Source organism: Sulfitobacter brevis, assembly GCF_900112755.1.
Classification (GTDB): Bacteria; Pseudomonadota; Alphaproteobacteria; order Rhodobacterales; family Rhodobacteraceae; genus Sulfitobacter; species Sulfitobacter brevis.
On record NZ_FOMW01000018.1, the window covers coordinates 1 to 54172 of the forward strand.

A 54172-nucleotide genomic window follows, 5' to 3' on the forward strand; every position below is an offset into this window, starting at 1 on the left:
CGCTGCATCGTTCTTCTGACGCTTGACGAAGGGTTTGACGTAAGCTGGCGGGATCAGACGCACTTCGTGGCCCAACTTGCCAATCTCACGGCCCCAGAAATGCGCGCCGCCGCACGCTTCCATAGCAACCAAGCATCGCGGAAGTTGGCTGAAAAACGCCAGAACCTGCGTCCGCCGTAACTTCTTGCGCAAAACCGCGTGGCCTGCGCCGTCAGCTCCATGCACTTGGAATACATTCTTCGCCAAATCGAGTCCGACCGTGATAATATCCGACATGACCGCTCTCCTTTTTGTGGATCATTGCAGACCCACCTTGGCACATCGATGCCGCCGGAGGGCGGTTACATCATCAAAGCCGGAACACGACCTACTTTGCCCAATTGTCCGGCAATCGTATCATCGATAGAAAGTTGTCTAAGTTTTTGCGATGTAAAGCTGTAGACACGACTATCTCCAGCGCTGGCCCACACTGGTCTTGATTGTTCTCTTACTACGAGAGCAACAACTGTTGTTCCACCCTTACCTTGATAGCCTTCGAACACCGCGTCGTTCGCATTGTTTAACGCCGAAGTGACCCAGTTTATCGTATTAGAAAATCTGTCAGCGGTAGAGATTAGTGATGAAACGAATGCTCCAATTGCTGTGGACGCACACTTCTCTCCTTCTCGCATTCCACCCATACCGTCAGCGACGACTACCGCAGTAAATTGCCTGCCATTGCTATCGCTAGCACGCACCCATACCGCTTTGTCCTGGTTATCTTGCCTTACGTTCCCAATCTCGCTGGCAAGCGCACCACCAAATAGCGCAACTCGTCTGAGACCATGATCTGATGTCTGCCTCAGAAGCCATTGTGATAGCGCATTTTCGACGAATGTTCCGTGCATTTTTTTCCTTGTAGATAGTGTTCTCATCTGAGTTGCGGGGCAACAAAAAGAAGGTCATTCGGCAGGTAGTTCTGGGATCAATCCCACAATATGTTGAGGCTGCCGATACTTACAACCATTCTTTCGATTTCGCTGATGCATAGGTCGGAACGATGGCAATCCGGCGAGATTAAAGCGTGCTTGGCTATCAAGGCATCTTTAAACTGAGATTGCATCCAGCGGCAACGCGACAGAGTACCAGAAGATACCAGTCGAAATGTGCCCTAAGTGCGTCCTATAAAAAGCAAAGGCTTAGCAATCGCTTGCTAAGCCTTTGAATTTATTGGCTCCGGCGGTAGGGATCGAACCTACGACCAATTGATTAACAGTCAACTGCTCTACCGCTGAGCTACGCCGGAACGGTCTGGGCGATATAGCAGCGGTATTTTGGGGCGTCCAGTGCGATTTGGACCTTAACCGGAATTTTTTTGTACGAGCTCGAAATCCGCTGTCGCATGCAAACTCCCTAACGGGGCAATAACGCCTTTACCGGTTAAATCTACCAAATGCGCCAATACGTTGCGGGTGGCGGCGCCAAGCAGGGAGGCGGGGGTGTCGGCGTAGATATGTGCGGCGAGGCTCGCAGCGGTGGCGGGCTGTTCCAACAACCGCTCAAGGATCGCAGCCTCACGCGTTCGACGGTGAGCGACAAGCCAGTCGAGGCGGGCGTTGGGCGCGTCAACAGGTGCCCCATGGCCAGGGTGGAAAATCCGCCATTGGCGCGATTGCAGCAACGCGCAGGAGGCCATGAAATCGGTCAGGTCGCCATCGGGCGGGGACACCAGCGAGGATGCCCAATCCATCACGTGATCGGCTGTAAAACAGGCATCCTCCCATGCGAGACAGAGGTGGTTGCCGATATGGCCAGGCGTATGTAGCGCCTCCAACGTCCACCCGTCGCCTTCGATCAGATCGCCGTGCGCCAGCGTAAAGTCGGGGGCAAACGCCGCATCTATCCCTTCGCCGCCGCCAATCAAGCCGCCCGCCGCCAGCGCGGCCATCACCTCCGACCGCCCAGCCGTCGCAGTGCCGAAGGCCAGAACCGGCGCGCCACTGGCCAGTGCCAGCGGACGGGCAAGCGGCGAATGATCAAGATGGGCGTGAGTGACTATGATATGGCTGATCCGTTGACCGGGTTGTACAGCAGCGAGAATCGCCGCCAAATGGGTCTGATCTTCTGGCCCTGGGTCGATCACGGCCAGATCAGTCTTGCCGAGTAGATAGGTATTGGTGCCGCGATAAGTCATTGGCGACGGGTTTGGGGCCACGATCCGGCGCAGCCCGGCCTCCAGAGTTTCGGCGATACCGACAGGGGGGTTAAAGTCGTCTGGTGGCAGCATGGTTTGACCTTTCCTAGCCTCGGTGGCGTGGCTAAGGTCTAGCCTATGTTGTTCACTTGGCTCAAACGCTATCTGCCGCGCGGAATTTATGGCCGTGCGGCGCTGATTCTGATGCTTCCGGTCGTGTTTCTGCAACTGGTTGTCGTCGTGATTTTCGCGCAACGCCATTTTGAAGGCGTGACGATCCAGATGACCAACACGGTACTGCGCGAACTGGCGGTGGTCATGCGCGCGGTCGATCGGGCACCAACCCGTGCTGCGATTGTGGCGCGGGTCAGGGCAGAGGCGGGGCCGCTTGATATTACTGTGACGCCGGTGGCGCGCACTTCAATTCCATCGGGCAACCGCATGGTATGGTACGATTACTCCGGCCGCGTCTTGGCCAAACGGCTCGCGGAAGAGCTCGAGAGGCTGCGGGCTGTCGATCTGCGGGACAGCAGCTCGGTCGTGCTGACTTTTGACACTGATAAAGGGCCGCTTGAAATCAAGTTTGACCGGCGCAGGATCTCTGCCTCCAATCCGCACCAGCTCTTTGTATATACCTTGTTTTTCGGGGTGGTGATGACGGTGATCGCCTCGATCTACCTGCGCAACCAGCTGCGTCCGATCCGTCGCTTGGCGCGTGCAGCCGAAGCTTTCGGGCGCGGGCGGCATGATCCTTATACGCCTGCCGGCGCGACCGAGGTGCGGGCCGCCGGAAACGCGTTTATTGACATGCGTGCCCGCATCGAGCGCCAGATTGAGCAGCGTACCATGATGCTATCAGGCGTGAGCCATGATCTGCGCACACCTTTGACGCGGATGCGACTTGAGCTATCGATGATGGATGAGGCAGAGACCGGCCCCTTGCTGCGCGACGTCGATGACATGCAAGGTATGCTGGACGAGTTTCTCAACTTTGCCAAAGGTGCAGCCGAGGGCGAACCTGAGCCGGTTGATCCGCGGGCATTGATCGCGCAGGTCGTCGAAGAAGCGCGGCGGGCAGGGCGCGATGTCACACTGTTGCCGTTTGAGGGGGAGGGCACCGGCAAGGTTAAGCTGCGGGTGGTGGCGATCCGGCGGGCGGTGGACAACCTGATCTCCAACGCAGTGCGTTACGGCACGCGCGCCGAAGTGTCGGTGATGCTGAGCGAGAAATCCTTGCGGATACGGGTCGAGGACGATGGCCCGGGTATTCCGGAGGATCAACGCACCGAGGCGATGCGGCCATTTTCGCGGCTCGATCCCGCGCGCAATCAAAACAAAGGCGGCGGTGTTGGTCTCGGGCTGGCGATAGCAAACGACATCGCACGGGCGCACGGCGGGGTGCTGCGTTTGGGATCGTCCCCCCAGCTTGGTGGTCTTCAGGCCGATATTGTAATGGCCCGCTAGGCGGGATCGAACGCGAGCCGCATTTGGTACGAGACGACCCAACGGCATGATTGCGAGGGACGTGGCAATTTGTCAGGCTAAAGAAAAACCCAAGCCGGAGCCGCACTATGACCCCTTATGACATGATCAAGAACCATCTCGACAGCGCCGTGCCATTTGCCCGCTATGTAGGCGTTCGGCTGATCGAGATATCGGATGGCAGCGCCAGCGCCGAGTTAGAGCAGCGCAACGAGGTTTCCAACCATATTCAGTCAATGCACGCAGGCGCGATGTTTACCTTGGGCGAAGCTGCGTCGGGAGCGGCAATGGCGGGAGCCTTGGCACCAGTGATTTTGCAGATGCGACCGGTGGCCTCGACCGGACGCATCGATTTTAAGAAGGTGGCGATTGGCACGTTGACCGCCCATGCCAAAACCAGCCAATCGGGCGCCGCGCTGATGGAGGCAATACGCCGCGACGGCAAGGTCGCCTTTGACGTCGCCGTCGATATCCGTGATGCAGCGGGTGATAAGGTGGTTGAAATGGTGGTGAACTGGTACGTCAGCGCGGCGCGGTAGACCAGATCAAGGGTATGTCCTGTTATTTAGACAGATATCTGCTTTTTTGAACATGTTTCCGCCGATACATCTGTACTAATTGATAGTTCACGGCGCTATTGTGGACAGCAGGAAATAAAGCTGGCATGAGAATTTTTTGCCAGTGGCCGACGGTCAAGGACCCGAAATGGAATCGAATGATAAAAGCCTTGGTGAACGGGCAGTAACGGACTTGCTTTCCGAGCAGAACGGTATCCATTCGCTACATCACAGGCTGCTGGAATTAACCCTACAGCAAGCGCCGTTGGATAACGTTCTCACCGAACTTGTGGAGGCGCTTCATGCGTTTATCGGGGCTGATCTGGCCTGTTCGATCCTCATCGCAGACGATCAGCAGGCCCGTCTTTTTCACGGGGCAGCAGTAGGGCTTTCTGAGGCTTACACACAGGCAGTGGACGGGATCGAGGTTGGCCCCGTGGCAGGTTCCTGCGGCACCGCGGCATTCCGCAAAGAAGCGGTCTTGGTCGCAGATATTGCCAATGATCCGCTTTGGGTAGATTTCCGGCATTTGATCTTGCCAGAGGGCATGAAGGCCTGTTGGTCGAACCCGATCATCGGGGCAGAGGGCGCGGTTCTGGGGTCCTTTGCGATCTATAGTCCCAAGGTTGGCCTGCCAGATCCAAAACTGATGAATTTTCTTGAGCTCGTGTCGCGCACCACGGCGCTCATCCTAGAGCGCTACGCCGCACAGACCACACTAAGCGAGCAAAAACGCTTGCTGGAGACGCTCGACCGGATCGGTGCGGGCGTCGCCGCCGAGCTTGATCTCGATACTCTGGTGCAGATGGTCACTGACGCAGGGGTCGAGCTGACCGGTGCGCATTTTGGGGCCTTTTTCTATAATGTCCTAAACGAAAGCGATGAAAGCTATATGCTTTACTCGCTGTCGGGCGTGGAGCGTGCAGCCTTTGCAGATTTTCCGATGCCGCGAAATACCGCAATCTTTGCCCCCACATTTGATGCAAGGGCATCGTGCGGTCCGACGATATCACGCTGGATCCGCGCTATGGCAAAATGGGCCCAACAAGGGCATGCCCAAAGGGCATTTGCCAGTACGCAGCTATTTGTCGGTGCCGGTGGTCTCGCGGTCAGGCGAGGTGGTCGGGGGGCTGTTTTTTGGCCATCCAGAAACTGAACGGTTCACCGAACACCACGAATTTTTGATGGATGGCATTGCAAATCAAGCGGCGACAGCCATCGACAACGCGCGCCTGTACCAGACCGCCCAACGCGAAATCGAGGTCCGGCGCAACACCGAGCGTGAGTTGCTAAAGACCCAGAACGACCTTGAAGCGGCGCAGGAACGGATCAAGCTGGCGCTGGAGGCCGGTGCGATCATCGGCACATGGATCTGGTATGTGCCCGAAGATATTATCACCGCAGATGAGCGCTTCGCGCGGGCTTTCGGGTTGGACCCGGCGCGCTGCCACGACGGGCTGCCGCTAAAAGACGCGACCTTGTCGATACACGTCGACGATGTGGCGCGGGTTGAAGCCGCGATCAACACGTCGCTGATGCGGGGCGGGCGCTACAGCGAAGAATACCGCGTGCGGCACGCCGATGGAAATTATCGCTGGGTTGAGGCAAATGGCCGTTGCCAGCTTGACGCCGAGGGTCAGCCCTTGCGTTTCCCGGGCGTGTTGATTGACATCGAACAACGCAAGCAAGTCGAGATTAACCTGAAACGGCGCGAGGCAGATCTGGCGCTCCTGTTGGACGCGACAGCTGACGGCTTTTATGCGGTCGATACTGAAGGAAAAACCACCCGGTGCAACGCGACTTTCCTGCGTATGCTGGGGTTCACATCCGAGGCTGATGTCGTCGGCAAAGAGCTGCACGACATTATCCATCACTCGCATGTTGACGGATCACATTACCCACCTGAGCAATGCCCGATCTACCGCGTTGCCCAAAGCGGCGATCTGGCGCATGTGGATGACGAAGTATTCTTTCGCACCGATGGCACGTCATTCCACGTCGAATATTGGGTCCGTCCGGTTATTTGGGAAGGGGAGTTGCAGGGCGCAGTGTGCAACATTGTCGACATCAGCGAACGCAAACGCGCGGAAAATGCCCGTCAACTTTTGCTTCAAGAGCTCAACCACCGCATTAAAAACCTGTTCTCGATCACCAATGGCATGATCCAGATGACGGCGCGCAACAGCACCGATGTGAAGCAGATGGCCAACGCGTTGAGCGGGCGGTTGATGTCACTGGCACGGGCGCATGACCTGATTGCGACGTCTATAACTACGAAATCCAGCACAGCAGGGCCAAGCCGGTTGCGCACGCTGGTCGAGACGGTGATGGAGCCACATGTGGGGTCGCGGTCCGCGGCGCTGAAAATGTCAGGGCCTGAGGTAAGCATCGGCCCTTCAGCAATGACCAGCTTGGCGCTGATCTTACACGAGCTTGCTACGAATGCCGCCAAATACGGCGCGCTTTCGGACCCCAACGGGTCTGTTTCGGTAATGTGGGAAATGTCGGACGAAGCGCTGACTTTGAGCTGGAAAGAAGCGGGCGGGCCGAAAGTTGCCGGGGCACCCGACCGTGAGGGCTTTGGCAGCCAGTTGGCGAGATTGAGTGCGAAAGGCCAGTTGGGCGGTGCGATCGAGTATATTTGGGAGCCCGCAGGCGTTGAGATTTTGCTGACAGTCGCGGCAGACCGGGTTGGTCGCTGAACGGGCGTTTAGCCGAAGAAACAGACCTAATTGATGTGGGCGCTTGGGGTTGCTGCCACATTACGCGCGGTTTGATCCGTTAAACTTTTCCATCAATTCCGCTCTAGCGGCACGCGGTTTTTACTCAATTGACGTACATACCAACCGTATGGTATGTACGCATTATGCCGAGAGCAACCAAAATAGAACCCGAGAGGGGCGGCGCCCGCACCCGCCTGTTAGAGGCAGCGCGGGATATCATCCGCCAGAAGGGGTTTTCAGGCACGACTGTCGATGACCTGTGCAAAGCCGCCGGAGTAACAAAAGGCGCCTATTTCCACCACTTCAGCAGCAAAGAGGCCTTGGGCGTCGCTGCGGCGGAATTCTGGGCCGACACCACCTCGGCGCTGTTTGCCCAAGCACCCTATCACAAGCCCGAAGACCCTTTGGACCGTGTGCTTGCCTATATCGATTTTCGCAAAGCGATTATCGAAGGGGACCCGGCCGAGTTTACCTGCCTTGTTGGCACAATGACGCAAGAGACCTTTCAATCTTTTCCCGCCATCCGCGACGCCTGCGCCACCAGTATCCTCGACCATGCCGCCACGCTGGAACCTGACATTGCGGCTGCGATGAAATTGCATGGCACCACAGCCTCGGACTGGACTGCGCAAAGCCTCGCGCGCCATACTCAAGCCGTTCTGCAAGGTGCGTTTATCCTTGCAAAAGCGACGAACGATCCCGCGGTCGCCCGCGAGAGCGTTGATCATCTCAAACGTTATATCCAGCTTCTTTTGGCCTAACCTTACGCATGAGGTAGCATCCATAAATATCTGATGTAAAATACTAAATTATTCAATTTTCGCCCATATATTCTTCGGAAACTTTCAGCAAACCAAAGGAGAAAAGCCATGTCTACACGTGAAGGAAGTCCGGTCTGGTATGAGTTGATGACGCAAAACCCTGACGCCGCGCAGAAGTTCTACAAACGCGTCATGGGATGGAAATTCGAGGAGATGCCTAATGATACGGGCGTTGATTACCGTGTCGCCTTGGCCCGAAAGAACGCTGTCGCTGGCGTGATGCGCGCGCCGGATCACGCGCAAGCTATGGGGGATAGATGGTTCTTCTACATCGGTGTCGATGACGTGGATGCCTCGGCACGCCAGGTCATCGCGCTTGGCGGGCGTGTCGATGTGGCGCCCACTGATATTCCTGATGTCGGACGTTTTGCGTTTTGCACCGATCCGCAAGGCGCCCATTTTTACGTGATGCGCGGCAATAGCCCCGAGCCAAGCAAAGCCTTTGCCCCGAATAAGTCAGGTCATGCCTGCTGGAACGAGTTGGTGACCACCGATCAAGCCGCTGCACTGGATTTCTATGGTAATCTGCTGGGCTGGGAGCATGGCGGCGCGATGCCGATGGGACCGGCAGGGGATTATACCTTCATCAACCTTAACGGCGAAATGATTGGCGGTATGATGGACGCGCCGGAGCCAAATACCGCGCCGTACTGGAATTTCGCCCTTCAGGTTCCCGATATCGACAAGGCCAAGACTGCGGTCGAAAAGGCGGGCGGGACGGTGCGGGCAGGGCCGATGGAACTGCCCGATAACAGCGGCTGGCTTATCCAGACAGATGATCCGCAGGGTGCAAAAATAATGTTTGTTGGCAAAAGAAAGGGCTGACCGTCATGGCCGAGAGCAAAAATATACATGCCCTGGTGCTTGAGCTCACGCTTGATGCGCCACGCGACAAGGTGTGGCGCTGCTGGACCGAGGCCGCGCTACTGCCGGAATGGTTCGCGCCCAAGCCCTTCACCACCGAGGTGGAGCGTCTCGACCTGCGGGTCGGTGGGGCCAACGTATTTATCCTGCGCGGCCCGAATGGAGAGGAATACCGCAATCCGGGTGTATATCTTGAGGTTGTTCCGAACGAGCGGTTGGTATTCACCGATGCCTATACCGAAGCTTGGATTCCTTCGGCAAAACCCTTCATGACAGCCGAAATCGCGTTGCGGGATGCCGAGCGAGGCAAGACGCAATATACCGCCACAGCCCGTCACTGGAGCGCCGAAGACCGCGAAAGCCATGAAAAGATGGGCTTCCGTGAGGGGTGGACGCAAGCTGCCCGTCAACTCGAGGCGCTGGCCAGAACGCTTTAGCGGAGCTGGGCAAAATCGGTAAAACAGGTCATCGCGCGGGGCTGACGTAGGTCTCGCGCACCCTGATATGATATTGGCACAATGAAGGTGTGGTGATGGCGGTAAAAAAGATTGTAGCGAATATTGCCACTGGTTCGGTCGCCGAAGTGCGGACTTTTTACGCGGATCTTTTCGGGTTGGAGGTGGTGATGGACCTCGGCTGGATCGTAACTCTCGCGTCGGGCGAGACTGCACCGACCCAGATCAGCGTAGCTTCAGAAGGCGGATCGGGCACCGAAGTGCCGGACATCTCGATTGAGGTAGATAACCTTGATGAAGTTCACAAAAGCGCGCAGTCGCTCGGCTATCAAATCACCTATCCATTGACTGATGAGCCTTGGGGCGTGCGGCGATTTTATGTCAAGGACCCATCGGGAAAATGCGTTAACGTGTTGTCGCACACATCGTAATTTGTGAAATGCGTGACTCTGCGGGAAAAGCCGCCAGATGAGAATTGACGCGCAGAAGCCGCGGGACCATCGGCCCGTCTGTGAACGACTCTTCGGTCGCGAGGATGCTCACCAGGTCATCGGCAGCTGGAGCCACGCCAACGGGTGCTTCTAGATTTCGCAAGCTGCGGTCGTACATCCAAGTGCCGCGCACTGGCAGGGCTTTTACAAGCGGAACTTCCCAAGGGCTTCCGGCGTTTCGTTTGTAACAAGAGCAAACAAAAACGCAGGACAGTATTCATGACCATGACTTCCACACGCTTTGTAAAAGTGTCGCTATTGGGGCTGAGCCTCGTCGGATTGCAGGGGCTGAGTGCCACCGCCGAAGTGTTGAGCGAAACCGAGCTTGAAGAGCTGCTCGCAAAAACGCCCGAGACTGCTGTGCAGAACGTGGAAAACGGCACATCTGCGCGGTCTGATGATATGCAAGCTACGGCGGCGTCATCACCCAAAAATGCTGTTGTCACAGCGGAAGAGATTGAAGCCGCGACCTATGATGGCGCACCCCTGGCCGAAGGCAGGACCGCGTTGACGGCCAAAGTCCAAATCTTGCTCGACCGCGCAGGCATCTCCCCCGGCGTGATTGACGGGTATTCGGGTGACATGTCGCGCACAGCAATCATGGCCTTCGAAGGACGGGCCGGACTTTCTGTTGATGGCGTCATGGATCAAGACGTATGGAACGCGCTTGGCGGGAGCGAAGCGCGGGCCCTGACCACAGTGCATGTCATTTCGTCCGACGACATTGCATCGCTGTCGCAAGATCCATTGCCCAGTGACTACGCCGAACTCGCCGAACTTGCTCACCTAGGCTACACCACTCCGGCGGAGATGATCGCTGAAACCTACCACATGGACGAAGACTTTCTGCGCAGCTTGAACCCCAATGCAAGCTGGACGACCGACGAAACAATCACAGTGGTGGACCCCGCCGTTCCGGGGGCTTCGGCGTCCTTTGCGATATCGCGGATCATCGTTGATAAAGTCCGCAGCAGGTTGGTGGCGCTGGATAACGATGGCGTCGTGCTGGCAGATTATCCGGTGACAGTAGGTTCAGACGGGACCCCGTCGCCCACCGGCACGCACAAGGTACGCGCCATTGCGATGAACCCGACTTACAGCTACAATCCCGATCTCAACTTTCAGCAGGGTGACAACACTGAACCGCTGACCTTGCCGCCGGGGCCAAATGGGCCCGTGGGTTCGGTATGGATCGACCTCGACAAACCGACATATGGGCTGCACGGCACGCCCCATCCGGACAAGCTGTTTACTAATCAAAGTCACGGGTGCGTCCGTCTTACCAATTGGGACGCGGCCGATCTTGCCGCCATGGTCAGCGCCCGTATGAGCGAGGACAATGCCGAGATCGAGGTAGTGTTCTCCGAGTAGGCGAATAATTTAGCGCGTACCGTGTACGAAAAAAGCGCCCCAGTGGGGCGCTTGTTTTTCCAGATCTGGTCGTCTGTACTTAGCCGCCCCAGCTGCGCACTGCGCCGCAATCCATATGGACGAAGTTTGAACCTGAATACCGGCCTACGCCGCCACCACTACAGGCGATCGCTGCTTTGGCCATCTGGTTAACCGACCGTGAGGCGAGCCGTAGATCAGCAGCCTGACCGTTCAGGTGTAGGGAATTCTTTGCCACACCGCCGGAACGGGAGCGCAACATTGCGTTGGTTTTCGGGCTGCGATACCCGGAAAGCAACATATAGGGTTCGTTGACGTCCAGAAGGTTATGCGAGGCTGCCATGATATCGATAGTGCGCAGATCGATGTTTTTCACATCATCAGTCCGCCAGTCGCGCATGAAGTAATTAATCTCTTTCACCGCGTCTTTGATATACTGACCTTCGATCCAGTAGATCATATCGATCCGCTCACCAGTGCGACCAGAGTACATGCGAACGCGGCGGATATCGCCGGCACCTCGCAGAAAACCTGCTGCATTGGAAAGGGTGGGAGTTGCTGCGACCGTTGTTGCCGCGAATGCACCCAATAGGGCGCGCCGGGTCATACCCGAAGAGCTGATGCCTGTCATGTAACCGTCCCGTTTCTGCCTATGTGTCCGTGATGTTACACGGGCACTTCATCTCATCCCCAGATGCAACATCGTTATTGCATAGGCCCAAAAGTGAACCAAGTCCTGAATCAGAAAGGTTCCAAATGACGACAATTTTAGGCGATTTTTTGCGCATTTGAGGCCAATCCCACGCAAATTCCTATAAAAATAGGTGTTTTGCCGCACCACGCACAGGTTTCTTTTGTTTTGCGCAAAACGTGAATGGACTTAGGTAACTGCTTTATTGCAAAGCGTATATACAGGCAAAGCTAAGAGTTTCACGTGGGGTAAAACATGCGGGCACATCAAAATCGACGCGGGTTCATGGCGGTATGCGCCGCTGTTCTGGGCTATACTACCTTAGCAACGCCCGTGCTATTGGCCACTCCCGCATTATTCCTTGCCACGCCTGTTTTCGCTCAGGTCACCGCTTTTAAACAGGCCGTTGCCGAAGCGGCGTCTGATGACAAGGATATCGCGAGCTTTTACCAGTCCAACGGCTACACGCCAATCTGGACCGGTGCTTCGGACGAAGACCGCGCCCGTCGTGGCGAATTGCTCCGCGCCATCGAAGGGGCGGGTGCACATGGCTTGCCAGCTGCGCAATATGATGCGGACGGCTTGCTCGCCATGCTTGCCGCCGCCCGCACCCCGCGTGACCGGGGCTTGGCCGAGGTCGAAATGACCCGTGTCTTCCTGAACTATGCCCGTGATATCCAGACCGGCGTGCTGGTGCCCAGCCGCATCGACCGTTTGATCGTGCGCGATGTCGATTATCGCGATCGCAGCAGCTATCTGACCGGGCTATCTGGCGAAAAGCCCGCAAAATACTTCCGCTCGTTGCCACCGCGCAGCTTGGAATATAACGCGCTGCTAAAAGAGAAGATGCTCATGGAGGCGCTTCTGCAACGCGGCGGTTGGGGTCCGGTTGTGCCATCGGGCAAGCTGGAACCGGGCAATCAGGGCAACGCGGTGATTTTGCTGCGCAACCGGTTGATCGCGATGGAGTATATGGAGCGGTCCAGCACCGTTACCTATGACGCCGAAATTACTGAAGCGGTCCGTACCTTCCAGGAGGCACATGGCCTGAACCCTGACGGGGTCGTGGGTGCGGCCACATTGGACCAGATTAACATCAGCGTTGAAAAGCGCTTGCAGTCGGTGATGGTAGCACTGGAGCGGGAGCGGTGGTTCAACACCGACCGTGGCAAACGGCACATCCTTGTAAACATCCCCGATTTCACCGCTAAGGTGATTGACGATGGCAAGATCACCTTCCAGACCCGTTCAGTCGTGGGCGCTGCCAGCGACGACCGTCCGACGCCGGAATTCTCGGATGTGATGGAATTTATGGTGGTTAACCCGAGCTGGTATGTCCCGCGCTCCATCGTCACTAAAGAATATCTGCCCGCATTGCAGCGTAACCGGAATGCCGTCAGCCATATCCTCGTCACGGACCGGAATGGTCGCACCGTCAATCGTGGTGCGGTGAACTTTAATAGTTATAGCGCGCGGACCTTCCCGTTTTCGATGCGCCAGCCGCCCAGCAATACCAATGCGCTAGGGCTGGTGAAGTTCATGTTCCCGAACAAGTACAATATCTACCTGCACGATACCCCTTCCAAAAGCCTGTTTGCCAAGGATGTGCGCGCGTTCAGCCATGGTTGTGTGCGGCTCGCGGATCCGTTTGATTTTGCCTATGTGTTGTTGGCCAAACAGACCGACGACCCGGAGGGCACTTTCAAACGCGCCCTGAATAGCGGGCAGGAATCGCGGATCAATCTGGTTGATCCAGTGCCGGTTCACCTGATTTACCGCACTGCAGTGACCAATGCGCGCGGGCACACAGAATATCGTGCCGACGTTTATGGCCGCGATGCGCGGATCTGGGACGCGCTGGCAAAGGCAGGGGTGGTCTTGAACGGCGTTCAGGGGTAATCCATGACCCCATGAAACCGGGGATAGAGCATGGATTATAGTGTCAAAGAAATCGCGGCAGCCCTCGGGGCTGTTGCTGTCGGTGATACGACACGCAAGATCGCCCGTGCCGCCGAACCTGCCACCGCAGGACCTGCGGATCTGGCGCTTGCGATGAATCCCAAATATGCCGAAGGACTTGCCGCCAGTGCCGCCAAGGTGGCGCTGCTGTGGCCTGATGCCGATTGGCAGTCTTTTGGTTTGGAAGCGGCAATCTTGCCGGACCGCCCGCGTTTTGCAATGGCGGGGCTGACGCGGATGCTGGATGCGGGGCAGGGTTTTGCCAATGGTATCCACCCCTCGGCCGTGATCGACCCTTCCGCCGAGCTTGGCGAGGGCGTATCGGTCGGCCCGCTCGCCATTATCTCCGCAGGGGCCAAAATCGGTGCCCGTAGCGTGATCGGCCCGCACTGTTTTGTCGGCCAGGATGTCACGCTGGGCGCGGACGCCTATCTGCGCGAGCAGGTCAGCATCGGCGCGCGGGTGCAGATCGGCGCACGCTTCATTGCCCAACCGGGGGCGCGGATCGGCGGCGACGGTTTTTCCTTCGTCACCGCCGAACCCAGCACCGTCGAGGCGGCGCGCCATAGCCTCGGTGATCAGGGTGACGCAAAACTGCAACCTTGGGCGCGTATTCACAGCCTCGGCGCCGTGACCATCGGTGATGATGTGGAAATCGGTATGGGCGCGACCATCGACTGTGGCACGATCCGCAATACGGTGATCGGGGATGGCAGCAAGTTGGATAATCAAGTGCACCTTGGCCATAATGTTGTCGTCGGGAAACACTGTCTGCTCTGTGGTCAGGTCGGTGTGGCAGGATCGGTCACTATTGGCGATCATGTGGTGCTGGGCGGGCAAGTCGGTGTCAGTGACAATATATTCATCGGGGCCGGCGTGATTGCCGGTGGCGGCACCAAATTAATGACCAACGTGCCAGCGGGGCGTTCGATGTTGGGCTACCCCGGAACGCAAATGGACAAGCAGGTCGAGAGCTATAAGGCCATGCGCCGCTTGCCACGCTTGCTGCGCGATGTCGAGGCGCTGAAGAATGCCGTTTTCAAATCGGGCAAGGCTGACTAGACCAGCCACACGGAAACTCAAAGGAGAGTGTAGAGATGAGCGTTGAAAATCAGGTCATCGCGATCATCGCCGAACAGGCTGTGCTGGAACCGCAAGACGTAACGCTGGACAGCACCCTCGAAAGCCTCGGCATCGACAGCATGGGCGTGGTCGAGAGTATTTTCGCCATCGAGGAGGCGTTCAACATCTCGGTGCCCTTCAATGCCAACAACCCTGCGGACTCTGAGTTCGATATCTCCAGCGTCGCCAGCATTGTCGCCAGCATTAAACGCCTGCAAGCCGAACAGCAGGGCTAGGCGATGAAGCGCGTGGTGATCACCGGGGCAGGCACGATCAACGCGCTGGGGCATTCGGTGGCCAGCACGATGGCCGCGATGCGCGAAGGCGTCTGCGGCATCGGCGCGCTTGATTTTCGCGATGTCGCGCGTCTGTCTATCCAGATTGGCGGGCAGGTGCGCGGGTTTGAGACAGCAGGCCGTTATAACCGCCAGCAAATCTCGCTCTATGACCGGTTCACCCAATTCACACTGGCCGCCGCAAAGGAGGCGATCGAGCAATCCGGCCTGAGCTTTCACGGTGAGCTTTCGGCGCGCTCGGGCGTGGTGCTAGGCACAGCGGGGGGGGGCGTTTCGACATGGGACGACAACTACCGCGCCGTTTATGAAGAGGGCAAAAACCGCGTGCATCCATTCGTGGTGCCCAAATTAATGAACAACGCCGCCGCCAGCCATGTCAGCATGGAATATAACCTCAAAGGCCCGTCCTTCACCGTGTCGACCGCCTGCGCGTCCTCCAACCACGCAATGGCGCAAGCCTTTGCCCTTGTGCGCTCCGGCATGGCGCCTGCCATGGTCACCGGCGGATCGGAATCCATGCTGTGTTTTGGTGGCGTCAAAGCGTGGGAAGGCTTGCGCGTGATGAGCCGCGATGCCTGCCGTCCGTTCTCGGCCAATCGCAACGGCATGGTGCAGGGCGAAGGCGCGGGCGTTTTCGTCTTTGAAGAATACGAGCACGCCCGAAAGCGCGGGGCGGATATATTATGTGAGGTCGCAGGTTTTGCCATGACCTCGGACGCCAGCGACATTGTCATGCCCTCCAAAGCAGGCGCCGCGCGGGCAATGGCGGGTGCGTTACAGGATGCAGGCATCAACCCCGATGAGGTAGGCTATATCAACGCGCATGGCACTGGCACCGCGGCGAACGACAAAACCGAATGCGCCGCCGTCGCAGATGTTTTCGGCCCGCATGCCGACCGGCTGATGATCTCCTCGACCAAATCAATGCACGGCCATTTAATTGGTGGCACCGGGGCGGTCGAACTGCTGGCCTGTATCATGGCCCTGCGCGACGGGGTGATCGCACCCACCATAGGCTATGAAGAGCCCGATCCTGAATGTGCGCTGGATGTAGTGCCCAACGAGGCGCGCGACGCCAAGGTGAATGTGGTACTTTCAAACGCCTTCGCTTTTGGCGGGATGAATGCTGTCGTGGCTCTGCGTCGCCTGCAATAGAAGTTAAAGGACACGCTGCGTTATAAAAAAGGGCCACCCGACGGGCAGCCCTTTTTGGTTTAATAGCGAGGTCAGACCGTCGGCTTACTGCTCGATGACTGAAGCTTTGTCATAGCTGGCCGTGAAGCCTTCGAGCGAAAGGGTCAGCTCAACGGTCTGATCAGGCGCGAGCGCTGGAACGATCGTCACTACAGCCTGCTTGCCGCGCTTGAACGCCGCCACATCCGCCGCCGTCAAACCCAGACGGGCATAGCAGCCGACAGGGTTACAAAACGCGTAAGGATACCGGCGCGCCTTGCCACCATCCACGGCGATGTTCAACTGCTGTGGCAAAGCGGTTTCAAGGGGTACAACAATGGTCGCACCCGCTTCGGCCTTGCCGCCATTTGGCAGGCGGAACAGGGAGACTTCGGCAACAGGATTGCCTTCGCCATCATCCAGCAACTGGTACATCTGGCAGGGGTCTTTTTCCTCTTCCGTTTTGATGCAGCGCATATCCCACGCACCAATGGTCTCGGCGGTATAGGGCTGGCCCAAATCCGGGTCCTTGTCGGCATCCTCACCCATCGGCAATTCGTTGGCGAGCGTACCGGCTGGCGCCTGTTCGGCGGGGGCTGCAGGCTCGGTTGATGTGGCCGGCGCTGTCTCTTCGGTCGCGGGTGTTTCTGGTGTCGTGGTTTGTGCAAATGCGCCAACCGCACCGAAGTGCGCCAAAGCAACACAGACGGGCAGGGCGGAAAGAAACTTGTTCATATGAAATCCAGGCTTGTTACGTTACCGCCCCTTAACATGGCGCGTGCCGCTTGTCAGCGCCGGATAGTACGTCCGCACCCACGCCGCAGCAAAATCTCGCTGATCAAAAAATAATTTCGCCAAACGAAAAAGAGGGCAACCAACCGGTGCCCTCTCTCCCGTATTTCTTTCTCCCCGTCGGACTGGGCCGACTTATCGCTGAGACGTTACGAAAGGGCTTGCCGCAGGTCAACAGGAAATTTGCACTTCCTCGCGGCGACTTAATCCCTATGCGATCCAATAATTTACGGTACATTTACCATAAAAAAGGGCCGCACCCGAAGGCGCGGCCAGTCTAACAGGGAGGAAGTGCCCCAAGCCAAAAAGGACATGATGACCTGAGACAATTACACTATGGCGCCGAAAAGTTAAGTTTGTATGCTCTTTAGGAACGCAAAACCCCACGCGACAAAGGACCTGCATGTGACGGACGGAATATTTATCGGCGGCGGCGGCACGGATTACGCGACCAAACAGTTTCTCAGCCTCGGCTATGCTAACCGCCACGGGCTGATCGCGGGGGCCACCGGCACCGGTAAAACAGTGACGTTGCAGATCCTCGCTGAAGGCTTTTCTGCCGCTGGCGTGCCGGTATTTCTCTCGGATGTTAAAGGCGATCTCTCGGGTCTGGCCAAGGCTGGCAGCCCGCAGGCCAAGCTGCATGTGCCCTTCACCGAGCGCGCCGCGAAGATCGGCTTTGATGATTTCGATTACGCTGCCTTTCCGGTCACTTTTTGGGACATCTTCGGCAAACAGGGCCATCCGGTACGGGCCACAGTCTCCGAGATGGGGCCGCTGCTTTTGGCCCAGCTTTTGCAGCTGAGCGAAGCGCAGGAGGGCATTCTCAACATCGCCTTCCGTGTCGCCGATCAAGACGGCCTGCCGTTGCTGGACCTCAAAGACCTGCAAGCCTTGCTGGTCTGGGTCGGCGAAAACGCTAGCGAACTTGCCCTGCGCTACGGCAATGTCTCGGCCGCGTCGGTGGGCACGATCCAGCGCCGCTTGCTGGTGCTTGAAAATCAAGGTGCCGCCCAGCTTTTCGGTGAACCGGCGCTCGCGCTCGACGATCTGATGCGCACCGATGCGCAGGGCCGCGGCATGATCAACATTCTCGCCGCTGACCAGCTGATGGGCGCGCCAAAGCTCTATGCCACCTTCCTGCTGTGGCTGCTGTCCGAGCTTTTCGAAGAACTGCCCGAGGTTGGCGACCCGGACAAACCAAAACTGGTATTTTTCTTTGACGAGGCGCACCTGCTCTTTGACGATGCTCCCAAAGCACTGGTCAACAAGGTCGAACAGGTCGCGCGGTTGATCCGGTCCAAGGGGGTGGGGGTTTACTTCATCACCCAAAACCCCGCCGATGTGCCCGACGACATTCTGGGCCAGCTTGGCAACCGCGTCCAACACGCGCTGCGCGCCTTCACGGCCAAAGACCGCAAAGAGTTGCGACTGGCCGCGCAAACCTACCGCGAGAACCCGCGCTTTGACACCGAAGAGGCGATCCGCGAAGTTGGCGTCGGCGAGGCGGTGACCTCGTTCTTGCAGAAAAAGGGCATTCCCGGCGTGGTCGAGCGGACCCTGATCCGCCCGCCATCCTCGCACCTCGGACCGCTGGACGATGCCGAGCGTGCGGTGCTTATCGCCGCTTCTGAGATGGCGCAAAAATACGGCACTGTGCTGGATCGCGACTCCGCTTTTGAAATCCTGCAAGCCCGCACCGCACAGGCTGCGAAAGAAGCCGAGCAAGCCGAACTGGCCGAAGAGAAAGCCGAAGCCGCCGAGGCTGAAAAAGCCCGCGAATTCAACAGCGCCCGACGCTATGGCGGCGGCAGCACCACATCGCGCCGCAGCACTCGCAAATCCAGCGAGGGCTTCGGCGGCGCCATCGCCAGCGTTGTGATCAAGGAACTTAAAGGCACCACAGGCCGCCGCATCGTGCGCGGCATCCTCGGCGGGCTCTTCAAGGGCCGCTAATACCAGACGTAAAAAGGGCGCGGTCGGCCTCAGCCCCGCGCCCTGTTCTCTCTTTTTGACCTTAAATACCGCTGTGCGACCCTGCGTTAAAACACAGCGCCCGAGGGACTATTTCTCGGGTATCAACCCGCGCGGGCTGAACCGCAGCACCAAAAGCAGCACCAACCCCATCGTCATCAACCGCATATGCGCTGCACTCTCGATCAGGTGGTCTTTCAGCGCCGAGCCGTCCGCCATGCCGTAGGTGATTACATTCATCAGCCACAGGCCCATCGGCTCAACCTGAACCCACAAGAACCAGATCAAAAACCCGCCGAGCACCGCGCCAAAGTTGTTGCCCGATCCACCGACAATCACCATCACCCAGATCAAAAAGGTAAAGCGCAACGGCTGATAGGTGCCCGGCGTCAACTGGCCATCCATGGTGGTCATCATCGCACCTGCAATGCCGCAGATCGCGGACCCGAGGATAAACACCTGCAAATGCCGCGCAGTGACGTCTTTGCCCATCGCTTCCGCTGCGACTTCGTTATCGCGGATTGCGCGCAACATACGGCCCCAAGGCGAATGGAGCGCCCGTTGGCTTAGCCACAATAGGGTCAGCAAGACCGCCGCAAACAAAAGGATATACAGAAACTTCACCCAGAGTGTTGACCCTTCAACCGGATCAAACCCAAGGCTCGCCGCCCGTGCGACAAATTCGGGGCTGTTTTGCAGATCAATCTCGTAAGGCACCGGACGCGGCACGCCGATCACGTTTTTAACGCCGCGCGTCAGCCAATCTTCGTTTTTAAGCACGGCGATGATGATTTCGGCAATGCCCAGCGTCGCAATCGCCAGATAGTCCGACCGCAACCCCAGTGCCGCCTTGCCAATCAACCAAGCCGCCGCGCCGGCAAACAACCCGCCCACAGGCCAAGCCAGCAAAACCGGCAGGCCCAGCCCACCAAGATAACCGGTATTCGCAGGGTTAATGGCTTCAACCCGCTCCACCGCCGGATCTAGCAAGGCGCGGAACACAAAGAACCCGACGACCAGCACTGCTAGCACCGCCAGATTGCGCAGCCATCCGGCCTGCATCCGCTTCATCATCACCACGGCGATGATAATCGTGCCCGCGCCCATCAGCAGGGCCCCGACAACAGCGAAACCACCCGTCGTCCATGCGCCTTCGGTGCGCGGCATGCCGACCAGCACAGCGGCCAAGCCACCCAAAGCGACAAAGCCCATGATGCCAACGTTAAACAGCCCCGCAAACCCCCACTGCAGGTTCACACCCAAGGCCATAATCGATGAAATCAGCCCCATCGCGATAATCAGCAGCGCCGAGTTCCAGCTGTTAAATATGCCAACATAGACGATAAGCGCCGCCACCACGGCAAAGAGTACGGTGTTCTTGAGTGTCTGGCTCATGTCGATTGCCCCTTGAACAGGCCCGTAGGTTTGATCAGCAAAACGATCAGCAGGATCACAAAGCTGACCGCGAATTTATAGTCGGTGGACATCAACTGCACCAAACCGTCCGGCTCCATGCCATTTGGCATCACATAGCCAATCACCTTCTTCCATGCGTAGGTCACGGTGACCTCGCTGAAGGCGATAATAAAACCGCCCGCAATCGCGCCCAGCGGATTGCCTAGACCGCCTACAATCGCGCTGGCAAAGATCGGCAGCAAAAGCTGGAAGTAGGTGAACGGTTTGAAGGATTTATCCAGCCCGTAGAGCACACCCGCCGTGGTGGCGAGGCAGGCCACGATGATCCATGTGATCATCACCACCCGTTCCGGGTTGATCCCCGAAAGCAACGCCAGGTCTTCATTGTCGGAATAAGCCCGCATTGACTTGCCCGAGCGGGTTTTGTTGAGGAACCAGAACAGCAAAGCCACCACGATGATTGCCGTAACGATGGTGATTGCTTGGGTTGTTTTGAACGACAACCCTTCCTCAAGGCCGGTCATCGCTTTGAAATCGCGTGCCGAGATTATGAAACGTTCTCCGTCGAGAAAGTTCTTATCGTCAGCGCCGATGATAAAGCGGGTAATGCCGTTGTAGATAAAGGTCACACCCAGCGACACGATCACCAGAATGACCGGTTTGGCCTTCTTTTCGCGGTAAAACCGATAGACAACACGGTCGGTCCCCAGCAACAGCAAGATTGTAAAGACGATGCCAAAGGGCAGGGCCAGCAAGGCCGTGGGCAGAACCCCGAGGCTCAGCCCCCAAGACTGGAACAGCCAGGTGACCAGCAACGTGGCCATCGCCCCCAGCGCCATTGTGTCGCCGTGGGCAAAGTTCGAAAACCGCAGGATGCCATAAACCAAAGTCACCCCCAGTGCCCCGAGGGCAAGCTGTGAGCCATAGGCAATGCCCGGGATCAGGACATAGTTGGCAAGCGCGACGATTGCGTTGAGAAGATCCATCAGTAAAATTCCTCGCATGCGCCGGATGCGGCGGGCCGCGTGGCGAATGGACATAGCGTCCGGTCGGACCGGACAGGCTGGGGCAGGGTGGGCAGGGTCATCATCCTCATCCTCCCAAGAAGCTTTTGCGGACTTCCGGATCGGCCAGCAGTTCCTTGCCGGTGCCGGTAAAGGCATTGGCGCCTTGCACCAGCACAAACCCCTTATCTGCGATCTCCAACGCCTGACGGGCGTTCTGTTCGACCATCAGGATCGGAATGCCGGTACGCGCCACTTCGATAATCCGGTCGAACAGCTCGTCCATCACAATCGGGCTGACACCGGCCGTCGGCTCGTCAAGCATCAAGACCTTGGGTTGGGTCATCAGCGCGCGGCCCACGGCCACCTGCTGACGCTGTCCGCCTGAAAGCTCGCCGGCGGCCTGAAAGCGTTTGTCCTTAAGGATCGGAAACAGATCGTAAACCTGCGCCAGTGTATCCCTGAAATCATCGCGGCGGATAAAGGCCCCCATTTCAAGGTTTTCCTCCACCGTCATCGACGTGAAGATATTCGAGGTTTGCGGCACAAAGCCCATGCCCTTGGCCACACGGTCCTGCGGGCTGAGATTGGTGATGTCCTCGCCATCGAGCCGCACATGGCCTTTGCGCATGTCGAGCATGCCAAAAACCGCCTTCATCCCGGTTGACTTGCCCGCCCCGTTGGGGCCGACAATGACGGCGATCTCGCCCTTTTCAACAGAAATCGTGCAATCGTGCAGGATATCGGGGCCATTGCCGTAACCTGCGGTCATGCTGTCGCCTATCAGGAACGGGCCGCCGGGGGCGTCAAAGGATTTGCCGGTCGATTTCGGCATCACCGATCCCATGCCTTTAGGATTCCCAATGGAGACATCCTTGTTGCCCCGATCACCGTATGCATCACTCATAACTGCCTCTTTCCGGCGCAGTCACATGGCGCCCGTCTTCTTGTGTCTTGCGAAGGGTGCCAGCAGCGCCGACCCGAAAACCGGTCACGCCTGTCGCTGTCACGCTTTGCACATCTAAATCCTGAATTTCGACAAACCCGTGCGGGTGCTGCCGCATCACGCGCCGACCTTGTCTTTGTGTTTGAGACCTGTGCCGAGATAGGCTTCGATTACCTGCTCGTTGGCTTTGATCTCGGCCAAGGTGCCTTCGGCCAGCACGTGGCCTTCGGCCATACAGATCACCGGATCGCAAAGCTTGCCGATAAAATCCATGTCGTGTTCAATGACCACAAAGGTATAGCCGCGCTCTTTGTTGAGCCGCAGGATCGCGTCCGCGATGGTGTTGAGCAGAGTGCGGTTCACGCCCGCGCCGACTTCATCCAGAAACACAATCTTGGCGTCGACCATCATGGTGCGGCCAAGCTCCAACAGCTTTTTTTGACCGCCCGAAATTTGTCCGGCTTTCTGATCCGCCAAATGGGAGATGGTCAGGAATTCGAGAACCTCGTCGGCCTTGGCCCGCAAGGCGCGCTCTTCATCGGCGATGCGCCGTGTGCCGAACCAAGTGTTCCAAAGGGTTTCGCCCGACTGGTTGCCGGGCACCATCATCAGGTTCTCGCGGCAGGTCATCGAGTGGAATTCATGCGCGATCTGGAAGGTGCGCAGCAGACCCTTGTGGAAAAGCGTATGGGGCGGCAGACCGGTGATATCCTCGCCATCCATAAAAACCCGACCCGTGGTCGGTTTAAGAACACCTGCGATGACGTTGAAAAGCGTGGTTTTTCCTGCGCCGTTTGGGCCAATCAATCCGGTGATTGATCCGCGGTCGATGTTCAGGCTTGCGCCGTCCACCGCGTGGAATCCGCCAAAATGCTTATGCAGGTCTTCAACGACGATCATGTGTTCGTCACTGTGGCTCATGTTACTATCCCTGTCGTGCGCCAGCCTTGGGACTGGTCGTTATATAGGGGTACAGCCCGGATTTCTCCGGGCTGTACCACGTCTTCAGACATACATTACGGCTTACTTGAAACCAACAGTTTCAATCTTGCCGTCTTTGACTTCGATCATCCGGTAGGTGCCAGCGGCTTCACCGGCGCCGACAAGTTCGACCGCCGATGCGCCGACGTAGTCGATGTCGGTGCCCGCTTTGATCAGCTCAAGCGCTTTGCCCAGCTCGCCAGGATAGATCTTCTCGCCCGGAGCGTTAGCCACTTCGAGGATCTTTTCCTTATAGACGGCAGGATCGGTAGACCCTGATGCCTGCATTGCCAGCATAAACAGCGCCGCTGCGTCATAGGCTTCGGGTGTGTAAGGTGATGTCGCCTCAAACGCGCCGTCAACCATCTTGATCAGCGTTTCAATGCCCTGACCTTCGGAACCAGCGATCTGGCCGTAGGAGCCATCAAGGTCCGGACCGATGTTTTTGGGCAGGTTTTCACCAATCATACCGCCCGGCAGACCGAATGTCTCCCATGCGCCCGCGTCCAGCGCGGATTTGATGATACCGGCACCACCTTGGTCAAGATATCCTGCAACAACCAGCAGGTCACCACCGGCAGATGCCAGCGCGCCGATTTCGGCAGAGTAGTCTGCTTTACCGTCTTCGTGGGCTGCAACGATCGTGACTTCACCGCCCGCAGCTTTGAACGAGGATTCGATCGCGTCGGCCAGACCCTTGCCATAGTCGTTGTTGGTATAGGTCAGCGCGATGGATTTCACGCCACGCTCGTTCAGGATCTCGGCCATAACTTCGCCTTCGCGGGCGTCAGAGGGCGAGGTGCGGAAAAACAGACCGTTGTCTTCCATTGTGGACAAACCGGGTGAAGTGGCCGAGGGCGAGATCATTACCATGCCATTGGGGATTGCGACGTTCTGCAACACCGCACCGGTGACGCCGGAGCAATCCGCACCGATGATGCCGCTGACACCGTCCGCGATCATCCGCTCGGCAGAGGCCACAGCCAGACCGTTGTCGATACAGCCGGAATCACCGCGCACGGAGGTCACCTTGGTGCCGTCCATGAACATGCCACTGTCGGTGACTTCTTTCATCGCCATTTCGGCGCCGCCTGACATCGGGCCGGTCAGTGATTCAATGGGGCCAGTGAAACCGAACAGAACGCCCAGTTTGACTTCTTTTGCGTGTGCGTCGGCAAAGGCGTTTGTCGCCAGTAGCGCCGTGGCCGTTGAGGCCAGAAGCAGCTTTTTCATTTTTTTCTCCCTAGTTGGAACATAATGTTCGCAATCGAGGTTAGGGGGTGGTCTGATAAAAGAAAAGTGATTTTTCAGGCCTGTTTCGCCAAAAATGTGGGGGCCCGGCAGAGAGAAGTGGAGAATTCCGTCACTAAAGCTAACTGAAATGGAACATCTCTCCAGAATGAGGTTGATCTGATGCGGATTCCGAAAATTCTTACCGGTTTTCTGCCTGCGGTGGCGGTTGCGCTCTGTTGCACAGCACCCGCCTCGGGCCAGCAAAATATGATGATAGAACCAATGATTTCGGGGCTAGAAAGTCCATGGGCCGTAGCGCCCTTAACGGATCAATCTGCCTTGGTCACCCTGAAAGGCGGAGATCTGATGTTTGTCAAGGCCGGCGAGGTGACACGCGTCTCGGGCGTGCCGGAGGTCGTAGACGAGGGGCAGGGTGGCTTGCTCGACGTCACATTGGCGATTGACTTTGACACCACGCGGGAAGTGTTTCTCACCTACGTGAAAGACCAGGGCGGCGGTAGTATCGGCACAGCCCTGGCGCGGGCGCGGCTGTCGGCGGATGCCAGCGCGCTCGAGGACGTGGCCGAGCTTTTTGCCATGCAAACCGGCACCCGTGGCGGGCGGCATTTCGGGTCGCGGGTGGTGCAGGCAGCAGATGGCATGTTGTTTGTCACGATTGGTGAACGCGGTGACCAGCTTGCCGCGCAGGACCTCAGCCGTCACAATGGCAAGGTGATCCGGTTAAACCGCGATGGCTCGGTCCCGCAGGACAATCCCTTTGTCGGCCAGAGCGGTGCACGACCCGAAATCTGGTCGTATGGGCATCGCAATCCGCAAGGCGCGGGATTTGATCTTGAGGGAAATCTTTGGGTGTCGGAACATGGGGCCAAGGGCGGCGACGAGGTGAACAGAATCGAAAAGAGCCGCAACTACGGCTGGCCGGTAATCTCCTTTGGCGTGCATTATTCAGGCGCGCAGATCGGCGAAGGCAGCGCCAAGGAGGGGATGGAGCAGCCCGGATTCTATTGGGACCCATCCATCGCGCCCTCTGGCTTGATGGTTTACTCCGGCAAGATGTTCCCCACGTGGCAGGGGGATATCTTTGTCGGCTCGCTCAAGTTCGACTATATCGCCCAACTTCGGGGGGAGCCACTTGTCGAGGTGGCGCAGATCAAGACTGACGAGACCCTGCGCGTGCGCGATATTGTCGAAGCCCCCGACGGGGCGATCTGGTTCATTTCAGAGATTAACGGCGCGGTTTACCGGATTTTCCGGTAACTCCGCTTGGCCGGAAATACGATCAGATTGAAAGCCGCGCCGCGTGCGATCCACGCTCGCGGTAGGGCGTTGTGTCATAATGGGCGCGGTAACATTTGGAGAAATGCGACGGTGAGGCAAAACCGCAGGCCAGCGCCACGTTGATCACGCTCATATCGGTCTGCATCAACAGGTTACGCGCTTTTTGTAGCCGCAATTCCATATAATACCGCTTCGGGCTGCGGTTCAAATAGCGCCGGAACAGCCGCTCTAGCTGGCGGGTCGACATGCCGACATCGCGGGCCAGCACCGAAGGGCTGATCGGCTCTTCGATATGGCTTTCCATCATCTGGATCACTTGGCTAAGCTTGGGGTGGCGCACCCCGATACGGGTGGGTACCGACAGGCGCTGTGTATCCTGATCGGTGCGGATCGAGGAATAGATTAACTGATCCGCAACCGCATTCGCCATGTCCTCGCCCAGATCATCGGCAATAAGTTTAAGCATCAAATCAATTGACGAAGTGCCGCCCGCCGTGGTCAGCCGGTTGCCATCCACCACAAAGACCGATTTTGTCAGGTTAACTTCCTGAAATTCCTCGGCAAAACTGTCCTGATTTTCCCAGTGGATGGTGGCTTTCTTGCCATCCAGCAACCCCGCTTTGGCCAGAGTATAGGCGGCTGTGCACAGCCCCCCGACCATCAAACCCTTGCGGGCCTCACGGCGCAGCCAACCGAGCAACTTTTTGGTTGTTGCCGCCTGAACGTCGATCCCGCCGCAAACCACCAGCACATCATCGCGCAGCAGATCGCCCAGATCACCGTCCATGGCAAAGGCAGCACCTGAGGAGCTGGCAACGGTCGCGCCGCCTTCGCCGACAATCTGCCAGGAATAGGCCTGACGCTCGGCCATGCGGTTAGCGATACGCAAACATTCAACGGCCGAGGCAAAGCTCAGCAGCGTGAAATTTTCGAGCAGGACGAAAACGAAACGACGCGGTTTGTCTGGGTTCTGCGCAATGCGGGTGGCCGGGCGTTGTTCAGACATCGCGGCAACTTTCTGTTAGAGAATTTCGTGTCAAAAGTGCCTGCGGCGACAAGACTTGTCTTAAACCTTGCCCACGGCGGCTCCGCAACGTCAAGGGGGCGAATTTCGGTTCTGGTCACTCTGCCCGTGCTTTTGTATAGCAGGGGTTCACGATCGCGCCCCAATTCGGGTGCCGAAGACAGGAGAGATAATCATGACGCAATGGAGCAAATCAAGCTGGCGCAATAAACCGCGTGTGCAGATGCCCGATTATCCGGATGCGGCGGCCTTGCAAGAGGTCGAAGCCCAACTGTCACGATATCCACTTTTGGTTTTTGCAGGCGAAGCGCGCCGGTTGAAAAAGCATCTTGGTGCGGCCAGCCGTGGCGAGGCGTTCTTGCTGCAAGGTGGCGATTGCGCCGAAAGCTTCGAGCAGTTTTCCTCCGACCAGATCCGTGACACCTTTAAAGTGATGTTGCAAATGGCAATTGTGCTGACCCACGGTGCCAAAGTGCCGGTGATCAAGCTGGGTCGGATGGCAGGCCAGTTCGCCAAGCCGCGTTCCGCTCCGACTGAGGTTGTCGACGGGGTCGAATTGCCAAGTTACCGTGGTGACATCGTCAACGAGCTTGCCTTTACCTCGAAGGCCCGTATTCCCGATCCGGCCAAGATGCTGCGCGCCTATACGCAAGCCGCCGCGACGCTGAACCTGATCCGCGCCTTTTCCACTGGCGGCTATGCCGATGTGCATCAGGTGCACGGCTGGACGTTGGGCTTTACCGATGGCCAGAACGCCGAGAAGTACCGCGAGATTGCGAACCGGATTTCCGACACGCTGGATTTCATGGCCGCTGCCGGTGTCACTTCCGAAACCGCACATACGCTGCAATCGGTTGAATTCTACACCAGTCACGAGGCGCTGTTGCTGGAGTATGAAGAGGCGCTGTGCCGTCAGGACAGCACTTCGGGCAAATGGCTGGCGGGGTCGGGCCATATGGTCTGGATCGGCGACCGCACGCGGCAACCCGATGGCGCACATGTGGAATTTGCCAAAGGCGTGATGAATCCGATTGGTCTTAAGTGCGGCCCGACGATGACGACGGATGACCTCAAAAAGCTGATGGCGACCTTGAACCCTGAAAACGAGGCGGGCCGCTTAACCTTGATCGCCCGTTTTGGTGCGGGGGCGGTGGGGGAACACTTGCCGCGCCTCATTAAGGCCGTCGAAGAACAGGGCGCGAACGTGGTTTGGACCTGTGATGCGATGCACGGCAACACGATCAAGTCGTCTACCGGCTATAAAACGCGGCCCTTCGACTCTGTGCTGCGCGAGGTGCGTGAATTCTTTGGTGTCCATGCCGCCGAAGGCACTGTGCCGGGTGGCGTACACTTCGAAATGACAGGGCAGGATGTGACCGAATGTACCGGTGGCGTGCGCGCGGTCAGCGAAGAGGACCTTTCGGATCGCTATCACACTGCGTGCGATCCGCGCCTAAACGCCAGCCAGTCGCTGGAATTGGCGTTCTTGGTGGCCGAAGAACTGTCTGCACGCCGCAGCGAGAAAGCGGTTCAAGCGGCAGGCTGAATGGTTGAATAGAACTGTGCGGGGCGGGCGTCCCGCACAGTTACCAAATGCCCTCTGGGGCTGAGTTCGGGAGCGTTCTAGCGGCCTGAAGTTTTCGCAGCTAGAAATCAGCTGTTTAAATCCTGAACTGCTTAATCGTCGGATTTGACCAGACGCAAATAGGGTGAGCGCGATTTGGTCTCTTGCGCAGCAAAGTCAGCGCGCGGGGCTTCAAACCCTCGCGTCAGAACGGCATGGCTTGGTTCGCGCTGGAGCGCTTCTTTTTCTGGCGCCAGGTTCAGAACTTCGCGCGGATGCTTGACCGGGGTCAGCTGCATTTTTCGGATGTCGAAGCGGCGTGGCGCAATGCCGATATCGCCCTTGGTGACGAAACACCCCAAAGCCCGGCTTGCATCGCCAAGATCGCTTAACAGCGGCAGGATCAACATCCGGCCTTCAATCTCGGGCGTGCCGTCGCCGCCTTTCGAGACGAGATCGAGCATCATCGAGCAGGGGGTCTGGAAAATGTCTTCAAGGGCCTGCGCGACCTGCGTCCGCGCGTCATTTTCAAGAAACGCGGTGACCGACATGCCGCGCACTTCCATGTCCAAAAGTTCGCTCAGATGGCTGCCCGCGACCCGCAGACGCGCGTGGCCGGGCGCGACTCGCTCAAGGATGAAGGCGTTCGCAAGCGCCTGTTCGATCCCTCGAGGGTCGATATCTGACCTTTTGGGTAGGAGGCGATCACCGCGCAGCGCTTCCCAATAGGCCTCGACCTGAGCGATCGCGACATAGCCGTTATCTCTCTGTTTTTGTGCCATTGTCGTCGTACTTTGAACCTTTGTAACCAGCATGTTTGAAACCTCTATTACCGGGTTGCGAAGTCTTTCTGACCTGCGCGTCCGAGCAATAGCTGCTCCTGTTCACCTGTCAGAGATCTCCGCAGCGCCCTCACGCCACAATCTTTACAATGCAAACATATCTCATTCGTATAGGATTGCCTGAGCTTTTGATACCTTTGGTTAACCAACACACGTGTTGGTAGAGGTGCTATAGGCCGAGGGCTTGCCCCCCTGACCGGATTTGCCATAGTGCAGGGCAACAGCGGTTCCTAGAGGCAGTGCCATGATCAAATCGATGACCGGATTTTCCTCTGCCAGCGGTGCCGCGGCGCCCTTTAACTGGAGCTGGGAAATCCGCAGCGTTAATGGCAAGGGACTGGACCTACGCTTGCGGGTGCCCGACTGGATCGAGGGCTTGGAGGCCGCGTTACGCAAAAAGCTTTCGGCGGTGGCGGTTCGGGGCAATGTCACCTGCAATCTGCGACTGACCCGCGAGGAAGGCGGCGCCGCGCTGGAGGTGAATACCCGCCAGTTGGAAGTTGTTTTGGCTGCGTTGCACCAGATCGAAGAACGCGCGATGGAGGCGGGGATATCGCTCGCCCCGTCCAAGGCCACCGATATCGTGACCATGCGCGGCGTATTGGAACAGGTGCAGGTAACCGACGACACGGCAGATTTGCTCGCCAACCTTCTGGCCGATGTAGAGCCCGTGGTCGTGGCATTCGACCAGATGCGTGCTCAGGAAGGCGCGGCATTGGCAGAGGTTCTGGCCGCGCAAATTAACGAAGTCGAGCGCCTGACTGCCGAAGCCGCAGGCAGCCTCGAGAACCGCAAGGACGACATGGCAGCAGCCCTGCGCCGCAACCTCGCCAAAGTCATGGACAGCGCCAGCGGTGTCGAACCTGACCGCGTCGTACAGGAACTGGCGATGATCGCGGTGAAATCAGACATCACCGAGGAGTTGGACCGGCTGACCGCCCATATCGCTGCTGCGCGTTCCTTGCTGGACGCAGGCGGGGCCGTGGGCCGCAAGCTCGATTTTCTGATGCAGGAGTTCAATCGTGAGGCTAATACCATGTGTTCAAAAGCCCAAAACACCGACCTGACAAACATCGGACTAGCGCTGAAGGCAGTAATCGACCAAATGCGCGAACAGGTGCAGAATGTGGAGTAACTTATGAGCGACCGTCGCGGTCTTTTGATCATCCTCAGCTCGCCCTCGGGTGCGGGTAAATCAACTTTGGCCAAGCGGCTGCGCGACTGGGACCCGTCGTTGCAGTTTTCGGTCTCGTCCACGACGCGCAAGCCCCGCGCCGGCGAGGTTGACGCGCAGGATTATTACTTTGTCAGCGAAGACCGCTTCCGCACCATGGTGAACGAGGGCGGTATGTTAGAGCATGCTCGGGTTTTCGGCAATTACTATGGCTCGCCCCGCGCACCTGTGCAGGCAGCCATCGATGCAGGCCGCGACGTATTGTTCGATGTAGATTGGCAAGGTGCGCAGCAAATCAGCAACTCGGCCCTCAAACAGTATGTCCTGTCGATCTTTATCCTGCCACCTTCGATCAATGAATTGCGCCGCAGGTTGATATCGCGCGATCAGGATGATGCCGCGACCATCGCCAGCCGGATGGAAGCAAGCTGGGACGAGATCAGCCATTGGGACGGTTATGATTACGTGCTGGTGAACGACGACCTTGACCAGACAGAGGCGCGGCTCAAGGCGATCATCACCGCCGAGCGTTTGCGCCTGTCGCAGCAACCTAAACTTGTGGACCACGTCCGCGCCCTGCAAAGTGAATTCGAGGATGAGACATGACCCTTTATGCCCTTGGTAACGACCGCCCCGACGTAGATGCTGATGCCTGGGTGGCACCGGATGCGAATGTGATCGGCAACGTGGTGCTGGCGGCAGCATCCTCGGTCTGGTTTGGCGCCACGCTGCGCGGCGATAACGAGCGGATCACCGTGGGGCGCGGCAGCAACGTGCAGGAAAACTGTGTTTTCCATACCGATATGGGCTTTCCTCTGACCATCGGCGCGGGCTGCACCATCGGCCACAAGGTCATGCTGCACGGCTGCACCATTGGCGATAACAGCCTGATCGGCATGGGGGCGACCATTTTGAATGGTGCCAAGATTGGCAAGAATTGTTTGATCGGGGCAGGGGCGTTGATTACCGAAAACAAGGTAATCCCTGATGGATCGCTGGTCATGGGCGCACCGGGCAAGGTGGTGCGAGAGCTCGATGCGGATGCGATCCAGAAGCTGGCAGCAAGCGCAGAGCATTACAGTGAAAACGCCGCCCGTTTCCGCCGCGACCTGACGCCGCTTTAGCTCCATGCCCGATATGCCGCCGCTATTGGCCGAACTGGTCGCGACATTGCCGCTGCCGACGCTGGCGATTGACCATAGTGAACGGATCGTAGCGCTGAACCCGCTGGCCCAGGACCTGTTGGGTAAGGGCGTTGTCGGGCAGCATTTCATTACCGTGTTGCGCCAACCCACTTTGGTGGATGCGGTAGAGCAATGTTTGGCCGACCGGATGCCGCGTAAGGCGCCGTTTCTTTCCAGCACAGGCAGCGGCGACATTACCTATGAAGTGGCGCTGCAAAAGATTGCGGGCACGGGCACAGTCATCCTGAGCTTTCAGGATGTGACCCATCTGGCGCAGGCGGGTCAGATGCGGCGCGATTTCGTCGCCAACGTCAGCCATGAGTTACGCACGCCACTGACCTCTCTGATGGGATTTATTGAAACCCTGCGGGGCCCTGCGCGCGATGACGCCGCCGCGCGGGAAAGGTTCCTCGGGATCATGACCGGAGAGGCGGAGCGGATGAACCGTTTGGTCGGCGATCTGTTGTCTCTGAGCCGTGTGGAAGCACAAGAACGGGTACGCCCGACAGCGAAAGTGGACCTGCGCAACGTTTTGCATACCACGCTGCGCAATTTGACCCCATTGGCCGACGATAATGGCGTGGTACTGCATCATGACCGCGGCGACCTGCCCTTGATGATCCGTGGCGATAGCGACCAGTTGCTGCAAGTTTTCACTAACCTCATTGAAAACGCGATCAAATATGGCGGCAGCGGCCAAAGCGTTGAGGTCACCGCCACCACCAGCGACCGCGATCCAGCACTGCGGGCGCCAGCGGTGCGTATCGTGGTGCGTGATAATGGCGCGGGTATTGATCCGCTGCATCTGCCGCGCCTGACCGAGCGATTCTACCGTGCCGACAGCCACCGCAGCAGGGCTTTGGGTGGCACGGGGCTTGGGCTGGCGATCGTGAAGCACATCCTGAACCGCCATCGCGGCCGGATGAAAATTACCTCCGAACTGGGGAAAGGGGCGGAGTTTTGCGTGATTCTGCCACTGGATACGGACACAGCGTAAGATAGCGCAGGGGTCGGACCCCAGAAAACTGGAAAAATCGCGAAATTCTGCCAAACTCTGACTGCTGTCATGAAACTGTAACGTGTCTGTCACAAAACACCAACGTGGCCCCAGTAAACGGGCAGCAAGATCACCATGGGGGTGATTGTTAAGAAGCTGACAGGAGACACCATGTCTTTCACAAAACTCGCAACCTCCGCGCTGGCCATTGCCGCCGTATCCGCGACTGCCGCTGCCGCCCGTGACCAAGTGCAGGTTGCCGGATCTTCGACCGTGCTGCCCTATGCCTCCATCGTTGCCGAAGCCTTTGGCGAAAATTTCGATTTTCCAACACCGGTTGTTGAATCCGGTGGCTCATCGGCGGGGCTCAAGCGGTTCTGCGAAGGCGTGGGCGAAAACACCATCGACGTGGCCAACGCCAGCCGCAAAATCAAAGAGAAAGAGCTTGCCGCCTGCGCTGAAAATGGCGTGACGGACATCATCGAAGTGCAAATCGGCTATGACGGGATCGTCTTTGCCTCCGACATCAACGGCAATACATTCGAGTTCACCCCCGAAGACTGGTTCACCGCACTCAGCGATATGGTCGTTGTTGACGGCGAGTTGGTGAAGAACCCTTATACCGCGTGGAACGAGGTTAACGCCGACTTCCCCGCACAAGATATTCAGGCCTTCATTCCCGGCACCAAGCACGGCACCCGTGAAGTCTTTGAAGAAAAGGTGATTTTGGCCGGATGTGAAGCGACCGGTGCGATGGAAAAGCTGAAGGAAGCCAATGGCGGCGACGAGAAAGCCGCTGAAAAGGCCTGCATCACGCTGCGCGCAGATGGCAAATCCGTCGACATTGACGGCGACTATACCGAAACGCTGGCCCGTATCGAAAGCAACAAAGACGGCATCGGCGTCTTCGGCCTCGCGTTTTATGAAAACAACACCGACAAGCTGCAGGTTGCCACGATGAGCGGCGTCGTCCCCTCGACCGAGACGATCTCCAGCGGGGATTATCCTGTCTCACGTCCGCTGTTCTTTTACGTCAAGAAAGCCCACATCGGCGTAATCCCCGGCCTGAAAGAATATGCCGAGTTCTTTGTCGCGGACGAGATCGCAGGCCCCGATGGCCCGCTTGCCGAATACGGTCTGGTGTCTGATCCCGAACTGGCGGCAACGCAGGCGATTGTGGCCGACGAAAACGCCATGGGCGGCGGGTCCTGAACCGCGCCTGATACCTAAGACAGCGCGGGGGCACTCAACTGCCTCCGCGCTTATGCCTTTGAGGCACCACGACCAGCCGCGCCAAAAGCGGATAGATTTTCGGGGGATATGTGGGCGATCTTCTCAACAGCGGCTCAGCGACGGTGCTGGCCCTTATCATTTTAGGTCTCGCGGCGCTGGGGTTTGCCCTGACCCGCCGACGGACCGTGGTGTCGGTGCAGGGCGATACCCGCCGTTTGCACTCTCTGCCAGCCTATTACGGTTATAACGCAGCGATGCTGATCGCGGTGCCCTCCCTGATGGTCATCGCAGTGTGGTTGCTGGTGCAGCCGGTACTAGTGCAAAACGCGGTAATCGAATTAATCCCGGAAGAGGTTGTGGCCGAAGGCTCCTCCGTAGGGCTGGTGATGAGCGATGTGCGCCGTGTGGCCGAAGGGTTGGACAGCGCGGTGGCCCAAGGTGCGATGACCGTGCAGGAGGCCGCGTCGCTTGATGCTGGCGCGACCGATGTGCGCGCACAACTGGCCGAGATCGGCGTGGCGCTTGGCGCAGACGTACAGGGGCCGGTGCTGGCCGCTGCGCAACGCTACCGCACTATGACCGCGACCGGACGGCTGGCGATGATGGTGACGGCGCTGGCGCTGGCGCTCGCCGGATTTGCCTATGCCTTTAGCCGCACCAACGCCGATTTTCGCGCCCGCAACACTGTCGAAGCAGGCATCAAGGCGCTGCTGATCCTCGCAGCTTCGCTCGCGGTCCTCACGACCGTGGGGATTGTGCTGTCGATGCTGTTTGAATCGATCAACTTTTTTCGCCTGCACGATTGGAAAGATTTCTTTCTCGGCCGCAGTTGGGCCCCAAATTTCCGTGGCGATAGCGATCTGTCGATCCTGCCACTGCTCTGGGGCACGCTCTATATTTCGATCATCGCGCTGGCGGTGGCCGTGCCGATTGGTCTGTTCGCAGCGATCTACCTGAGTGAATATGCCAGCAGCACGGTGCGCAGCTTTGCCAAACCGCTGCTGGAAATCCTAGCAGGCATCCCGACCATTGTTTACGGTCTGTTTGCCTTGCTGACAGTGGGGCCGTTCCTCGTGAAGATTTTTGGTCGCGGCGAAGATGGCCTGCTCGGCGTTGACTGGATGAGCGGTGCGACCTCCGTGCTGACGGCGGGGCTGGTGATGGGAATTATGTTAATCCCGTTTGTGTCGTCGCTGTCAGATGACATCATCAACGCTGTGCCGCAATCGCTGCGTGACGGGTCATTCGGCTTGGGCGCGACCCATTCCGAGACGATCCGCCAAGTGGTGTTGCCAGCGGCCCTTCCAGGCATCGTCGGGGCGGTCTTGCTTGCGGCCTCGCGTGCCATTGGTGAGACAATGATCGTCGTGCTGGGGGCAGGGGCCATCGCCCGCATTTCGGGCAACCCGTTGGAGGCGATGACCACCATCACCACCCGCATCGTCAGCCAGCTGACCGGCGATACCGACTTTGCTTCGCCCGAAACGCTTGTGGCTTTTGCTCTGGGGCTGACGCTCTTTGTACTCACGCTGGGACTGAACGTGCTGGCGCTTTATATCGTGCGTAAATACCGGGAGCAGTACGAATGACCGAGATGCCCAAATCCAAAGGATCGCTGCTGGTTCAGGACGCGCGCACTAAACAGCGCAACAACAGCGAGAGCCGCTTCAAGCTTTACGGGATCGCCGCGATCAGCGTCGGTTTGTTGATGTTGATGATTTTGCTTTTCACCATCATCAGCCGTGGCGCGGGCGCGTTCCAGCAGACCTATCTGACACTACCCGTGCAATTGCTTGCGGATAAGCTGGATAAAAACGGCAATCGTAACCTCGACGAGATCAAAAAGGTCTCCACCTTTGGCTACGCACCACTGATGAGTGCTGCGCTGGAGGCGAAGGTAGCCGAGGTGGGAATTGAAACGACACTCAAGCCCAAGGCGATGGCGGATATTCTGTCCAAGGATGCCGCTGCACAGCTGCGCAACTTTGTGCTCGCCAAACCCGAGACGATCGGCACCAGCCTTGAGTTCAAATTCCTTACCAACAGTCGTGTAGATGGTTATCTCAAGGGCCGTGTGACCCGCGCAAGCATCGCAAATGACAAGAACATCAACGCAGAACAGCTTGATCTTGTTGATGCTTTGATTGCCGATGGGAGCTTGGGAAAACAGTTTAACCTCGATTTCATTACCGGATCTGATGCCTCGGACGCGCGGCCAGAAGCTGCCGGTATGGGTGTGGCGATGGTCGGTTCGTTCTTCATGATGCTGGTGGTTCTGGCACTGGCACTGCCCATCGGCGTGGCGGCTTCGATCTATCTGGAGGAATTCGCGCCGAAGAACTGGATCACCGATATCATCGAAGTGAATATCTCCAACCTTGCAGCGGTACCGTCAATTGTATTTGGTATCCTAGGCTTAGCGGTGTTTATTAACTATATGCATCTGCCCAACTCCGCGCCATTGGTCGGTGGTTTGGTACTGACCTTAATGACGCTGCCGACGATCATCATCTCGACCCGCGCCTCCCTGAAATCGGTGCCGCCATCTATCCGCGATGCGGCACTGGGGGTAGGGGCCTCAAAAATGCAATCGGTGTTCCACCATGTTTTGCCTCTCGCTGCGCCGGGTATTCTCACGGGCACAATCATCGGGCTGGCGCAGGCCTTGGGTGAAACTGCGCCCTTGCTGTTGATCGGTATGGTGGGGTTCATTGCCTCTAATCCGCCTGATAGTATCGCATCAGGGCTGATGTCGCCAAACTCGGCGATGCCAGCGCAGATCTATGAATGGGCGAAACGCGCCGACCCGGCGTTCTATGAGCGCGCCTGGGGCGGTATTATCATCTTGCTGGTGTTCCTTATCACAATGAACGCTATCGCTGTGTTGTTGCGCCGTCGGTTCGAGAGACGCTGGTAATGAAGGATCACAACACTATGAAAGACAACGTAATTTCGGAGTATGACGTGACCCCATTACCGATCAAAATCGCTGCCCGTGACGTGCAGGTCTACTACGGTGACACCCACGCTCTCAAGGACGTGTCGGTGGATATCGAAGACAAGACGGTGACCGCCTTCATCGGCCCATCCGGCTGCGGAAAATCTACTTTTCTTCGTTGTATCAACAGGATGAACGACACAATTGATATCGCCCGTGTGACTGGAGATATCCGCATTGATGGTGAGGACATCTATGACAAGCGGGTGGATCCGGTGCAGCTCCGCGCCAAGGTGGGGATGGTGTTTCAAAAGCCGAACCCGTTCCCGAAGTCAATCTATGATAACGTCGCTTATGGCCCCCGCATCCACGGCATGGCCCGCAACAAGGCGGAGCTGGACGACATCGTGGAACGCGCCCTGAAACGTGCCGCTCTCTGGAATGAGGTCAAAGACCGCTTGCAGGCGCCCGGCACGGGCCTTTCGGGCGGGCAGCAACAGCGGTTGTGTATTGCGCGCGCCGTGGCGACCGAGCCTGAAGTGTTGCTGATGGACGAGCCGTGCTCTGCGCTTGATCCGATTGCCACAGCGCAGGTCGAAGAGTTGATCGATGAGCTGCGCGAAAACTTTTCGGTCGTGATCGTCACACACTCGATGCAGCAGGCGGCGCGGGTCAGCCAGAAAACCGCGTTCTTCCACCTTGGGCATCTGGTTGAGTTCGGGGATACCGACAAGATTTTCACAACACCCGAAGACCCGCGCACAGAAAGCTATATCACAGGCCGGATTGGATAAAATTATGTCAAATCAACACATTGCGTCCGCTTTTGACCGCGACCTCGAGGCCGTGCAGGCACAAATCCTCAAGATGGGCGGGCTCGTCGAAGACGCCATCCGCCTCAGCGCCCAATCGCTCGATACCCGCGACGAAGAACTTGCCGATCAAGTGCGCAAAGCTGACAAGGCCATCGATGCGCTGGAAGAGCAGATCAACGAACGTGCTGCGCGGATCATCGCCTTGCGCGCGCCCACAGCGATTGACCTGCGGCTGATCCTCAGCGTGATCAAGATCAGCGCCAATCTTGAGCGAATTGGTGATTACTCTAAAAACATGGCCAAACGCACTGGTGTGTTGTCGCAGATGGCGCCGGTCAGCGACGGCTCAGGAGCAATCCGGCGGATGGCGAAGGCGGTTGAGGGCATGCTGAAAGACGCGCTCGACGCCTATATCCAGCGCGATGCCGAACTGGCCTTGGACGTGATCAGCCGCGACGAGGACGTCGACCAGATGTACAACGCATTGTTTCGCGAATTTCTGACCTTCATGATGGAGGACCCGCGCAATATAACCGCCTGTATGCACCTGCATTTCATCGCCAAGAATGTCGAGCGTATGGGCGATCATGTGACGTCAATCGCCGAACAGGTTGTTTATCTTGTGACGGGTATGCATCCGGACGAAGCCCGACCTAAGGCGGATAAAACATCCGTGGTCTCAAAGGCTTGAAGAACATGTCTGTCACACAGCCACAGGTTTTGCTGGTCGAGGACGAGCCTGCGCAACGCGAGGTGCTAGCCTACAATCTGGAGGCCGAAGGCTTTGCCGTGCGGCGTGCGGAGAACGGTGAAGAAGCCTTGTTGCTTGTTGCTGAGGCGCGTCCGGATCTGGTGATCCTCGACTGGATGATGCCATTGATGAGCGGCATCGAAGTTTGTCGCCAGCTTAAAACCCGCGACGAAACCCGCGATATTCCGATCATCATGCTGTCGGCACGCTCCGAAGAAGTTGACACCATTCGAGGCTTGGAAACCGGTGCCGATGATTACGTGATCAAACCGTATTCGCTCCGCGAGCTGATGGCGCGGGTTCGCACACAGCTGCGCCGGTCGCGGCCAGCCGCAGCAGGCGACGCGTTGAGCTTTGAGGACATCACGCTCGATCCCGAGCGCCACAGGGTCAGTCGCAATGCACATGAGCTAAAGCTGGGGCCAACCGAGTACCGCTTGCTGGTGACTTTGCTGGAGAAACCCGGTCGTGTGTTCAGCCGTGACCAGCTTTTGGATCATGTCTGGGGTCGCGATATCTATGTCGATACGCGTACAGTCGATGTGCATATCGCGCGGTTGCGCAAAGCCTTAACGCAATTTGGTGGAAGCGATCCAATCCGCACTGTGCGTGGTGCAGGCTACGCCTTGGGTTGAAAGGAAATACGGCGTGAAAAGCGATCCAATGCAACTCATAAAGTTACATAATAAGCATTATCAGTATTGCAGTAGTATGTTTGGCTGACCCCTCTATGTTCTGAAACAGCCATGAAATAGCGCCGCGCTCAACTTCACCATCTCTGGACAGCAGTGCTATCACCGCGCTAACTATGGGCAACCAACGAAAGTTTGCCCCATGAAGTCTGTGTTGATCCTCAACGGCCCCAATCTCAACCTGTTGGGCACCCGCCAACCTGAGATTTACGGCACGACGACCTTGAAGGATGTCGAGGACCTTTGCCATGCGCATGGTTCGGCCCTGGGGTTTGAGATCACCTGCGCGCAGAGCAACCACGAAGGTGTTCTCATCGACCAAATTCACGAAGCAAAGGCCCGCCACAGCGCGATTATTCTGAACGCTGGCGCCTATACCCACACTTCTATCGCGCTGGCCGACGCGATCGCTTCGGTGGAACTGCCTGTCGTCGAAGTCCATTTGAGCAATATTCACGCGCGCGAAGAGTTTCGGCATAAGTCGTTTGTTGCGGCTGTCGCTGTCGGGCAAATTTGCGGTTTTGGGGCCAAAGGCTACGTGATGGCACTGGATGCGCTTGCGGATCGACTGCTGAAAATCTGAACCTCACTGCCGCGAAGTCAGCGCGCATGATGGTACCTCCTGATTGACGCCGTGGGTCGTTTTTCGACCCTGTTGGCCATCCGAATAGTCACGGATGAGATCTCAATCAGACGTTAACTTACTGAATTTGGTAAATAAAAAAGGCGGCGCCATATGGCGCCGCCCTTAAACTTCACACAGATGTGCAAATTAGCCTTTGGCAGCTTTCGCAACTTCTGCGGCGAAGTCTTCCTTGACGACTTCGATGCCTTCGCCGACTTCAAGACGCACAAAACCGGTGATGGTGGCGCCGATTTCTTTAGCAGCGGCACCAACGGTCAGGTCAGGATTGACGACGAACGCTTGGTTCAGCAGCGTCACTTCGGACATGTACTTGTTCATCCGGCCAACGATCATCTTTTCGATCACGGCTTCGGGCTTGCCGCTTTCGCGTGCAATATCCATCTGAACCTGCTTTTCTTTTTCGACCACGGCTGGGTCCAGATCGGCTTCGGAAAGCGACGCCGGGTTCACAGCAGCGATGTGCATCGCAACCTGTTTGCCAAACGCTTCGTCGCCACCGTTCATCGCGACCAGAACACCGATTTTGCCCATGCCAGGTGCGGCAGCGTTGTGCACATAGGACACAACGGTGTCACCGTCGAGCGACGCCATGCGGCGAACCGACATGTTTTCGCCGATCACGGCAACCGCATCTGTCACGGTCTGCTCAACGGACTTGCCGTTCAGATCAGCGGCTTTGAGAGCGTCCAGATCGTCAGCTTTCAATGCCGCACCAGCGATGCCGGACACCATTTTTTGGAAATCAGAGTTCTTGCCGACGAAGTCTGTCTCGGAGTTCACTTCGACTGCAACACCGTGGCCGCCGTTGACCATCACGGCCACGAGACCTTCGGCGGCGGTACGACCGGACTTCTTCGCTGCCTTGGCCAGACCTTTGGTCCGCAGCCAATCAACGGCGGCGTCCATGTTGCCGTCATTTTCGGTTAGCGCCTTCTTGGCGTCCATCATGCCTGCGCCGGTAGAGTCGCGCAGTTCTTTGACCATGGATGCTGTGATTGCCATCTCTTGGTTCTCCTTTGGGATGCGTATGTCGGGCCATTGCCCGCGTCAGGAAAGGAGGCACCCGGTGCCCCGCTTCGATGAAATACGGGGCAGGTCTACCCTGCCCCGTGTGTCAGTGCCGTGTCGAAGTTCAGCCTTCGGCTTTGGCAACAGTCTCTTTTTTGGATTCGATATCGAGCGGCGCGTCCTTGGACATTGCGTCGTTCGAAACAGTCTCGGTGGAGGCGGCGCCAACTTCAACACCATCGGATTCGGCCAGAGCCTCTTCCTGTGGGGCGTCGGTCATCGCGCCGATATCAACGCCTGCAGCGCCAAGCTGGGCCGACATGCCGTCCAGTGCCGCACGGGCAGCCAGATCGCAGTAAAGCGAGATCGCACGGGCCGCATCGTCGTTACCCGGGATGATGTAGTCTACGCCATCGGGTGAGCAGTTGGTGTCAACCACGGCCACAACTGGAATGCCCAGTTTGTTGGCTTCGGCCACGGCCAGCTGTTCTTTTTTCACGTCGATGACGAAGATCAGGTCAGGACGGCCGCCCATTTCGCGGATACCGCCTAAGGAAGCTTCAAGTTTGCCCTGGTCACGTTCCATGCCCAGACGCTCTTTCTTGGTCATGCCACCAAAGCCAAGCTCGGACTGTTCGTCGATGTGCTTGAGGCGCTGGATGGACTTGGACACGGTCTGCCAGTTGGTCAGTGTGCCGCCGAGCCAGCGGTGGTTCATGTAATACTGTGCGCATTTCTCTGCGGCTTCGGCGATCGGCTGGGCTGCCTGACGCTTTGTACCGACGAAGAGAACGCTGCCGCCTTTGGCGACGGTGTCACGGATAACTTTCAGCGCTTCGTCCAGCAAAGGAACGGTCTGCGTGAGGTCCATGATGTGGATGCCGTTGCGCGCGCCGTAGATATACGGACCCATACGTGGGTTCCAACGCTGCGTCTGGTGGCCGAAGTGTACGCCTGCTTCAAGCAATTGGCGCATGGAAAACTCTGGAAGAGCCATGGTGGTTTACCTTTCCGGTTTAGCCTCATCGGGGGTATGACACCACTATGGTGCCAACCGGCGGACGATCCGGGATTTCTCCCCGAATGGCCCAACCCCGACTGCGGGTTCAAGTGACGCGCGTATAGGCCAGTGCTGCCCGTGGTGCAAGGGTCAATTGCCCTCATGCGCGATCCGTAGGCCGGCGCGCCATTGCCGGTGGTACTCTGTGGGGCATGGACAAGCTTCCAAGACTGGGCAAGGATAATATCACATTGAGGTATTCAGGTGATTGCCATGATCAAATTCGCTGCGTTTCTACCCCCGCTTTTTATGGCTGGCATGGCTTGCGCCGCGCCGCTGGCGTTGACCCCCGCCGACCCGCAGCCGCAGGCAGACGCCCTCGCCGCCGGACTGGCCGTCGCCTACGCCTATCCCAAGGATGTCCATACCCTTGAGGAAGCCCGCGACGCCTTGGGCAAGGCCCGCGCTGGATTGCCGCTGCAAGGCCTGTCCTACGCCGACAATACCGATGGCGATCTGACAATGACCGCCCGCACAGCCCAAAAGGTTGCGGCACAGATCAACGGGTTCATCCGCTTTGACGCGGCGGGCACGTATGAGGTTGATGTGTTCAGCAACGATGGCATACAACTGTCCCTCGGTGGGGCCGAAGTGGCGCTGTTCGATGATATTCACGGATGCGAGGCTGCGGGCGCGCAGGAAGTCGAGGTGCCTCAGGCGGGCTGGTACGCGGTCGAGGCCGTCTATTTTCAGCGTAAGGGATCGGCCTGTTTGATGATGGACTGGAACGTCGATGGTGCCATGGGTGCGGTGCCGGACGCGGCGTTTGCCCACCTGCCCTAACGCGCGACCTCAAGCTCACTCTCTAGCACCTTGTCTTGCGGCATTGCGCTGCGCACGGCATCCTCGCTGGCCCGTGCCAGCGCTTTGCGATCTGCATAATCGGCTACGGGCAATGGCGTGTGAAAGACCACTCTCACGCTGCCGTGGCGGGCCGGTGCCAAGGTCCGCAGCAGATGCGCGCCGAATGACATATCGCCCCACCAACCATAAAACCGCGGATCAGTGCCTGCTGGTGCTGTGTAGATCAGGGTGACCGGCTGGACGGCAATCTCATGCCTAATGTCATCTTTCAAGAATGACGCAAAAAGCGTTGTTTTAAATGGCAAAACCTGTAGCCCGTCAGTGCTGGTCCCTTCCGGGAAAAACAGCAATTTGTGGCCTTCATGCAGTCTTTGGTGAAAAATTAATGTCTGCTCCTGGGCGCGGCGCGGGTTGCGTTCAATAAAAACAGTGCCTGTTGCGCGTGCTAGCCATCCGATGCCCATCCAGCCGGCAACTTCAGACTTCGAGACGAAATAGACCCGCTTGGCCGCGTTCAGAGCAAAGATATCGAGCCAAGAGCTATGGTTTGAGACGACAACGCCGCGCCGTTGCATCGGCATACCCTCCACCTGGTATTGGATCCCAATGATCGTCAGCGCGGCACGGCACACCATTTGCGTAATATAAGGCGTCATCGGGCGATGCAGTCGAAATAAGGGCCGTTCGATTAGGCGCAGCAACAGCAGCAGCAGCAACCCACCAAATACCACCACAGCAAGCAAAAGCGCCCGCAGCACCACCCGCAGCCCGCCCAAAACGGTCATTGCCGGATAGTCAGGCTCGATCCCGCTGTCCCATGTATTCATAGAAATGCTCCGCCGAATTTGCGGGTCTGACGGTCATTCATTTGTGCGGTATCCATGATAAGGCAGACGTCTACGGTGTTGAATTCATGGTCAATATAGGCGCCCTCACCCACACAGCCACCTAAACGCAGATAGGCTTTGATCAGGCTGGGGATTTGCAGCATTGCTGAGCGCCGATCCAAGTGAGATTCGTCTATCAAGTCCATGCGTTGAAACGATTTTGCTAAACATTTGGTGCGCAGATTTTTCGGCGCTAGATGGCGGTGGTGCAAAAGCGATAGCGGTTGTGCCAATGCATCAATATCTGTGCCATGAAAGCTTGCGACGCCAAAAAGCACCTCGATTTCATGCTCTGCGACATAACGCGCCAACCCGGACCAGAGCATATGCATGGCCAAGCCGCCGCGATAAGCCGGATGCACGCAGGACCGCCCCAGCTCCAGAATACGCCGACCGGAGCGTTGCAGCTGCGTCAGGTCATACTCACTCGCAGAGTAGTAAGCCCCTGCCTTCGCGGCATTCTCGGGCCGCATCAAACGGTATACGCCAACGACCTGCTGGCTCAGCGTATCGCGCAATAACAGGTGATCGAAATACGGGTCAAGATGATCGCGCTCCAGCTTGGCGTCGTGGTCGATCAACGGGCCACTGCCGCCAAGCTCGGTTACGAAAACATCATACCGCAATCGTTGCGCATCCCGTAAATCCTGTGCGGTTTGTGCCAGATGTACCTGAAATTGCGGGAGGGCCATTTGCGTCATAAGCTGGCGCGATCCTTAACGGCATGCCAGCAGCCAGGTAGGAAAAAGTCCCTATGCGCACAAACCTTGCAAAACAAAATCTTATACCCCATGATCAGCCTATGGTTGTTTAAATATCTACGCCAAGAACCTGATTTGCTAGAAGGTTAATGCTCATTGAAAACTGGTGACAGTCCGACATGAAAACTATCGATTACAATTTTGCCGTGGTCGCGAAAGTTAACGGTCAATTTGCCAGCGATGTTGCTCTGGACCTGACCGACACCCCATTCCGGACAATCGGGATGCCGAACCAGCATGCCGGGGGTCAAAATCGCATTTAGGTCTTCCATATTTATCCCTCACCTTTCGGGAGTAGTACAAGATGCTCGATCAAGAACTCGATCTCGCAGCACTCATCGGCAGCCGTATCTGCCATGATCTGATATCGCCAATTGGAGCGATCAACAACGGGGTTGAACTACTGGCCATGTCAGGTGCCACCCCGAGCGCCGAGATGGATTTGATCGGCAGTAGTGTCAGCAATGCCAGCGCGCGGATCAGGTTTTTCCGTGTAGCCTTCGGGTCGGCAGGAGAGCAGATGGTGGGCCGGGCCGAGATAACCTCGATCCTGCGCGACATCTATGACGAAGGGCGTCATTCGGTTACCTGGACACCGCTGGAGCCGCAACCGCGTAACACTGTGCGTCTGGCGTTTTTAGCGCTGCTTTGTCTCGAAGCTGCAATGCCTTACGGCGGGGTGATCAAAATCTCCGAGAGCGACGGTAGGTGGACCCTTGATGCCAAGGCCGACAAGCTCAACATCAACGACACGCTTTGGCAAATGCTTGACGGGATGAATGCGGTGGAAGATTTACAGCCCGCGCAGGTGCAGTTTGCGCTGCTGCCTACCAATGCCAAAAAGGCTAACCGCAAGATCAGTCAGCAGATTTCGGCAGAGGCGGTCTCCATTACTTTCTAGCCGCGCACCACGCCATCGCCAGTCACCAGATATTTAAAACTGGTCAGCTGCGCCGCACCGACGGGTCCGCGCGCGTGCATTTTTCCGGTGGCGATGCCAATCTCCGCGCCCATGCCGAATTCACCGCCGTCTGCGAATTGCGTTGAAACATTGTGCATCAATATCGCCGAGTCCAAGCGGCTGAGGAACGCTGCGGCCACATCCGGGTTTTCGGTCAAAACGCAATCGGTATGGTTGGAGCCGTAGGTACGGATATGCGCTATGGCGTCATCGACACCTGTCACGGTTTTAGCGCCAATGATCATATCAAGGTATTCCTTGCCCCATTCATCGCCGCTGGCCGGAACGGTGCCGGATATTGTCGCGAGCGTCTCGTCGGCCCGCACTTCCACTCCGGCATGGATCAATGCACCGATCACGCCCTGCCCGATGGTTTTGGCCACGTCCTGGTGGATCAGCAAACATTCCGCAGCACCACAAATGCCGGTACGGCGGGTCTTGGCGTTAAGCACGACTTTGAGCGTTTTCTCAGGGTCGGCGTCCTTGTCGATATAGATATGCACAATGCCCTCAAGATGGGCAAACACGGGCACCCGCGCCTCGCGCTGCACCAGCCCGACAAGCCCCTTGCCGCCGCGTGGTACGATCACGTCGATCGTATCGGTCATCGTCAGCATCGCGCTAACAGCGGCACGGTCCCGGGTTGGCACCAATTGGATTGCGTCTTCGGGCAGGTTGGCATCGCGCAGGCCTTGTTGCAGGCAGGCATGGATGGCGCGCGACGCGTGAAAGCTCTCAGAGCCGCCGCGCAGGATCACGGCATTGCCGGCCTTAAGGCACAAGGCTCCTGCATCAGCGGTAACATTGGGGCGAGATTCGTAGATCACCCCGATTACTCCTAATGGCGTTCGCACCCGCCGGATATGGATACCAGATGCCTGATCCCATTCCGCGATTACTTCGCCCACCGGATCGGCTTGTTCAGCGATGCTGCGCAGCCCGTCGACCATGCCCTGAACACGGGCCTCGTCCAGCATCAGGCGATCCATCATGGCGTCCGACAAGCCCTTTTCGCGACCAAATGCCATATCGCGCGTATTGGCTTCCAGTATATCGGCGCGACGCTCCCAGACAGCCTCGGCTGCACTGATCAGGGCGGCATGTTTGCGCTCTGCCGAAGCTGAGGCAAGATCGGCTGCTGCTACTTTGGCGCGGGCTCCGATATCCGCCATCAGGGCGGGAATATTCTCTTGCTCTTCCATCAGCTTACTCGCCTTACCTTATGTTGATTCTCGCAGAACGGCTCAGACGGCCATGTCATCCCGATGGATCAGCGCCGCACGGGCCGGATAGCCCAGAAGCTCTTCAATTTCGGCGCTTTTACGGCCTTTGATCAGGTTTATCTCGTCCGACGAATATCTCGATAAGCCGGCACCGAGCACCCTGCCCGAAGGTTCTTGGATTGCAATGGCATCGCCGCGCTCGAAAGGTCCTGCCACGGCGCGCACTCCGGCAGGCAATAGCGATTTACCGCGGGTCAACGCCGCCACGGCGCCGTCATCCAAGGTCACCGATCCACGCGGTTTCATCGCAGTGATCCAGAGCTTGCGGGCCGATGCAGGGTCAATCTGCGCGGTGAACCACGTGGCATTCGCGCCATTTTCCAAAGCGGTAAGCGGCCGCAGGACCGAACCTTCGGTGATGGCCATCGTACAGCCTGCCGCCGTAGCGGTGCGTGCGGCCATGACCTTGGTTTTCATGCCGCCTTTCGAGAGGCCAGAGCCAGCATCCCCCGCCATTGCCTCAATCTCGGCGGTGATGGTGTCAATGACGTCAAAGCGTGTGGCAGTGGGGTCAATACTTGGGTTGGCGCTATAGAGCCCGTCAACATCTGACAGTAAAATCAATTGGTCAGCCCCGACGGTTACGGCAATCTGCGCAGCCAAACGGTCGTTGTCGCCATAACGGATTTCATCAGTGGCAACGGTGTCGTTTTCATTGACGATCGGCACCACGCCAAGGCTTAGCAGTTGTTCCATCGTCGCACGGCTGTTCAGATAGCGGCGACGATCCGCAGAATCCTCAAGCGTTACAAGAACCTGCGCGGTAGTGATCATGTGCGGTGCGAGGACTTCTTCGTAAGCGCGCGCGAGCCGTATTTGCCCGACGGCCGCCGCCGCTTGCGATTGTTCCAGCGCCAAGGTGGTTGGCGGTAATCCAAGCACCCCTCGCCCCAAGGCGATCGAGCCTGAGGAAACCAGCACAACGTCGATGCCCAACCCCTTGAGCCAACTTACATCTTGCGCAAGCCCCAGCAGCCAGTCGGCCCGCAGCGCGCCCGTAGTGCGATCCACCAGAAGCGCCGAGCCGATCTTGATAACAACGCGGCGCGCAGCGCTTAGGGTTGCCACGATTCTTCCTCTTCGGCGGGACGGAACCGCAGGCGGTCATCGTCAATCTGGACCCGCAGGGCGCGGAGCACTTCGACCACACCTTCCCGCGCTACGCCAGACATCTGCATGACTGGGCCATTACTCGCCTTTTCCAAGGCTTCGCATGCGCTTGCACGCTCTTCTTCGTCCAGTGCATCAATCTTGTTTAGCACGGTAATACGTGGTTTCTCCGCCAAATCGCCGCCATAGAGTTCAAGCTCTCTGATGATGGTCTGATAATCTTCGACATACGTCGGAGAAGTGCCATCGACCAGATGCAGCAGCACCGCACAACGTTCAACGTGGCCAAGGAAAAGATCCCCCAGCCCACGCCCCTCTGAGGCACCCTCGATCAAGCCGGGGATATCAGCGACCACAAATTCAGCGTTATCGACACCGACGACGCCGAGGTTGGGATGCAGCGTGGTAAACGGATAATCAGCGATCTTGGGCCGCGCATTCGATGTGGCCGCGAGAAACGTCGACTTGCCCGCGTTCGGCATACCCAGCAGACCAACATCGGCAATAAGCTTGAGCCGCAGCCACAGGGTCCGCTCGACGCCCTCTTGGCCCGGATTGGCCCGCCGCGGCGCTTGGTTGGTGGCGGATTTAAAGTGCAGGTTGCCAAAACCACCGTTGCCGCCGCGTGCCAACTGGACCCGCTGGCCCAGCTCGGTCATGTCGATCAGCACGGTTTCCTGATCCTCGTCAAGGATTTCGGTGCCAACAGGTACGCGCAGGATAATCTCGTCCCCATCCTTGCCAGTCCGCTGCTTGCCCATACCGGGCTGGCCGTTCTTGGCAAAGAAGTGCTGCTGGTAGCGGAAATCGATCAAAGTGTTCAGCCCGTCGACGGCTTCGGCCCAAACGGTGCCGCCATTGCCGCCATCGCCGCCGTCCGGCCCGCCAAACTCAATGTATTTCTCGCGGCGGAACGACACACAGCCGCCCCCGCCCGCGCCGGAACGGATATAGACTTTGCATAGATCGAGAAACTTCATCACTTGGCCTTTCAGAGGCGGTCAGAGCTTGCGGGTATAGGTCCACGTGGGTACGGCAGCATTGCGCGCCAGACAATAGGTCTCCGCATCTCCCAAATAGACAAATCCCGCATTGGTCAAGACTTTGGCTGACGCAGGGTTGTCATGGTAGACAGATGCGAACATCGCGGCGTTGCCCAAGGGGTTGGCCGCGACCAGCGCCGAGACAGCCTCGGACGCCAGATGGGTGTTCCAGAATGCAGGTGCCACCCAATAGGCGACCTCGCATTGGTTGCGGTCCAGCCGTGTCAGGGAAATGACGCCCATCACTTCGGCGCCGCCGTTTTTAAGCCCGTCCATCACCCAGACATCCTCGGTGCGCGGATCGGCAGTGGCGCGGGCGATGAACGCGTCAATGACACCGGGCGGCAGCGGGTGCGGGATCGACGATGTCGCCATCGCCACGCGCGGATCGCTCGCGTAATGTTCGATCATCCCCTGATCGGACTGGCGCAGCGGGCGCAGGTCAAAGCGCTCGGTTTCGATCACCCGCTGGGTGGCGATTTCTTCCAGTTTCATCGTCATGTTCCTCCTCCGAACAATACGAATAGAACAGAGGCGACCGTGAGGGCGGCCAATGTCCACATAAGATAGGGTTCCGCCGTGGTTCCTGCGACCGTTTTTGCAATGCGATCACCTGCAAGTGTCCACAGCGGATGCAGCAAAAGCTGGCAGGCCATTAATATGGCAGCGATTGTGGCAGTAGCGTGAAAGGTGCCGGTGCCGGGGGCGACAAATGCGGTGAAAGAACCCAAGATCATCGCCCAGGCCTTGGGGTTCAATGGATGGACGATGAGCCCCGCCAGAAAGCCGGGGGCGCGCGCGCCACTTTCGCGTAGGTTCAGCCGCATATTCGCGACCTTCCACGCCAGCCAGATGATATAGGCCGCCGACAGATACTTGAGGGCGACAAACACACTCGGTGCGGCTTCGGCCAATTGCATCAGCCCAAACCCGACCGGCCAGATGATCAGCTGTTTGCCCAGCACAACGCCAGCCACAAAGGGCAGCGCGGCCCGAAAGCCAAAACGGGCACCGGTAGCGAGCATCGCCATATTCGCCGGTCCCGGCGTGCCGATCTGTGACAGGGCGAAAACCGCCAAAGGGAGTAGAGCCACGCTCATCGGGCCGCATCCCACATGCGCCACATCGCCATCCACCGGTTCGCGGTCATAGCGCAAAGCGGGTGCGGCGTCTGGCGCATGGTCTGGATGGCATCGGTCATGAGACCGTCTCCTGAAATACGAAAAGGGACCGGCGCTATCGCCGATCCCTAAATTTTTCAAACCTAACGGGTACGGCTTACTCTGCAGCTTCCGCCATTGGCAGAACCGAGATAAACGTACGGTTTTTCAGACCTTTGTGGAAGGTCACGTTGCCGTCAACAGTTGCGAAGATCGTGTGATCCTTGCCCATGCCAACGCCCTGTGCTGGCCAAAATTTGGTCCCGCGCTGACGTACGATGATGTTGCCCGGAATGACGACTTCGCCGCCATACTTTTTCACGCCAAGGCGACGACCAGCTGAGTCGCGCCCGTTACGGGATGAGCCGCCTGCTTTTTTATGTGCCATTTGGTCTCTCCTTAGCCTTTAGCCAGTTCTTTGGCCTGTGCGATCCAGTCTTCACGACCGACACGACCTTTGAATGACAGTTTCTCTTCAATCGCGTCCACGTCCGCTTCGGACCATGCTGCGATTTGTGCAAAGGTTGTTACGCCTTCACCATTCAGTTTGCCAACGATGACCGGACCGACGCCCGAAATCTGTGTCAGATCGTCACCGCTCTTGTCGGCTTTTTTAGCCTTCTTGGGAGCAGCTTTTTCTTCTTTGGCAGGTGCAGCGGCTTCCGCAGGTGCATCGGCTTTTTCGGCTTTTGCCGGCTTGGCGGATTTGGCTTTCGCCTCGCCTGCAACAACGCGCTTGGCCATTTCGGCCTGATCCGCTTTGTTCATCGCATAACGCTCTTCCATCGCCGCAACGACAGAGGCGCTTACCGAACCGGTGCCGATGGCAGTCTTGGATTTGGATTTGCCCGCGCCTGTCGACAGGATGTCACCGATACGGATCAGTGTCAGCTTTTGACGGTGACCCTTGGTGCGCTTGGAGGAGTGCTTCCGGCGACGTTTGACGAAGTGGATAACCTTCTCGCCTTTGATCTGGTCGACGACTTCGGCTTCAACGCCGGCATCTTCGATCATAGGCGCGCCGATTTGGGGGCTATCGCCGCCCAGCATCAGCACTTCGTTGAACAGTACCGTTTCACCGGCATCAGCTGCAATACGTTCGATCCGGAGCATATCGCCCGAAGCCACTTTGTATTGCTTACCGCCAGTCTTAATGACCGCAAACATTGCGTAATCCTTCATTCTTCCGCGTCTTGTGGTCCCCGTTTCGGGCGTTACGGACCGGCTTTTCAACCGCATCCACCTCGGACAGCGCGCCCGTTCGGGCGTCATTGATATAAAATCCCGTACACCGGGTTAAACCCGTCGGGATGCGGGCTTATCGGGTGGGCGGGACCCCAAGTCAAGCAGGTTTTCGTCGCCTTAGGTACGTTATCGAGCCTTTCGGCGCGTTACAGCGCCTCGGCAGTCATGTTGAGCGCCACGACACGCCCCAGGGCATAGGATATGTCTTCGTAGGCCGCGCCGAACCCTACAAAGAGCGCACGGTTCAGCGCCACCCCCGCTGGAGTGTTCGAGAAAGCAATATAAGCCAGTAACTCGGTATCGTCGAGCGGGTGATAGGCCAGTAACATATAGCTATAGAGCCAGACGCCTGTATCGTTCGTGACTTCTTCGAGGTCGCCGCTGACTTGCGCCAGCATTTCTTCCTCGGACATGTTCGACCCACCTCCATCGGCCAGCCCGCGCAGAAATTGAAAGTTCGCATTCAGGGCCGAGGTTACATTGCGGGTCGTCATATCCGCAGGCTCGATTATCTGACTGATCAGGTCCAATCGCGGATCGGCGTCGGCATCCAGTTGGGCGTATCGGGCGCGGGCGGCCTTTTCGACCTTCGGGGCGATTATCGCGGCGCGGGCCTCATTCTCCAGCTCGATAATCCGTGTACCGGCAGGCGCGCCAAAGAAGGCGATAACCTCTTCGCGGGCGTCCGCGTCAAGCTCGGCTTCCAGCGCGAGGCGGACCGTTTCAACCATGCGGGCGGTGTCAAAGATCGCACCGACCTGTACCTCCCACCCTGCCCCGCCTTTGCCGTCCAGCATCTCGGTATTAAGGTTGGCGGCATGCTCCAGCCCCTCGACACGCAATATTTGCGCCGCGGCTTCCAGTTGCAGCACATCCACCAGCACTGACATCCGGGCGTCAGCCCAAGCGGGCAGCGCCATCAACATCATAAGCGGCCATGCAAAAACTGCGCGCATCCTACAGCTCTTGGCTAGGCTGCATTGCCGAAAGCCGGACCGCAATCGCCTCGAACCGATTGGCCATGATCTCGTATTGCACGGCATTCATCAGCGCATAGACCTTCTGCATCTTCGGGTCCTCCAAAGCTTCGGCATAGGCTGCCACTTCGCTGTCCGAGAACGCCTGATAGGTATAGGCGGCATTGGCCAATGCGCTGGCGCGGATCGAAGTACGCATCTCTTCTTGCTGGCCCTTAATAGCCTCGCGCAGGTCTGGCTCGTCCATCTGCAAATCGATCACTCCGGCGGCAGCGGCGGCCATCAAAAACCGCACCTGCACCTCTTGTATCGCATTAACCGAGCTGTCCTCGACATCGCTTGCCCCGTTTAGCCGTTGCAGGATCGCGATGCGAGGCGATTCAATACCGGTTAGCCCTTCAATGATCTGGTCGCCGGATTCGGACTTAAGGCCATCTTCCTCAACCATGTGAGATTTGTTTTCTACCGCCACCAGACGCTTGCCCAGATCGGAGTTGTAAAACGCGGTGGCATGGCTGAGCAGTTCGTCGCTAAGCGTATTGTCCAAGATCTCCAACGCCATATCGTGCAGGATTTCGGGCGCGAAAACTTCCTTCACCAAGCGCGACCATTCCGAGCCGAAAGCCTGCGTCTCAAGCCCCAGCATCTGAGGCGCGGTATCGGCAGACAGCCGGATACTATCCAGCGCCACGTCAAAGCCGGTGACCTCAAGAAATTCCTCCAACCGCGGCAAGTTCTCGGCCCGGGGCTGTTGTGGAAAGGCTGCAAGGCTTAGAAGACTGGCGACCGTCAGGGCAAAAATTTGGCGACACATGGGGCGCATTGTAGGTTCCTTGTTCAACAGTTCGGCGCAAGCTTATGTCATTCGCACCTGCTGGCAATGAAATTCCCCGTGTGGCGCCGACTTGAGCAAAACCCCTCTTGTCAGCGCGCCCAAACGCGACTAAACGGGCGCTCCAGACCCCCGCGGAGAGATGCCGGAGTGGTCGAACGGGACGGTTTCGAAAACCGTTGAGCCTCTAAAGGGTTCCCAGGGTTCGAATCCCTGTCTCTCCGCCAGAAATCCCTAATTTTTTTAATTAAATCAATATTTTATGGGGTTTCTTGGATTTTCCATCCCCCAATTCGCCCGCCAATTGTTAATGGGTGAGCTTCAGTTCCAAGAAGCTGTCTTCAAAGTATCTCGAATGACTTCGATGATGCTGCTGGGGTCCTGACACTTGCCTAGTCACTATTGCATGTAGTCAATTGCGGCCTGAGAAAATTCACCGCAGATTTCAAAGTCCTCTCCAACCATTGCGTCCTCGCCAAAGGCCGCACCACTACTAGCAAAGTTCATCTTGAAACGATCATCATAGAAAAAAGCAATGCTGTTGATAACAACCCAAGTTTCCCTACCGATTGCTTCAATATCTTCTTCACTCATATCCCCGAGGGTTTGACCCCTTTGCTTCGCCATATTTTGCGCATTCGATAGTATCGCTGTATTTCGTAGCGCCTTGATGTTGTTGGCAAGGTCGGCCGATGTCTCTGGCTTAAGGTTTGCTCCGGCGTAGTAGTTGAAGCCTAGAAATAGGCCAGCGCAGCGGATGAAGGGGTAGGAATTGACCTTACTGTCGTCGGGTCTGCTCAGATATTCTGACAAAGGAGTAAGACTGTCGATTTTTGGAACATCGTCTACTGATTGAGCGCTGGCGGCGCAATTTATGGCCAGAAAAGCCACTCCAGTGAGGGACGCCAGTGTCCATGTAAGTATCTTCACACTAAAACTTCCAGACTCAGCAGAATTCTTGCGCCCACCATCGTGCGCACTGCATTGCAAATCCAGAGTAAGCAAGTCACGCCATGATGCAATCATTTTGCAATTGGGTGTGGCTTTGATGATGTAACCGCCCTCCGGCGGCATCGATGTGCCAAGGTGGGTCTGCAATGATCCACAAAAAGGAGAGCGGTCATGTCGGATATTATCACGGTCGGACTCGATTTGGCGAAGAATGTATTCCAAGTGCATGGAGCTGACGGCGCAGGCCACGCGGTTTTGCGCAAGAAGTTACGGCGGACGCAGGTTCTGGCGTTTTTCAGCCAACTTCCGCGATGCTTGGTTGCTATGGAAGCGTGCGGCGGCGCGCATTTCTGGGGCCGTGAGATTGGCAAGTTGGGCCACGAAGTGCG

General features: G+C 57.6%; 56 protein-coding genes, 2 tRNA genes and 2 pseudogenes. 31 read left to right on the plus strand and 29 right to left on the minus strand.

Translation table 11 applies throughout. The features are described 5' to 3' along the window. From BM174_RS17935 to BM174_RS17950, 4 genes and pseudogenes are all read right to left on the minus strand, one after another. Window positions 1-276 (minus strand): annotated as a pseudogene (locus tag BM174_RS17935) (IS110 family transposase); the annotation flags it as partial. Window positions 277-341: 65 nt separating this feature from the next. Beyond that, window positions 342-887: a PP2C family protein-serine/threonine phosphatase gene (locus BM174_RS17940; protein WP_093925224.1), complete on the minus strand. Its 546-nt coding sequence runs from the start codon at window positions 885-887 to the stop codon at window positions 342-344. Between the two features lie 323 nt (window positions 888-1210). Continuing rightward, window positions 1211-1285 (minus strand) — tRNA-Asn (locus BM174_RS17945). Window positions 1286-1339: 54 nt separating this feature from the next. Further along, entirely contained in the window at window positions 1340-2266 is a 927-nt protein-coding gene (locus BM174_RS17950; protein ID WP_093925225.1) for an MBL fold metallo-hydrolase, read from the minus strand. A gap of 45 nt (window positions 2267-2311) precedes the next feature. On the opposite strand from BM174_RS17950, the gene BM174_RS17955 reads away from it, so the two are divergent. The 9 genes from BM174_RS17955 (at window position 2312) to BM174_RS17995 (ending at window position 10937) form a co-directional block, all read left to right on the plus strand. Then, window positions 2312-3637, plus strand: coding sequence for an ATP-binding protein (locus BM174_RS17955; RefSeq protein ID WP_093925226.1), 1326 nt, complete (start codon window positions 2312-2314; stop codon window positions 3635-3637). Window positions 3638-3744: 107 nt separating this feature from the next. Continuing rightward, window positions 3745-4194: a DUF4442 domain-containing protein gene (locus tag BM174_RS17960; RefSeq protein WP_093925227.1), complete on the plus strand. Its 450-nt coding sequence runs from the start codon at window positions 3745-3747 to the stop codon at window positions 4192-4194. Window positions 4195-4360: 166 nt separating this feature from the next. Next, window positions 4361-5368, plus strand: a complete 1008-nt coding sequence (locus BM174_RS21260) for a GAF domain-containing protein (RefSeq protein ID WP_093925228.1) — start codon at window positions 4361-4363, stop codon at window positions 5366-5368. Then, entirely contained in the window at window positions 5265-6914 is a 1650-nt protein-coding gene (locus BM174_RS21265) for a PAS domain S-box protein (RefSeq protein WP_093925229.1), read from the plus strand. The genes BM174_RS21260 and BM174_RS21265 overlap by 104 nt, the downstream gene beginning before the upstream one ends. A gap of 164 nt (window positions 6915-7078) precedes the next feature. Then, the gene (locus tag BM174_RS17975; RefSeq protein ID WP_093925230.1) at window positions 7079-7696 is read left to right on the plus strand and encodes a TetR/AcrR family transcriptional regulator; all 618 of its coding nucleotides are present in this window, start codon (window positions 7079-7081) and stop codon (window positions 7694-7696) included. Window positions 7697-7804: 108 nt separating this feature from the next. Next, the gene (locus BM174_RS17980) at window positions 7805-8581 is read left to right on the plus strand and encodes a VOC family protein (RefSeq protein ID WP_093925231.1); all 777 of its coding nucleotides are present in this window, start codon (window positions 7805-7807) and stop codon (window positions 8579-8581) included. A gap of 5 nt (window positions 8582-8586) precedes the next feature. Next, entirely contained in the window at window positions 8587-9057 is a 471-nt protein-coding gene (locus BM174_RS17985; protein ID WP_093925232.1) for an SRPBCC family protein, read from the plus strand. Window positions 9058-9152: 95 nt separating this feature from the next. Then, window positions 9153-9506 carry a VOC family protein gene (locus tag BM174_RS17990; RefSeq protein WP_093925233.1) on the plus strand — a complete coding sequence of 118 codons (354 nt, stop codon included), beginning with the start codon at window positions 9153-9155 and terminating at the stop codon, window positions 9504-9506. 279 nt (window positions 9507-9785) lie between these two features. Continuing rightward, window positions 9786-10937, plus strand: a complete 1152-nt coding sequence (locus BM174_RS17995) for a L,D-transpeptidase family protein (protein WP_245766440.1) — start codon at window positions 9786-9788, stop codon at window positions 10935-10937. Between the two features lie 79 nt (window positions 10938-11016). On the opposite strand, the gene mepK is transcribed toward BM174_RS17995, so the two are convergent. Next, on the minus strand, window positions 11017-11586 hold the full coding sequence (gene mepK / locus BM174_RS18000; RefSeq protein WP_093925234.1) for a peptidoglycan L,D-endopeptidase MepK: 570 nt from the start codon (window positions 11584-11586) through the stop codon (window positions 11017-11019). Window positions 11587-11901: 315 nt separating this feature from the next. On the opposite strand from mepK, the gene BM174_RS18005 reads away from it, so the two are divergent. The 4 genes from BM174_RS18005 to BM174_RS18020 are packed head-to-tail and all read left to right on the plus strand — an operon-like array spanning window position 11902 to window position 16178. Next, the gene (locus tag BM174_RS18005; protein WP_245766441.1) at window positions 11902-13545 is read left to right on the plus strand and encodes a L,D-transpeptidase family protein; all 1644 of its coding nucleotides are present in this window, start codon (window positions 11902-11904) and stop codon (window positions 13543-13545) included. A 30-nt stretch (window positions 13546-13575) separates the two neighbouring features. Next, window positions 13576-14667 carry a UDP-3-O-(3-hydroxymyristoyl)glucosamine N-acyltransferase gene (lpxD, locus tag BM174_RS18010; protein ID WP_093925235.1) on the plus strand — a complete coding sequence of 364 codons (1092 nt, stop codon included), beginning with the start codon at window positions 13576-13578 and terminating at the stop codon, window positions 14665-14667. A 35-nt stretch (window positions 14668-14702) separates the two neighbouring features. Then, the gene (locus BM174_RS18015) at window positions 14703-14963 is read left to right on the plus strand and encodes an acyl carrier protein (protein ID WP_093925236.1); all 261 of its coding nucleotides are present in this window, start codon (window positions 14703-14705) and stop codon (window positions 14961-14963) included. Between the two features lie 3 nt (window positions 14964-14966). Further along, window positions 14967-16178: a beta-ketoacyl-[acyl-carrier-protein] synthase family protein gene (locus BM174_RS18020; RefSeq protein WP_093925237.1), complete on the plus strand. Its 1212-nt coding sequence runs from the start codon at window positions 14967-14969 to the stop codon at window positions 16176-16178. A gap of 84 nt (window positions 16179-16262) precedes the next feature. On the opposite strand, the gene BM174_RS18025 is transcribed toward BM174_RS18020, so the two are convergent. Next, window positions 16263-16931, minus strand: coding sequence for an invasion associated locus B family protein (locus BM174_RS18025; protein WP_093925238.1), 669 nt, complete (start codon window positions 16929-16931; stop codon window positions 16263-16265). Window positions 16932-17393: 462 nt separating this feature from the next. Here BM174_RS18025 and BM174_RS18030 point away from each other — a divergent pair, with 462 nt between their 5' ends. Next, window positions 17394-18944, plus strand: a complete 1551-nt coding sequence (locus BM174_RS18030) for a helicase HerA-like domain-containing protein (protein WP_093925239.1) — start codon at window positions 17394-17396, stop codon at window positions 18942-18944. A gap of 108 nt (window positions 18945-19052) precedes the next feature. Here BM174_RS18030 and BM174_RS18035 read toward each other — a convergent pair whose 3' ends face one another. The 6 genes from BM174_RS18035 to BM174_RS18055 all read right to left on the minus strand — a co-directional run bounded on the left by BM174_RS18035 (window position 19053) and on the right by BM174_RS18055 (window position 24542). Continuing rightward, window positions 19053-20357: a branched-chain amino acid ABC transporter permease gene (locus BM174_RS18035; RefSeq protein WP_093925240.1), complete on the minus strand. Its 1305-nt coding sequence runs from the start codon at window positions 20355-20357 to the stop codon at window positions 19053-19055. After that, on the minus strand, window positions 20354-21364 hold the full coding sequence (locus BM174_RS18040; protein WP_093925241.1) for a branched-chain amino acid ABC transporter permease: 1011 nt from the start codon (window positions 21362-21364) through the stop codon (window positions 20354-20356). Before BM174_RS18040 ends, BM174_RS18035 begins: the two co-directional genes overlap by 4 nt. 106 nt (window positions 21365-21470) lie before the next feature. Continuing rightward, window positions 21471-22289 carry an ABC transporter ATP-binding protein gene (locus BM174_RS18045; protein WP_093925242.1) on the minus strand — a complete coding sequence of 273 codons (819 nt, stop codon included), beginning with the start codon at window positions 22287-22289 and terminating at the stop codon, window positions 21471-21473. Beyond that, window positions 22282-22446 carry a hypothetical protein gene (locus tag BM174_RS21160; RefSeq protein ID WP_177209521.1) on the minus strand — a complete coding sequence of 55 codons (165 nt, stop codon included), beginning with the start codon at window positions 22444-22446 and terminating at the stop codon, window positions 22282-22284. The genes BM174_RS18045 and BM174_RS21160 overlap by 8 nt, the downstream gene beginning before the upstream one ends. Further along, window positions 22446-23228, minus strand: coding sequence for an ABC transporter ATP-binding protein (locus BM174_RS18050; RefSeq protein ID WP_093925276.1), 783 nt, complete (start codon window positions 23226-23228; stop codon window positions 22446-22448). Before BM174_RS18050 ends, BM174_RS21160 begins: the two co-directional genes overlap by 1 nt. Before the next feature lie 123 nt (window positions 23229-23351). After that, window positions 23352-24542, minus strand: a complete 1191-nt coding sequence (locus BM174_RS18055; protein ID WP_093925243.1) for an ABC transporter substrate-binding protein — start codon at window positions 24540-24542, stop codon at window positions 23352-23354. A 180-nt stretch (window positions 24543-24722) separates the two neighbouring features. On the opposite strand from BM174_RS18055, the gene BM174_RS18060 reads away from it, so the two are divergent. After that, entirely contained in the window at window positions 24723-25820 is a 1098-nt protein-coding gene (locus tag BM174_RS18060) for a PQQ-dependent sugar dehydrogenase (RefSeq protein WP_093925244.1), read from the plus strand. A 22-nt stretch (window positions 25821-25842) separates the two neighbouring features. Here BM174_RS18060 and BM174_RS18065 read toward each other — a convergent pair whose 3' ends face one another. Then, a complete protein-coding gene (locus BM174_RS18065) occupies window positions 25843-26847 on the minus strand; it encodes a GlxA family transcriptional regulator (protein ID WP_093925245.1) in 1005 nt (334 codons plus the stop codon). Window positions 26848-27040: 193 nt separating this feature from the next. On the opposite strand from BM174_RS18065, the gene BM174_RS18070 reads away from it, so the two are divergent. Then, window positions 27041-28411 carry a class II 3-deoxy-7-phosphoheptulonate synthase gene (locus BM174_RS18070; RefSeq protein ID WP_093925246.1) on the plus strand — a complete coding sequence of 457 codons (1371 nt, stop codon included), beginning with the start codon at window positions 27041-27043 and terminating at the stop codon, window positions 28409-28411. Window positions 28412-28542: 131 nt separating this feature from the next. Here BM174_RS18070 and BM174_RS18075 read toward each other — a convergent pair whose 3' ends face one another. Next, a complete protein-coding gene (locus BM174_RS18075; RefSeq protein WP_093925247.1) occupies window positions 28543-29244 on the minus strand; it encodes a PAS domain-containing protein in 702 nt (233 codons plus the stop codon). Between the two features lie 271 nt (window positions 29245-29515). Here BM174_RS18075 and BM174_RS18080 point away from each other — a divergent pair, with 271 nt between their 5' ends. From BM174_RS18080 to aroQ, 11 genes are all read left to right on the plus strand, one after another. Beyond that, complete coding sequence (locus BM174_RS18080; protein ID WP_093925248.1) at window positions 29516-30406, plus strand: YicC/YloC family endoribonuclease; 891 nt, start codon at window positions 29516-29518, stop codon at window positions 30404-30406. A 3-nt stretch (window positions 30407-30409) separates the two neighbouring features. Continuing rightward, window positions 30410-31051 carry a guanylate kinase gene (gene gmk, locus BM174_RS18085; RefSeq protein WP_093925249.1) on the plus strand — a complete coding sequence of 214 codons (642 nt, stop codon included), beginning with the start codon at window positions 30410-30412 and terminating at the stop codon, window positions 31049-31051. Beyond that, window positions 31048-31569 carry a gamma carbonic anhydrase family protein gene (locus BM174_RS18090; RefSeq protein ID WP_093925250.1) on the plus strand — a complete coding sequence of 174 codons (522 nt, stop codon included), beginning with the start codon at window positions 31048-31050 and terminating at the stop codon, window positions 31567-31569. Before gmk ends, BM174_RS18090 begins: the two co-directional genes overlap by 4 nt. A 13-nt stretch (window positions 31570-31582) precedes the next feature. Further along, entirely contained in the window at window positions 31583-32626 is a 1044-nt protein-coding gene (locus BM174_RS18095; protein WP_425442392.1) for a sensor histidine kinase, read from the plus strand. Between the two features lie 171 nt (window positions 32627-32797). After that, window positions 32798-33838, plus strand: a complete 1041-nt coding sequence (locus tag BM174_RS18100) for a substrate-binding domain-containing protein (RefSeq protein ID WP_093925252.1) — start codon at window positions 32798-32800, stop codon at window positions 33836-33838. Window positions 33839-33948: 110 nt separating this feature from the next. Next, a complete protein-coding gene (gene pstC, locus BM174_RS18105) occupies window positions 33949-35448 on the plus strand; it encodes a phosphate ABC transporter permease subunit PstC (protein ID WP_245766442.1) in 1500 nt (499 codons plus the stop codon). Window positions 35449-35453: 5 nt separating this feature from the next. Further along, window positions 35454-36776, plus strand: a complete 1323-nt coding sequence (gene pstA / locus BM174_RS18110; protein WP_425442393.1) for a phosphate ABC transporter permease PstA — start codon at window positions 35454-35456, stop codon at window positions 36774-36776. Window positions 36777-36793: 17 nt separating this feature from the next. After that, window positions 36794-37591 (plus strand): phosphate ABC transporter ATP-binding protein PstB, encoded by a 798-nt coding sequence (pstB, locus tag BM174_RS18115; RefSeq protein ID WP_093925254.1) that lies wholly within the window; start codon window positions 36794-36796, stop codon window positions 37589-37591. A gap of 4 nt (window positions 37592-37595) precedes the next feature. Next, window positions 37596-38303, plus strand: a complete 708-nt coding sequence (gene phoU / locus BM174_RS18120; RefSeq protein ID WP_093925255.1) for a phosphate signaling complex protein PhoU — start codon at window positions 37596-37598, stop codon at window positions 38301-38303. A 5-nt stretch (window positions 38304-38308) separates the two neighbouring features. Beyond that, window positions 38309-38998 (plus strand): phosphate regulon transcriptional regulator PhoB, encoded by a 690-nt coding sequence (gene phoB / locus BM174_RS18125; protein WP_093925256.1) that lies wholly within the window; start codon window positions 38309-38311, stop codon window positions 38996-38998. Window positions 38999-39197: 199 nt separating this feature from the next. Next, window positions 39198-39638, plus strand: coding sequence for a type II 3-dehydroquinate dehydratase (aroQ, locus tag BM174_RS18130; RefSeq protein ID WP_093925257.1), 441 nt, complete (start codon window positions 39198-39200; stop codon window positions 39636-39638). Between the two features lie 189 nt (window positions 39639-39827). Here aroQ and tsf read toward each other — a convergent pair whose 3' ends face one another. Together tsf and rpsB are read right to left on the minus strand one after the other, a co-directional pair. Continuing rightward, a complete protein-coding gene (gene tsf / locus BM174_RS18135; protein ID WP_093925258.1) occupies window positions 39828-40703 on the minus strand; it encodes a translation elongation factor Ts in 876 nt (291 codons plus the stop codon). 130 nt (window positions 40704-40833) lie between these two features. Further along, a complete protein-coding gene (gene rpsB / locus BM174_RS18140; RefSeq protein WP_093925259.1) occupies window positions 40834-41706 on the minus strand; it encodes a 30S ribosomal protein S2 in 873 nt (290 codons plus the stop codon). 276 nt (window positions 41707-41982) lie between these two features. Here rpsB and BM174_RS18145 point away from each other — a divergent pair, with 276 nt between their 5' ends. After that, on the plus strand, window positions 41983-42552 hold the full coding sequence (locus BM174_RS18145) for a PA14 domain-containing protein (RefSeq protein WP_093925260.1): 570 nt from the start codon (window positions 41983-41985) through the stop codon (window positions 42550-42552). Here BM174_RS18145 and olsA read toward each other — a convergent pair. The 3 genes from olsA to BM174_RS18160 all read right to left on the minus strand — a co-directional run bounded on the left by olsA (window position 42549) and on the right by BM174_RS18160 (window position 44493). Further along, window positions 42549-43400 carry a lyso-ornithine lipid O-acyltransferase gene (gene olsA / locus BM174_RS18150; RefSeq protein WP_093925261.1) on the minus strand — a complete coding sequence of 284 codons (852 nt, stop codon included), beginning with the start codon at window positions 43398-43400 and terminating at the stop codon, window positions 42549-42551. The genes BM174_RS18145 and olsA overlap by 4 nt on opposite strands. After that, window positions 43397-44161: an L-ornithine N(alpha)-acyltransferase gene (gene olsB, locus BM174_RS18155; protein WP_093925262.1), complete on the minus strand. Its 765-nt coding sequence runs from the start codon at window positions 44159-44161 to the stop codon at window positions 43397-43399. The genes olsA and olsB overlap by 4 nt, the downstream gene beginning before the upstream one ends. Before the next feature lie 146 nt (window positions 44162-44307). Beyond that, window positions 44308-44493: a DUF3553 domain-containing protein gene (locus BM174_RS18160; RefSeq protein WP_093925263.1), complete on the minus strand. Its 186-nt coding sequence runs from the start codon at window positions 44491-44493 to the stop codon at window positions 44308-44310. A gap of 32 nt (window positions 44494-44525) precedes the next feature. On the opposite strand from BM174_RS18160, the gene BM174_RS18165 reads away from it, so the two are divergent. Further along, a complete protein-coding gene (locus tag BM174_RS18165; RefSeq protein WP_093925264.1) occupies window positions 44526-45122 on the plus strand; it encodes a histidine phosphotransferase family protein in 597 nt (198 codons plus the stop codon). On the opposite strand, the gene BM174_RS18170 is transcribed toward BM174_RS18165, so the two are convergent. The 9 genes from BM174_RS18170 to BM174_RS18210 all read right to left on the minus strand — a co-directional run bounded on the left by BM174_RS18170 (window position 45119) and on the right by BM174_RS18210 (window position 52823). Further along, window positions 45119-46384 carry a glutamate-5-semialdehyde dehydrogenase gene (locus tag BM174_RS18170; protein ID WP_093925265.1) on the minus strand — a complete coding sequence of 422 codons (1266 nt, stop codon included), beginning with the start codon at window positions 46382-46384 and terminating at the stop codon, window positions 45119-45121. The two genes, BM174_RS18165 and BM174_RS18170, sit on opposite strands and share 4 nt — an antisense overlap. 42 nt (window positions 46385-46426) lie before the next feature. After that, window positions 46427-47533, minus strand: a complete 1107-nt coding sequence (proB, locus tag BM174_RS18175) for a glutamate 5-kinase (protein ID WP_093925266.1) — start codon at window positions 47531-47533, stop codon at window positions 46427-46429. Beyond that, window positions 47521-48555 carry a GTPase ObgE gene (obgE, locus tag BM174_RS18180; RefSeq protein ID WP_093925267.1) on the minus strand — a complete coding sequence of 345 codons (1035 nt, stop codon included), beginning with the start codon at window positions 48553-48555 and terminating at the stop codon, window positions 47521-47523. The genes proB and obgE overlap by 13 nt, the downstream gene beginning before the upstream one ends. Before the next feature lie 21 nt (window positions 48556-48576). Next, window positions 48577-49113, minus strand: a complete 537-nt coding sequence (locus BM174_RS18185; protein WP_093925268.1) for a GNAT family N-acetyltransferase — start codon at window positions 49111-49113, stop codon at window positions 48577-48579. A gap of 2 nt (window positions 49114-49115) precedes the next feature. Beyond that, the gene (locus BM174_RS18190) at window positions 49116-49718 is read right to left on the minus strand and encodes a LysE family translocator (protein WP_093925269.1); all 603 of its coding nucleotides are present in this window, start codon (window positions 49716-49718) and stop codon (window positions 49116-49118) included. A 178-nt stretch (window positions 49719-49896) separates the two neighbouring features. Next, window positions 49897-50166, minus strand: a complete 270-nt coding sequence (gene rpmA / locus BM174_RS18195; protein WP_093925270.1) for a 50S ribosomal protein L27 — start codon at window positions 50164-50166, stop codon at window positions 49897-49899. Window positions 50167-50177: 11 nt separating this feature from the next. Beyond that, window positions 50178-50945, minus strand: coding sequence for a 50S ribosomal protein L21 (locus BM174_RS18200; RefSeq protein ID WP_093925271.1), 768 nt, complete (start codon window positions 50943-50945; stop codon window positions 50178-50180). 224 nt (window positions 50946-51169) lie between these two features. Further along, window positions 51170-51979, minus strand: coding sequence for a DUF2059 domain-containing protein (locus BM174_RS18205; protein WP_093925272.1), 810 nt, complete (start codon window positions 51977-51979; stop codon window positions 51170-51172). Window position 51980: 1 nt separating this feature from the next. Further along, complete coding sequence (locus tag BM174_RS18210; protein WP_245766443.1) at window positions 51981-52823, minus strand: DUF2059 domain-containing protein; 843 nt, start codon at window positions 52821-52823, stop codon at window positions 51981-51983. A gap of 145 nt (window positions 52824-52968) precedes the next feature. On the opposite strand from BM174_RS18210, the gene BM174_RS18215 reads away from it, so the two are divergent. Continuing rightward, window positions 52969-53059: transfer RNA gene (locus BM174_RS18215), tRNA-Ser, on the plus strand. Between the two features lie 172 nt (window positions 53060-53231). Here the strand turns inward: BM174_RS18215 and BM174_RS18220 are convergent. Continuing rightward, window positions 53232-53930, minus strand: a complete 699-nt coding sequence (locus tag BM174_RS18220) for a hypothetical protein (RefSeq protein ID WP_143092486.1) — start codon at window positions 53928-53930, stop codon at window positions 53232-53234. 24 nt (window positions 53931-53954) lie between these two features. Here BM174_RS18220 and BM174_RS18225 point away from each other — a divergent pair. Then, window positions 53955-54172, plus strand: a pseudogene (locus BM174_RS18225) (IS110 family transposase); the annotation flags it as partial.

Excerpts from the sequence above, each read along its gene's own strand:
- BM174_RS17940 (WP_093925224.1), bottom strand. The coding sequence starts at position 887 with ATGCACGGAACATTCGTCGAAAATGCGCTATCACAATGGCTTCTGAGG.
- BM174_RS17950 (WP_093925225.1), bottom strand. The coding sequence starts at position 2,266 with ATGCTGCCACCAGACGACTTTAACCCCCCTGTCGGTATCGCCGAAACT.
- BM174_RS17955 (WP_093925226.1), top strand. The coding sequence starts at position 2,312 with ATGTTGTTCACTTGGCTCAAACGCTATCTGCCGCGCGGAATTTATGGC.
- BM174_RS17960 (WP_093925227.1), top strand. The coding sequence starts at position 3,745 with ATGACCCCTTATGACATGATCAAGAACCATCTCGACAGCGCCGTGCCA.
- BM174_RS21260 (WP_093925228.1), top strand. The coding sequence starts at position 4,361 with ATGGAATCGAATGATAAAAGCCTTGGTGAACGGGCAGTAACGGACTTG.
- BM174_RS21265 (WP_093925229.1), top strand. The coding sequence starts at position 5,265 with ATGCCCAAAGGGCATTTGCCAGTACGCAGCTATTTGTCGGTGCCGGTG.
- BM174_RS17975 (WP_093925230.1), top strand. The coding sequence starts at position 7,079 with ATGCCGAGAGCAACCAAAATAGAACCCGAGAGGGGCGGCGCCCGCACC.
- BM174_RS17980 (WP_093925231.1), top strand. The coding sequence starts at position 7,805 with ATGTCTACACGTGAAGGAAGTCCGGTCTGGTATGAGTTGATGACGCAA.
- BM174_RS17985 (WP_093925232.1), top strand. The coding sequence starts at position 8,587 with ATGGCCGAGAGCAAAAATATACATGCCCTGGTGCTTGAGCTCACGCTT.
- BM174_RS17990 (WP_093925233.1), top strand. The coding sequence starts at position 9,153 with ATGGCGGTAAAAAAGATTGTAGCGAATATTGCCACTGGTTCGGTCGCC.
- BM174_RS17995 (WP_245766440.1), top strand. The coding sequence starts at position 9,786 with ATGACCATGACTTCCACACGCTTTGTAAAAGTGTCGCTATTGGGGCTG.
- mepK (WP_093925234.1), bottom strand. The coding sequence starts at position 11,586 with ATGACAGGCATCAGCTCTTCGGGTATGACCCGGCGCGCCCTATTGGGT.
- BM174_RS18005 (WP_245766441.1), top strand. The coding sequence starts at position 11,902 with ATGCGGGCACATCAAAATCGACGCGGGTTCATGGCGGTATGCGCCGCT.
- lpxD (WP_093925235.1), top strand. The coding sequence starts at position 13,576 with ATGGATTATAGTGTCAAAGAAATCGCGGCAGCCCTCGGGGCTGTTGCT.
- BM174_RS18015 (WP_093925236.1), top strand. The coding sequence starts at position 14,703 with ATGAGCGTTGAAAATCAGGTCATCGCGATCATCGCCGAACAGGCTGTG.
- BM174_RS18020 (WP_093925237.1), top strand. The coding sequence starts at position 14,967 with ATGAAGCGCGTGGTGATCACCGGGGCAGGCACGATCAACGCGCTGGGG.
- BM174_RS18025 (WP_093925238.1), bottom strand. The coding sequence starts at position 16,931 with ATGAACAAGTTTCTTTCCGCCCTGCCCGTCTGTGTTGCTTTGGCGCAC.
- BM174_RS18035 (WP_093925240.1), bottom strand. The coding sequence starts at position 20,357 with ATGAGCCAGACACTCAAGAACACCGTACTCTTTGCCGTGGTGGCGGCG.
- BM174_RS18040 (WP_093925241.1), bottom strand. The coding sequence starts at position 21,364 with ATGGATCTTCTCAACGCAATCGTCGCGCTTGCCAACTATGTCCTGATC.
- BM174_RS18045 (WP_093925242.1), bottom strand. The coding sequence starts at position 22,289 with ATGAGTGATGCATACGGTGATCGGGGCAACAAGGATGTCTCCATTGGG.
- BM174_RS21160 (WP_177209521.1), bottom strand. The coding sequence starts at position 22,446 with ATGCGGCAGCACCCGCACGGGTTTGTCGAAATTCAGGATTTAGATGTG.
- BM174_RS18050 (WP_093925276.1), bottom strand. The coding sequence starts at position 23,228 with ATGATCGTCGTTGAAGACCTGCATAAGCATTTTGGCGGATTCCACGCG.
- BM174_RS18055 (WP_093925243.1), bottom strand. The coding sequence starts at position 24,542 with ATGAAAAAGCTGCTTCTGGCCTCAACGGCCACGGCGCTACTGGCGACA.
- BM174_RS18060 (WP_093925244.1), top strand. The coding sequence starts at position 24,723 with ATGCGGATTCCGAAAATTCTTACCGGTTTTCTGCCTGCGGTGGCGGTT.
- BM174_RS18065 (WP_093925245.1), bottom strand. The coding sequence starts at position 26,847 with ATGTCTGAACAACGCCCGGCCACCCGCATTGCGCAGAACCCAGACAAA.
- BM174_RS18070 (WP_093925246.1), top strand. The coding sequence starts at position 27,041 with ATGACGCAATGGAGCAAATCAAGCTGGCGCAATAAACCGCGTGTGCAG.
- BM174_RS18075 (WP_093925247.1), bottom strand. The coding sequence starts at position 29,244 with ATGCTGGTTACAAAGGTTCAAAGTACGACGACAATGGCACAAAAACAG.
- BM174_RS18080 (WP_093925248.1), top strand. The coding sequence starts at position 29,516 with ATGATCAAATCGATGACCGGATTTTCCTCTGCCAGCGGTGCCGCGGCG.
- gmk (WP_093925249.1), top strand. The coding sequence starts at position 30,410 with ATGAGCGACCGTCGCGGTCTTTTGATCATCCTCAGCTCGCCCTCGGGT.
- BM174_RS18090 (WP_093925250.1), top strand. The coding sequence starts at position 31,048 with ATGACCCTTTATGCCCTTGGTAACGACCGCCCCGACGTAGATGCTGAT.
- BM174_RS18095 (WP_425442392.1), top strand. The coding sequence starts at position 31,583 with ATGCCGCCGCTATTGGCCGAACTGGTCGCGACATTGCCGCTGCCGACG.
- BM174_RS18100 (WP_093925252.1), top strand. The coding sequence starts at position 32,798 with ATGTCTTTCACAAAACTCGCAACCTCCGCGCTGGCCATTGCCGCCGTA.
- pstA (WP_425442393.1), top strand. The coding sequence starts at position 35,454 with ATGCCCAAATCCAAAGGATCGCTGCTGGTTCAGGACGCGCGCACTAAA.
- pstB (WP_093925254.1), top strand. The coding sequence starts at position 36,794 with ATGAAAGACAACGTAATTTCGGAGTATGACGTGACCCCATTACCGATC.
- phoU (WP_093925255.1), top strand. The coding sequence starts at position 37,596 with ATGTCAAATCAACACATTGCGTCCGCTTTTGACCGCGACCTCGAGGCC.
- phoB (WP_093925256.1), top strand. The coding sequence starts at position 38,309 with ATGTCTGTCACACAGCCACAGGTTTTGCTGGTCGAGGACGAGCCTGCG.
- aroQ (WP_093925257.1), top strand. The coding sequence starts at position 39,198 with ATGAAGTCTGTGTTGATCCTCAACGGCCCCAATCTCAACCTGTTGGGC.
- tsf (WP_093925258.1), bottom strand. The coding sequence starts at position 40,703 with ATGGCAATCACAGCATCCATGGTCAAAGAACTGCGCGACTCTACCGGC.
- rpsB (WP_093925259.1), bottom strand. The coding sequence starts at position 41,706 with ATGGCTCTTCCAGAGTTTTCCATGCGCCAATTGCTTGAAGCAGGCGTA.
- BM174_RS18145 (WP_093925260.1), top strand. The coding sequence starts at position 41,983 with ATGATCAAATTCGCTGCGTTTCTACCCCCGCTTTTTATGGCTGGCATG.
- olsA (WP_093925261.1), bottom strand. The coding sequence starts at position 43,400 with ATGAATACATGGGACAGCGGGATCGAGCCTGACTATCCGGCAATGACC.
- olsB (WP_093925262.1), bottom strand. The coding sequence starts at position 44,161 with ATGACGCAAATGGCCCTCCCGCAATTTCAGGTACATCTGGCACAAACC.
- BM174_RS18160 (WP_093925263.1), bottom strand. The coding sequence starts at position 44,493 with ATGGAAGACCTAAATGCGATTTTGACCCCCGGCATGCTGGTTCGGCAT.
- BM174_RS18165 (WP_093925264.1), top strand. The coding sequence starts at position 44,526 with ATGCTCGATCAAGAACTCGATCTCGCAGCACTCATCGGCAGCCGTATC.
- BM174_RS18170 (WP_093925265.1), bottom strand. The coding sequence starts at position 46,384 with ATGGAAGAGCAAGAGAATATTCCCGCCCTGATGGCGGATATCGGAGCC.
- obgE (WP_093925267.1), bottom strand. The coding sequence starts at position 48,555 with ATGAAGTTTCTCGATCTATGCAAAGTCTATATCCGTTCCGGCGCGGGC.
- BM174_RS18185 (WP_093925268.1), bottom strand. The coding sequence starts at position 49,113 with ATGAAACTGGAAGAAATCGCCACCCAGCGGGTGATCGAAACCGAGCGC.
- BM174_RS18190 (WP_093925269.1), bottom strand. The coding sequence starts at position 49,718 with ATGAGCGTGGCTCTACTCCCTTTGGCGGTTTTCGCCCTGTCACAGATC.
- rpmA (WP_093925270.1), bottom strand. The coding sequence starts at position 50,166 with ATGGCACATAAAAAAGCAGGCGGCTCATCCCGTAACGGGCGCGACTCA.
- BM174_RS18200 (WP_093925271.1), bottom strand. The coding sequence starts at position 50,945 with ATGTTTGCGGTCATTAAGACTGGCGGTAAGCAATACAAAGTGGCTTCG.
- BM174_RS18205 (WP_093925272.1), bottom strand. The coding sequence starts at position 51,979 with ATGCGCGCAGTTTTTGCATGGCCGCTTATGATGTTGATGGCGCTGCCC.
- BM174_RS18210 (WP_245766443.1), bottom strand. The coding sequence starts at position 52,823 with ATGCGCCCCATGTGTCGCCAAATTTTTGCCCTGACGGTCGCCAGTCTT.